51 protein-coding genes (1 of these 51 cut by a window edge) are annotated in these 56,608 nt (G+C 69.9%); 21 read left to right on the forward strand and 30 right to left on the reverse strand.

Features of this window, described 5'->3' with window-relative positions; translation table 11 throughout:
- Positions 1 to 61 precede the first annotated feature (61 nt).
- On the reverse strand, positions 62 to 352 hold the full coding sequence (locus ACI3KY_RS11715) for an AsnC family protein (RefSeq protein ID WP_404930346.1): 291 nt from the start codon (positions 350 to 352) through the stop codon (positions 62 to 64).
- A gap of 103 nt (positions 353 to 455) precedes the next feature.
- Here ACI3KY_RS11715 and ACI3KY_RS11720 point away from each other — a divergent pair, with 103 nt between their 5' ends.
- The 3 genes from ACI3KY_RS11720 to ACI3KY_RS11730 are packed head-to-tail and all read left to right on the forward strand — an operon-like array spanning position 456 to position 3,174.
- Entirely contained in the window at positions 456 to 1,397 is a 942-nt protein-coding gene (locus ACI3KY_RS11720; RefSeq protein ID WP_404930347.1) for an ABC transporter ATP-binding protein, read from the forward strand.
- A gap of 50 nt (positions 1,398 to 1,447) precedes the next feature.
- Positions 1,448 to 2,350 carry an ABC transporter permease gene (locus ACI3KY_RS11725; RefSeq protein ID WP_404930395.1) on the forward strand — a complete coding sequence of 301 codons (903 nt, stop codon included), beginning with the start codon at positions 1,448 to 1,450 and terminating at the stop codon, positions 2,348 to 2,350.
- Positions 2,347 to 3,174: an ABC transporter permease gene (locus ACI3KY_RS11730; RefSeq protein ID WP_404930348.1), complete on the forward strand. Its 828-nt coding sequence runs from the start codon at positions 2,347 to 2,349 to the stop codon at positions 3,172 to 3,174. Before ACI3KY_RS11725 ends, ACI3KY_RS11730 begins: the two co-directional genes overlap by 4 nt.
- A 67-nt stretch (positions 3,175 to 3,241) precedes the next feature.
- Here ACI3KY_RS11730 and ACI3KY_RS11735 read toward each other — a convergent pair whose 3' ends face one another.
- From ACI3KY_RS11735 to ribD, 6 genes are all read right to left on the reverse strand, one after another.
- Entirely contained in the window at positions 3,242 to 4,693 is a 1,452-nt protein-coding gene (locus ACI3KY_RS11735) for an MFS transporter (RefSeq protein WP_404930349.1), read from the reverse strand.
- Between the two features lie 233 nt (positions 4,694 to 4,926).
- Positions 4,927 to 5,280, reverse strand: a complete 354-nt coding sequence (locus ACI3KY_RS11740) for a Fe-S protein (protein ID WP_404930350.1) — start codon at positions 5,278 to 5,280, stop codon at positions 4,927 to 4,929.
- A 121-nt stretch (positions 5,281 to 5,401) separates the two neighbouring features.
- On the reverse strand, positions 5,402 to 5,878 hold the full coding sequence (ribH, locus tag ACI3KY_RS11745; protein WP_404930351.1) for a 6,7-dimethyl-8-ribityllumazine synthase: 477 nt from the start codon (positions 5,876 to 5,878) through the stop codon (positions 5,402 to 5,404).
- Positions 5,875 to 7,149 carry a GTP cyclohydrolase II gene (gene ribA / locus ACI3KY_RS11750; RefSeq protein WP_404930352.1) on the reverse strand — a complete coding sequence of 425 codons (1,275 nt, stop codon included), beginning with the start codon at positions 7,147 to 7,149 and terminating at the stop codon, positions 5,875 to 5,877. The genes ribH and ribA overlap by 4 nt, the downstream gene beginning before the upstream one ends.
- A complete protein-coding gene (locus tag ACI3KY_RS11755; RefSeq protein ID WP_404930353.1) occupies positions 7,146 to 7,829 on the reverse strand; it encodes a riboflavin synthase in 684 nt (227 codons plus the stop codon). The genes ribA and ACI3KY_RS11755 overlap by 4 nt, the downstream gene beginning before the upstream one ends.
- On the reverse strand, positions 7,829 to 8,926 hold the full coding sequence (ribD, locus tag ACI3KY_RS11760; RefSeq protein ID WP_404930354.1) for a bifunctional diaminohydroxyphosphoribosylaminopyrimidine deaminase/5-amino-6-(5-phosphoribosylamino)uracil reductase RibD: 1,098 nt from the start codon (positions 8,924 to 8,926) through the stop codon (positions 7,829 to 7,831). Before ribD ends, ACI3KY_RS11755 begins: the two co-directional genes overlap by 1 nt.
- A 394-nt stretch (positions 8,927 to 9,320) precedes the next feature.
- On the opposite strand from ribD, the gene ACI3KY_RS11765 reads away from it, so the two are divergent.
- The gene (locus ACI3KY_RS11765; protein ID WP_404930355.1) at positions 9,321 to 11,078 is read left to right on the forward strand and encodes a glycerol-3-phosphate dehydrogenase/oxidase; all 1,758 of its coding nucleotides are present in this window, start codon (positions 9,321 to 9,323) and stop codon (positions 11,076 to 11,078) included.
- Between the two features lie 69 nt (positions 11,079 to 11,147).
- Positions 11,148 to 12,686: a glycerol kinase GlpK gene (glpK, locus tag ACI3KY_RS11770; RefSeq protein ID WP_404930356.1), complete on the forward strand. Its 1,539-nt coding sequence runs from the start codon at positions 11,148 to 11,150 to the stop codon at positions 12,684 to 12,686.
- Between the two features lie 3 nt (positions 12,687 to 12,689).
- Here the strand turns inward: glpK and ACI3KY_RS11775 are convergent, their stop codons facing one another.
- Both ACI3KY_RS11775 and ACI3KY_RS11780 read right to left on the reverse strand, forming a co-directional pair.
- Positions 12,690 to 13,550, reverse strand: coding sequence for an Fpg/Nei family DNA glycosylase (locus ACI3KY_RS11775; protein ID WP_404930357.1), 861 nt, complete (start codon positions 13,548 to 13,550; stop codon positions 12,690 to 12,692).
- A 51-nt stretch (positions 13,551 to 13,601) separates the two neighbouring features.
- Complete coding sequence (locus tag ACI3KY_RS11780) at positions 13,602 to 14,165, reverse strand: GNAT family N-acetyltransferase (protein WP_404930358.1); 564 nt, start codon at positions 14,163 to 14,165, stop codon at positions 13,602 to 13,604.
- Positions 14,166 to 14,507: 342 nt separating this feature from the next.
- On the opposite strand from ACI3KY_RS11780, the gene ACI3KY_RS11785 reads away from it, so the two are divergent.
- A complete protein-coding gene (locus ACI3KY_RS11785; RefSeq protein WP_404930359.1) occupies positions 14,508 to 15,353 on the forward strand; it encodes an endonuclease domain-containing protein in 846 nt (281 codons plus the stop codon).
- Between the two features lie 202 nt (positions 15,354 to 15,555).
- On the opposite strand, the gene trpS is transcribed toward ACI3KY_RS11785, so the two are convergent.
- From trpS to sdhC, 7 genes are all read right to left on the reverse strand, one after another.
- Positions 15,556 to 16,563: a tryptophan--tRNA ligase gene (trpS, locus tag ACI3KY_RS11790; protein ID WP_404930360.1), complete on the reverse strand. Its 1,008-nt coding sequence runs from the start codon at positions 16,561 to 16,563 to the stop codon at positions 15,556 to 15,558.
- A gap of 77 nt (positions 16,564 to 16,640) precedes the next feature.
- Positions 16,641 to 17,507 (reverse strand): exodeoxyribonuclease III, encoded by an 867-nt coding sequence (locus ACI3KY_RS11795; RefSeq protein WP_404930361.1) that lies wholly within the window; start codon positions 17,505 to 17,507, stop codon positions 16,641 to 16,643.
- A 30-nt stretch (positions 17,508 to 17,537) separates the two neighbouring features.
- On the reverse strand, positions 17,538 to 18,803 hold the full coding sequence (locus ACI3KY_RS11800; protein WP_404930362.1) for a YihY/virulence factor BrkB family protein: 1,266 nt from the start codon (positions 18,801 to 18,803) through the stop codon (positions 17,538 to 17,540).
- Between the two features lie 75 nt (positions 18,804 to 18,878).
- On the reverse strand, positions 18,879 to 19,667 hold the full coding sequence (locus ACI3KY_RS11805) for a succinate dehydrogenase iron-sulfur subunit (protein ID WP_404930363.1): 789 nt from the start codon (positions 19,665 to 19,667) through the stop codon (positions 18,879 to 18,881).
- Positions 19,667 to 21,508 (reverse strand): succinate dehydrogenase flavoprotein subunit, encoded by a 1,842-nt coding sequence (sdhA, locus tag ACI3KY_RS11810; protein WP_404930364.1) that lies wholly within the window; start codon positions 21,506 to 21,508, stop codon positions 19,667 to 19,669. The genes ACI3KY_RS11805 and sdhA overlap by 1 nt, the downstream gene beginning before the upstream one ends.
- Positions 21,509 to 21,552: 44 nt before the next feature.
- The gene (locus ACI3KY_RS11815) at positions 21,553 to 22,002 is read right to left on the reverse strand and encodes a succinate dehydrogenase hydrophobic membrane anchor subunit (protein WP_404930365.1); all 450 of its coding nucleotides are present in this window, start codon (positions 22,000 to 22,002) and stop codon (positions 21,553 to 21,555) included.
- Positions 22,002 to 22,433 carry a succinate dehydrogenase, cytochrome b556 subunit gene (sdhC, locus tag ACI3KY_RS11820; RefSeq protein WP_163620584.1) on the reverse strand — a complete coding sequence of 144 codons (432 nt, stop codon included), beginning with the start codon at positions 22,431 to 22,433 and terminating at the stop codon, positions 22,002 to 22,004. The genes ACI3KY_RS11815 and sdhC overlap by 1 nt, the downstream gene beginning before the upstream one ends.
- A gap of 324 nt (positions 22,434 to 22,757) precedes the next feature.
- On the opposite strand from sdhC, the gene ACI3KY_RS11825 reads away from it, so the two are divergent.
- The 9 genes from ACI3KY_RS11825 to ACI3KY_RS11865 all read left to right on the forward strand — a co-directional run bounded on the left by ACI3KY_RS11825 (position 22,758) and on the right by ACI3KY_RS11865 (position 33,802).
- Positions 22,758 to 23,921, forward strand: a complete 1,164-nt coding sequence (locus tag ACI3KY_RS11825) for an endo-1,4-beta-xylanase (protein ID WP_404930366.1) — start codon at positions 22,758 to 22,760, stop codon at positions 23,919 to 23,921.
- 73 nt (positions 23,922 to 23,994) lie between these two features.
- Positions 23,995 to 25,110, forward strand: coding sequence for a mannose-1-phosphate guanylyltransferase (locus ACI3KY_RS11830; RefSeq protein ID WP_404930367.1), 1,116 nt, complete (start codon positions 23,995 to 23,997; stop codon positions 25,108 to 25,110).
- Positions 25,111 to 25,341: 231 nt separating this feature from the next.
- Entirely contained in the window at positions 25,342 to 26,460 is a 1,119-nt protein-coding gene (locus ACI3KY_RS11835; protein ID WP_404930368.1) for a BMP family protein, read from the forward strand.
- 138 nt (positions 26,461 to 26,598) lie between these two features.
- Positions 26,599 to 28,113 (forward strand): ABC transporter ATP-binding protein, encoded by a 1,515-nt coding sequence (locus ACI3KY_RS11840; protein ID WP_404930369.1) that lies wholly within the window; start codon positions 26,599 to 26,601, stop codon positions 28,111 to 28,113.
- Positions 28,110 to 29,420: an ABC transporter permease gene (locus ACI3KY_RS11845; RefSeq protein WP_404930370.1), complete on the forward strand. Its 1,311-nt coding sequence runs from the start codon at positions 28,110 to 28,112 to the stop codon at positions 29,418 to 29,420. The genes ACI3KY_RS11840 and ACI3KY_RS11845 overlap by 4 nt, the downstream gene beginning before the upstream one ends.
- Positions 29,417 to 30,703 carry an ABC transporter permease gene (locus ACI3KY_RS11850; protein ID WP_404930371.1) on the forward strand — a complete coding sequence of 429 codons (1,287 nt, stop codon included), beginning with the start codon at positions 29,417 to 29,419 and terminating at the stop codon, positions 30,701 to 30,703. Before ACI3KY_RS11845 ends, ACI3KY_RS11850 begins: the two co-directional genes overlap by 4 nt.
- Positions 30,704 to 30,869: 166 nt before the next feature.
- Positions 30,870 to 31,271: a cytidine deaminase gene (locus ACI3KY_RS11855; protein WP_194414163.1), complete on the forward strand. Its 402-nt coding sequence runs from the start codon at positions 30,870 to 30,872 to the stop codon at positions 31,269 to 31,271.
- On the forward strand, positions 31,268 to 32,593 hold the full coding sequence (locus ACI3KY_RS11860) for a thymidine phosphorylase (protein WP_404930372.1): 1,326 nt from the start codon (positions 31,268 to 31,270) through the stop codon (positions 32,591 to 32,593). Before ACI3KY_RS11855 ends, ACI3KY_RS11860 begins: the two co-directional genes overlap by 4 nt.
- Positions 32,594 to 32,686: 93 nt before the next feature.
- Positions 32,687 to 33,802 carry an adenosine deaminase gene (locus tag ACI3KY_RS11865; protein WP_404930373.1) on the forward strand — a complete coding sequence of 372 codons (1,116 nt, stop codon included), beginning with the start codon at positions 32,687 to 32,689 and terminating at the stop codon, positions 33,800 to 33,802.
- A gap of 114 nt (positions 33,803 to 33,916) precedes the next feature.
- On the opposite strand, the gene ACI3KY_RS11870 is transcribed toward ACI3KY_RS11865, so the two are convergent.
- From ACI3KY_RS11870 to ACI3KY_RS11925, 12 genes are all read right to left on the reverse strand, one after another.
- Entirely contained in the window at positions 33,917 to 34,798 is an 882-nt protein-coding gene (locus ACI3KY_RS11870; protein WP_404930374.1) for a DUF559 domain-containing protein, read from the reverse strand.
- Between the two features lie 402 nt (positions 34,799 to 35,200).
- The gene (locus ACI3KY_RS11875) at positions 35,201 to 36,265 is read right to left on the reverse strand and encodes an SDR family oxidoreductase (RefSeq protein ID WP_404930375.1); all 1,065 of its coding nucleotides are present in this window, start codon (positions 36,263 to 36,265) and stop codon (positions 35,201 to 35,203) included.
- Positions 36,262 to 37,308, reverse strand: a complete 1,047-nt coding sequence (locus ACI3KY_RS11880; protein WP_404930376.1) for a bile acid:sodium symporter family protein — start codon at positions 37,306 to 37,308, stop codon at positions 36,262 to 36,264. Before ACI3KY_RS11880 ends, ACI3KY_RS11875 begins: the two co-directional genes overlap by 4 nt.
- The gene (locus ACI3KY_RS11885) at positions 37,305 to 38,804 is read right to left on the reverse strand and encodes a flavin-containing monooxygenase (protein ID WP_404930377.1); all 1,500 of its coding nucleotides are present in this window, start codon (positions 38,802 to 38,804) and stop codon (positions 37,305 to 37,307) included. Before ACI3KY_RS11885 ends, ACI3KY_RS11880 begins: the two co-directional genes overlap by 4 nt.
- Before the next feature lie 148 nt (positions 38,805 to 38,952).
- On the reverse strand, positions 38,953 to 39,675 hold the full coding sequence (locus ACI3KY_RS11890; RefSeq protein WP_404930378.1) for a TSUP family transporter: 723 nt from the start codon (positions 39,673 to 39,675) through the stop codon (positions 38,953 to 38,955).
- A 201-nt stretch (positions 39,676 to 39,876) separates the two neighbouring features.
- Entirely contained in the window at positions 39,877 to 40,707 is an 831-nt protein-coding gene (locus ACI3KY_RS11895) for an alpha/beta hydrolase (protein ID WP_404930380.1), read from the reverse strand.
- A gap of 45 nt (positions 40,708 to 40,752) precedes the next feature.
- Positions 40,753 to 41,907 (reverse strand): mannitol-1-phosphate 5-dehydrogenase, encoded by a 1,155-nt coding sequence (locus ACI3KY_RS11900; RefSeq protein ID WP_404930381.1) that lies wholly within the window; start codon positions 41,905 to 41,907, stop codon positions 40,753 to 40,755.
- Positions 41,907 to 42,344 (reverse strand): PTS sugar transporter subunit IIA, encoded by a 438-nt coding sequence (locus tag ACI3KY_RS11905; protein ID WP_404930382.1) that lies wholly within the window; start codon positions 42,342 to 42,344, stop codon positions 41,907 to 41,909. Before ACI3KY_RS11905 ends, ACI3KY_RS11900 begins: the two co-directional genes overlap by 1 nt.
- Positions 42,345 to 42,489: 145 nt before the next feature.
- The gene (locus tag ACI3KY_RS11910) at positions 42,490 to 44,046 is read right to left on the reverse strand and encodes a PTS mannitol transporter subunit IICB (protein WP_404930383.1); all 1,557 of its coding nucleotides are present in this window, start codon (positions 44,044 to 44,046) and stop codon (positions 42,490 to 42,492) included.
- A 43-nt stretch (positions 44,047 to 44,089) separates the two neighbouring features.
- Positions 44,090 to 45,781: a phosphoenolpyruvate--protein phosphotransferase gene (ptsP, locus tag ACI3KY_RS11915; RefSeq protein ID WP_404930384.1), complete on the reverse strand. Its 1,692-nt coding sequence runs from the start codon at positions 45,779 to 45,781 to the stop codon at positions 44,090 to 44,092.
- A 1-nt stretch (position 45,782) separates the two neighbouring features.
- Positions 45,783 to 46,061: an HPr family phosphocarrier protein gene (locus tag ACI3KY_RS11920; RefSeq protein ID WP_404930385.1), complete on the reverse strand. Its 279-nt coding sequence runs from the start codon at positions 46,059 to 46,061 to the stop codon at positions 45,783 to 45,785.
- A 45-nt stretch (positions 46,062 to 46,106) separates the two neighbouring features.
- Positions 46,107 to 46,463, reverse strand: a complete 357-nt coding sequence (locus ACI3KY_RS11925; protein ID WP_404930386.1) for a PTS sugar transporter subunit IIB — start codon at positions 46,461 to 46,463, stop codon at positions 46,107 to 46,109.
- Positions 46,464 to 46,783: 320 nt separating this feature from the next.
- Here ACI3KY_RS11925 and ACI3KY_RS11930 point away from each other — a divergent pair, with 320 nt between their 5' ends.
- Entirely contained in the window at positions 46,784 to 48,631 is a 1,848-nt protein-coding gene (locus ACI3KY_RS11930; RefSeq protein ID WP_404930387.1) for a BglG family transcription antiterminator, read from the forward strand.
- A 516-nt stretch (positions 48,632 to 49,147) separates the two neighbouring features.
- Here the strand turns inward: ACI3KY_RS11930 and ACI3KY_RS11935 are convergent.
- Positions 49,148 to 50,008, reverse strand: a complete 861-nt coding sequence (locus ACI3KY_RS11935; RefSeq protein ID WP_404930388.1) for a hypothetical protein — start codon at positions 50,006 to 50,008, stop codon at positions 49,148 to 49,150.
- A 626-nt stretch (positions 50,009 to 50,634) separates the two neighbouring features.
- On the reverse strand, positions 50,635 to 51,219 hold the full coding sequence (locus tag ACI3KY_RS11940; RefSeq protein ID WP_404930389.1) for a GNAT family N-acetyltransferase: 585 nt from the start codon (positions 51,217 to 51,219) through the stop codon (positions 50,635 to 50,637).
- A gap of 149 nt (positions 51,220 to 51,368) precedes the next feature.
- Here ACI3KY_RS11940 and ACI3KY_RS11945 point away from each other — a divergent pair, with 149 nt between their 5' ends.
- From ACI3KY_RS11945 to ACI3KY_RS11965, 5 genes are all read left to right on the forward strand, one after another.
- The gene (locus tag ACI3KY_RS11945) at positions 51,369 to 52,952 is read left to right on the forward strand and encodes an ABC transporter substrate-binding protein (RefSeq protein WP_404930390.1); all 1,584 of its coding nucleotides are present in this window, start codon (positions 51,369 to 51,371) and stop codon (positions 52,950 to 52,952) included.
- 97 nt (positions 52,953 to 53,049) lie between these two features.
- Positions 53,050 to 54,009, forward strand: coding sequence for an ABC transporter permease (locus ACI3KY_RS11950; RefSeq protein WP_404930391.1), 960 nt, complete (start codon positions 53,050 to 53,052; stop codon positions 54,007 to 54,009).
- Positions 54,006 to 54,878 (forward strand): ABC transporter permease, encoded by an 873-nt coding sequence (locus ACI3KY_RS11955; protein ID WP_404930392.1) that lies wholly within the window; start codon positions 54,006 to 54,008, stop codon positions 54,876 to 54,878. Before ACI3KY_RS11950 ends, ACI3KY_RS11955 begins: the two co-directional genes overlap by 4 nt.
- Positions 54,875 to 55,771: an ABC transporter ATP-binding protein gene (locus ACI3KY_RS11960; RefSeq protein WP_404930393.1), complete on the forward strand. Its 897-nt coding sequence runs from the start codon at positions 54,875 to 54,877 to the stop codon at positions 55,769 to 55,771. Before ACI3KY_RS11955 ends, ACI3KY_RS11960 begins: the two co-directional genes overlap by 4 nt.
- Positions 55,768 to 56,608, forward strand: partial view of an ATP-binding cassette domain-containing protein gene (locus ACI3KY_RS11965; RefSeq protein WP_404930394.1) — the 5' portion only. 68 nt of this gene lie beyond the right edge of the window; 841 of the gene's 909 nt are visible here — the first part of the coding sequence; its start codon is at positions 55,768 to 55,770; the stop codon falls past the right edge of the window. Before ACI3KY_RS11960 ends, ACI3KY_RS11965 begins: the two co-directional genes overlap by 4 nt.

Genomic DNA, 56,608 nt, shown 5'->3' on the forward strand with positions numbered 1-56,608 from the left:
GTGGCGGGGGCTTCGTCGAGTTCGGCGGAGGGCATGGGTGTACCTCGTTCGTGAAAAGGGCTTACCTTCGACCGTACTTCTTGTGGACGGCCTGTCGGCTCACGCCCAGGGCGCTTGCGATCGCCTGCCACGAGAACCCGAGGTTGCGCGCCCGGCGCACCTGCACCTCTTCGGCGCGCGCGAGTTCCACGCGCACCTCGGCGAGGCGGTGCAGCTCGGCCAGCGGCTCGCGTGCGTCCGATGCGCCGATCAGAGTGCGCAGGTCGTCTCCGCTCATCGCGTCGCCTTTCGTGCCGGCCGCCCATCCGAGGATGAGCTGACGATCCCGGATGCCGCGGGCCGCGGCATCCATTCGTCAACCGTAGTTGACACTTCAGGCGCTGTCAACTCGCATTGACATCGGTGCAGCGCGCTGGGCGCTGTGCGGTGTCGGAGCGGGGCGTTAGGGTGGTGCGGTGCCTGCCCCCGTGATCACCGCTGAGAACCTCGTCAAGGCCTACAAGGTCAAGGGCAAGCCCGACTTCCTCGCCGTCGACGGGCTGTCGTTCGAGGTCGCGCCCGGCGAATCGTTCGGCCTGCTCGGGCCCAACGGCGCCGGCAAGTCCACGACGATGAAGATGGTCGGCGCGGTCTCGACCCGCAGCAGTGGCGAGCTGTCGATCCTCGGGCTCGACCCCGACCGGTACGGGCCCGAGATCCGTTCGCGGCTCGGGGTGGTGCCCCAGCAGGACAACCTCGACGGCGAGCTCAACGCCCGCGAGAACCTCTACATCTACGGCCGTTACTTCGGGCTGCCGGGCAAGGTGTGCCACCAGAAGGCCGACGAGCTGCTGGCGTTCGCGCAGCTCGAAGACAAGGCGAAGAGCAAGGTCGAGCAGCTCTCGGGCGGCATGAAGCGCCGCCTCACGATCGCGCGCGGCCTGATCAACGACCCGCGCATCCTGCTCCTCGACGAGCCGACCACGGGTCTCGACCCGCAGGCGCGCCACGTGCTGTGGGACCGCCTGTTCCGCCTCAAGGAGCGCGGCACGACCCTCGTGCTGACCACGCACTACATGGACGAGGCCGAGCAGCTGTGCGACCGCCTCATCGTCGTCGACAAGGGCCGCATCATGGCCGAGGGCACGCCCGCCTCGCTCATCCGCGAGCACTCCAGCCGCGAGGTGCTCGAGGTGCGCTTCGGGTCGGACCGCAACCAGCAGGTCGCGCCGCAGCTCGAGGGCATCGGCGAGCGCGTCGAGGTGCTGCCCGACCGGATCCTGGTCTACACGCACGACGGCGAGGCCGCGCTCGAGGCCGTGACGCAGCGCGGACTGACGCCGATCACGTCGCTCGTGCGCCGGTCCAGCCTCGAGGACGTCTTCCTGCGACTCACCGGAAGGTCGCTGATCGAATGAGCGCGGTTCCCGAAGACGCCCACGCGCCGGGCGAGCCGGGAGAGTCGCGGATGCCGCCTCCCGCCGCACCCGGCAGCGCCAGCGCGTCCGGTCGGCCCGCGTCGGCCACCGCCACGCAGCTCTCGCTCGACGAGCTGCGCGCCGAGGCTATGCAGTGGGGACGCAAGCCGCGTGCCTTCGGCACCTGGTACGTGACCGAGCACATGGTGCGCGCCATGCGCGCGTACGGCTGGACCATCGTCGTCGGCGCTCTCGGGCAGCCGATCCTCTACCTGCTGGGTCTCGCGGTCGGCCTCGCCGCGCTCATCGACGCGCCGATCAGCCAGAACGGCGTCGAGGTGTCGTACCTCGTCTTCGTCGCCCCGGCGCTGCTCATGACCGCGGCGATCTCGGTGGCGTCCGAGGAGTTCTCGTACCCCGTCATCGCCGGATTCAAGTGGCGCCGCTACTTCTACGGCTTCAGCGCGACGGGACTCTCGCCGGGGCAGATCGCGGGCGGCGTCGTGAGCGGCGCGTCCGCGCGCATCGTGGTCGTCGTGCTGGCGTACTACCTGTTCCTCTGGCTCTTCCAGGCCGTCCCCGACCCGGCGACCGGCTGGCTCACGATCCCTATCGGACTCCTCGCGGGCCTCGCCTTCGGCATCCCGTACATGGCGTACTCCGCGTCGATCACCGACGACAAGGGGCAGGTCGCGCTCGTGCAGCGCTTCATCTTCATGCCGATGTTCTTGTTCTCGGGCACCTTCTACCCGCTCGCCACCCTGCCGCTGTGGCTGCAGTGGATCGGATGGGTCTCGCCGCTCTGGCACGCCACCGAGCTCGGCCGCGTCGCCACCTACGGCATGCCCACCGATCCGTTCGCCATCGTGATCCACGTCGGGTACCTGCTCGTGCTGTCGGGTGGCGGGTACATGATCGGCCGGCGCGTCTTCCAAAGGAGGCTCGGCGCATGACCGTCGCGACGGGAACCGAGACCGCGGCGGCGCGCACCGGCGGCGTGCGAGCGCTGTGGGCGGGCAATCCGCAGTCCGTCGTGCAGCGCGGGCTGATCGCCGCGCGCTCCTCGAGCGGGGCAGTGGTGCTGTCGGGGTTCTTCGAGCCGGTGTTCTACCTGGCCTCGATGGGGATCGGCCTCGGCTCGCTGATCGGCGACGTGCAGACCTCCAGCGGCATCGAGGTGCCCTATGCGGCGTTCATCGCCCCGGCCCTGCTCGCCGTCTCGGCCATGAACGGCGCGATCTACGACTCGACCTGGAACGTCTTCTTCAAGCTGAACTACGGCAAGCTCTACGAGGGCATGCTCGCGACGTCGCTCGGGCCGCTCGACGTGGCGCTGGGCGAGATCCTCTACGCGCTGCTGCGCGGCCTGCTGTACGCCACCGGATTCATGGTCATCATGCAGATCCTCGGCCTGAACCTCGCGTGGACCGCGATCCTCGCCCTGCCGGCGGTGCTGCTCATCGCCTTCGGCTTCGCGAGCCTCGGCATGGCCGTCACGAGCTACATGAAGACGTTCCAGCAGATGGACTGGATCAACTTCGTGCTGCTGCCGATGTTCCTGTTCTCGGCCACGCTGTACCCGATCACGATCTACCCCGAGTGGGTGCAGCACGTGATCATGGCATTCCCGCTGTGGCACGGCGTCGAGCTGGTGCGCGGGCTGACCACCGGCATCCTCACCCCCGAGATGTGGTGGCACGTGCTGTACTACGTCGTCATGATCGCGATCGGCCTCGTGTTCACGACGAAGCGTCTGCGCGCGCTGTTCCTCGACTGAGGCATGGCGCGAAACGACGGATGCCGCAACCCGGGGGGCTGCGGCATCCGTCGCTTGAGGACCGAGGTCAGAGCGAGCCGGTCGCCCCGACGCCCAGGTCGGCGTCGTAGTCGATGTCCTTCGTCTCGGGCGCCAGCAGCACGGCGATGAACGTGAGGACGCTCATCGCCGAGAGGTAGAGCCCGACCAGCACGGGGCTGCCACCGGCAGAGGCCCAGAGCCACACCGCGACGATCGGCGCGAGCGCCGCGCCCAGGATCGACGAGACGTTGTACGAGATCGCCGAGCCGGAGTACCGCACGTTCGTCGGGAACAGCTCGGGCAGCACCGCACCCATCGGGCCGAAGGTGGACCCCATGAGCATGAAGCCGAACACGAGGAACGCCTGCACCAGTGCGCCGGTGAACTTCGGGTCGACCTGGGGCAGCAGGAAGACGTTGAACGTGAGACCGAACACGATGATGAGCCCGGTCACCCAAAGCAGCAGCCGTCGGCGCCCGATCGCGTCGGCGATCGGTCCCGACAGCAGCGTGAAGATGCCGAAGAACACGACGCCGACGATCTGCATGATCACGAAGTCGGTGTAGCCGAACCCGAGACCCGGCACATAGGTGGCGGCGTCGAACGCGGTGCCGGAGGCGTCGGCTGCGGCCTCCGCGCCGGCGAGGGTCGCCTTGGTGCCGTACGCGAGCGTGAAGTTCGTCATCAGGTAGAACAGCACGTACGTCGCCAGCATGATGAACGTGCCGAGGATCAGGTGCCACCAGTGATGACGGATGACGGCGCCGAGCGGGAACTTGCGGATCGCGCCCTTCTTCTCCGCCTTCACGAACGTCTCCGACTCGACGAGGCGCAGTCGCACCCACAGGCCGATGATGACCATGACCGCGGAGAAGAGGAACGGCACGCGCCAGCCCCACGCCAGGAACTCCTCCGACCGCTGGGCGGCCCCGTCGGGGTGGGGGAGCAGGAAGTTGATGGCGAGGAACACCGAGTTGGCGATGATGAAGCCGAGCGGCGCGCCCAGCTGGGGGAACGTGCCGTACCAGGCGCGCTTGCCCGCCGGGGCGTTCTCGGTGGCGACGAGTGCGGCACCGGACCATTCGCCGCCGAGGGCGAAGCCCTGCGCGAGTCGCAGCACCAGGAGCAGCACCGCCGCCCAGACGCCGATCTCGTTGTACGTCGGCAGGCAGCCGATGAGGAAGGTCGCGACACCCATCGTTAGCAGCGAGGCGACGAGGGTGGCCTTGCGGCCGAAGCGGTCGCCGAAGTGGCCGAACACGACGGCGCCCAGCGGGCGGGCGACCATCGCGGCGCCGAACACACTGAACGACAGCAGCAGCGACGTGGTGTCGTTGCCGGTGGGGAAGAAGAGGAGGGGGAAGACCAGGACGGCGGCGGTCGCGTAGACGTAGAAGTCGTAGAACTCGATCGTCGTGCCGACGAGGCTGGCGAGGATGACGCGGGAACGGGGATTCGCGGGGGCCGCGGGAGCGGCGGCAGTGGTGGGGGAGGTCAATTTTCACCTGGGCATGCGCGGAGCGGGGCATCCGGGTGGGATGCGGCGGTGGGCGTCCGCGAGACGCAGGGTGACGCGTCAGGCGGCACTGCACTGGATCACCGTGAGTGCGGACGGTGTCGCCCGGCACGAAGAACCAGCCTACTCCCGCGGTCGCGGACGGAGGCCCGGATGCGGAAAGCGGATGCCGCGGCCCCTGGCCGCGGCATCCGCTCGCACTTCTTCGGGGTGTGTCAGCGCCAGATCACGGCGATCGCGGCGTTGGCCAGCGTCAGCACACCGACGGACCAGAACATCGCCGGCGGGAGCGACCCAGTCTTGCGCTGGCGACCGCGGCCGATGCCGAGCAGGGCACCGATCACGAGCAGGATCACGAGCTTCACGCCGAGCTTGACGTAGTTGAGCTCGTATTCGATGCCCCACGGCGCAGCGAGGATGAGCCCGGCGACCGCGGCGATCGCAAGACCCCAGTCCATGACCCGGGTGAAGCGTCGCTTGCCGTTGACGGCCTCCACCACCCAGGCGCCGAACAGCACGGCGAAGCCGACGAGATGGACGAGCACGACGATGTGGCGAAGGATTTCCATGCCATCAGTCTAGCTGAAGGTTCGCCGATCACCAGAGCCCGGTCGCTGGGCGAGCGAGGAACGAGCGAGACGACGTCCGAGGCGTTGCGTCTCACTTCGCCCGCTCGACGACCGACCTGCGTCAGGCGCGCAGTTCGCGCAGCACGAGGGCCGTGCGGATCGCCGCGTCGGCGGCTTCGTGGCCCTTGTCTTCGACCGACCCCGGAAGTCCCGCGCGCGCGATGCCCTGCGCCTCGTCGTCGAGCGTCAGCACGCCGAATCCGACGGGTTTGCCCGTGTCGAGCGCGACGCGCGTGAGCCCGTCGGTCGCCGCGTTCGAGACGAACTCGAAGTGCGGGGTGCCGCCGCGGATGATGACGCCCAGCGCCACGACCGCGTCGGCCCCGGCATCCAGTGCCGCCTTCGCGACGACGGGCAGCTCGAACGACCCGGGCACCCGCACGAGGCGGTGCGAGGCGCCGGCGGCCTTGACGGCGCGCTCGGCGCCGGCGATCAGGCCGTCGGTGATGGTCTCGTGCCAGGTGCCCGCGACCACGACGACGTCGAGGCCCGTGCCGTCGACCGTGCCGGTCGCCTCGGGTGCGCCCTTGACGCTCATCGTTCTGCTCCTTCGTGCATGTTCGCGATCGCGTCGGCGAGGTCGGCCTCCGCGATGAGGTGGCCCATCCGGTCGCGCTTCGTCGCCAGGTACTGGTGGTTGTTCGGCCCGACGCCGACCAGCAGCGGCACCTGCTCGACGATGTCGAGCCCCAGTTCGCGCAGCTGATTGACCTTGTCGGTGTTGTTGGTGAGCAGGCGCACCCGCTCGATGCCCAGATCCGAGAGGATGCCTGCGGCGGCCGCGTAGTCCCGCGCATCGGCCGGAAGGCCGAGCGCCAGGTTGGCGTCCACGGTGTCGAGTCCCCGCTCCTGCAGCGAGTACGCGCGCAGCTTGTTGATGAGTCCGATGCCGCGGCCCTCGTGACCGCGCATGTAGATGACCACGCCGCCGTCCTGCTCGATGGCGTCCAGCGCGGCCTCCAGCTGCGGGCCGCACTCGCACTTCAGCGACCCGAAGGCCTCGCCGGTCAGGCACTCCGAGTGCACGCGCACCAGCGGTGCGTCGCCGAGCTCGCCCGACACGACAGCGAGGTGGTCGGTGCCGGTGACCCGGTCCTTGTACGCCAGGAACCGGAACGCACCGTGCGAGGTCGGCACGTTGGCCTCGGCGCGCAGGCTCACGCGACGCTTGTGGGCGTTGCGGGTCGCCGGGTCGCAGGGATCGTGCTCATCGAGGTACGCCGTGAGCAGCTCGATCGTGATGACCGGGATGTCATACTCCGCACCCAGCTCCTGGAGCGCCGGCAGTCGCATCATGCTGCCGTCGTCGGCGACGACCTCGCCGATCACGCCGACCGGCGCCAGCTCGGCGAGCTTCATGAGCTCGACCGCGGCCTCGGTGTGGCCGGCGCGCTCGCGCACGCCGCCGTCGACGGCGCGGAGCGGCAGGATGTGGCCGGGACGGATCACGCTCGTCGGCTTCGACTCCGGGTCGGCGAGCACGTTCAGCGTGTGCGCACGGTCGGTGGCGCTGATGCCGGTCGAGACCTTGTCCGCCGCATCGACGCTGACCGTGTAGGCGGTGCCCCGCGCGTCTTCGTTGATCTCGACCATCGGCGGCAGATCCAGCCGGTCCGCCCAGTCCGTGGGCATCGGCGCGCACAGGAACCCGCTGGTCCAGCGGACGGTCCAGGCGACCCACTCGGGAGTGGCGAGCTGAGCCGACAGGATGACGTCGCCCTCGTTCTCGCGATTCTCATCGTCGGCGACGATGACCGGCCGGCCGGCGCGCAGCGCCTCGATGGCCTCGGGGATGGTGGCAAGGCTCATTTCGAGCCTCCTTCCGTGGATGCGGACGCGTCCGCGGGGAGTTCAGGTGCGGCCGGAGCCGCGAAAGAAAGCAGCCGCTGCACGTGGCGCGCCAGGATGTCGGTCTCGAGGTTGACGCGGTCGCCCGGCACCCGGGTGCCCAACGTGGTGGCGGCGAGCGTCTCGGGGATCAGCGAGACCTCGAACCACGCTTCGGCAGGGTCGGCGCCGGCGGATGCGGGGGCGGGGCTGGCGGCGCTGACGGTCAGCGAGACGCCGTCGACCGCGATCGAGCCCTTGTCGACGACGAGGGGAGCCAGTTCCGGCGGAAGCGAGATGCGCAGCACCTGCCACTGCGCTCCGGGACGCACGTCGAGCACCGTGCCGGTGCCGTCGATGTGGCCCTGCACGATGTGCCCGCCCAGGCGGCCGTGGGCGGCCGTGGCGCGCTCGAGGTTCACGGCGCGGCCGGCTGCCACGCCTTCGAGGGTCGACATGTCGAGCGTCTGCTTCATGACGTCGGCGGTGAACCAGTCGGGTCCCTGCCCGACGACGGTGAGGCACACGCCGCTGACCGAGATGGAGTCGCCGTGGCCGGCATCCGACACGGCCTTCGGTCCGCGCACGGTCAGGCGCACGCCGTCGCCCGACGGCTCCACAGCCGTGACCTCGCCGACCTCTTCGATGATTCCGGTGAACATCACTCGTCTCCTTCCGACGATGAGCGGCCCACGTGCGCGCCTACCCGGTGTGCCGCCGGAACGGCGGCGGGAGGGGTCGTGGGATGGGCGACGAGCAGCAGATCGTCGCCGAGTGGGGTGACGGATGCCACGGCCAGACGCTTCGCGTCGCCGATGGTCGTGACACCGATGTCGTCCAGCGCCAGGCGGTCGCCGCCCAGCAGGACGGGTGCGACGTAGACGAGCAGCTCGTCGGCGAGTTCCTCCCGCAGGAACGAGGCGGCGACGGCGGGCCCGCCCTCGACGAACACCCGCTGCACACCGCGTCGGCGCAGGTCGTCGAGTGCGGCGAAGAGGCCGCCCGCCGAGCGGTCGCCCGGATACTGGAGGAACGCCTTCGGGTGCCGCCGCAGCGCCGCATCGTCGGGCACGGACCGCGTGCCGAGGACGACCGGCACCGGCTGATGCGGCAGCAGCGCTCCGTCGTCCGCGCGCGCGGTGAGTGCCGGGTCGTCCGCCAGCACGGTGCCCGTGCCGGCGATGATCGCGTCGGCTTCGGCGCGGCGGCGGTGGACGTCGGCGCGGGCCGCCGGGCCGGTGATCCACTGGCTCGTGCCGTCGGATGCCGCGGCGCGGCCGTCCAGGCTCTGCGCCCACTTGACGGTGACGTGGGGGCGGCCGAGGCGCTGGACGGTCAGCCACGAGTCGAGGAGCGCGGTCGCCTCCTCGGCGAGAAGGCCCGCCTCGACCTCGACGCCGGCCTCGCGCAGCCGCGTGCCCCCGCCGGAGGAGTGGTCGCCGGGATCGGCGATCGCGTAGACGACACGGCTCACGCCGGCGGCGATGAGCGCCTCGGAGCAAGGGCCCGTGCGGCCGGTGTGGTTGCAGGGCTCGAGAGTCACGACCGCCGTCGCTCCGCGTGCGGCGCCCGGGGCGAGCTGCGACAGCGCGTCGACCTCCGCATGCGGTGTGCCGGCTCCGCGGTGCCAGCCCTCGGCGATGACCTCGCCGTCCGGGCTGAGGAGCACGGCGCCCACCTGCGGATTCACGCCGCGCGGACCGCGCAGCGCATTCGCAAGCGCCCGACGCATCGCGTCGTGTTCGGCTGTGCTCGCCATTCCGCTCCCTGATCCTGTGCCGCAGAGTGTCGTCGGTCTCGACGCTCCGGGCAGGGGAAGCGGCGACGCGCGCGGCGTCGCTGTGTGCTGCCTCCCATCCGGACTAGCGACCACGTTCCCGAAGGAACCTCGTCGCATCACCGTCGGTTCCGGAATTCCACCGGATCGGCCAGGGCGTCATCCGAGTCGGATGCTGAAGCCTTGGCTCGCGGACTGTCACCGCCGGTTCGGATTCTCACCGACCCCGGAGCACGTTGATGCTCTCGAGTGTAGTCAACGCGGCATCCGCCCAGACATTCCATGTCGGTGCATGAAGCGCGGAGAGGGGATGAGCCCGGGCGTCGCGCGTCCGATGTCCTCGCGCCGACGTAGCCTGGGAGGGGACGGTGAGGCGATGAGCACGGTGGGGTCGATGCGGGGTTTCGAAGAGCTGCGGGAGCGTCCGTATGCGGACGTGCTGATCATCGGCGGTGGCATCAACGGTCTCGCGACCTTCCGCGATCTCGCACTGCAGGGCGTCGACGTCGCCCTCGTGGAGCGCGACGACTTCATCAGCGGCGCGTCCGCCGCATCGTCGCACATGATCCACGGCGGTATCCGCTACCTCGAGAACGGCGAGTTCCGTCTCGTGCAGGAGGCGGTCACCGAGCGCAACGGCCTGCTGAAGACCGCGCCGCACTACGTGCGGCCGCTGCAGACGACGATCCCCATCTTCTCGACGTTCTCGGGGGTGCTCTCCGCTCCGCTGCGCTTCCTGCGCCATGGCGGCGGGAAGCATCGCGAGCGCGGTGCGGCCCTTATCAAGATCGGGCTCGTGATCTACGACTCGTTCTCGCGCGGCGGCGGTCTCTTCGGAACGGCGACCGTGCCGCGGCACACCTTCCACGGACGCCGGCGGTCGCTCGCGCAGCTGCCGGCGCTGAACCCGGACGTGAAGTACACCGCGACCTACTGGGACGCCTCGCTCCACGACCCGGAGCGCCTCGCCATCGACGTGCTGCGCGACGGTCGAGCGGCCGGCGGCGACCGAGCCCGCGCGGCGAACTACACCGCCGCGGTCGGCGTCGAGGACGGCCGCGTGGTGCTGCGCGATGCCGTGACGGGCGAGAAGACGCGATTCGCGGCATCCGTCATCATCAACGCCAGCGGCCCATGGACCGACCAGACCAATACGGCGCTGGGGGACCCGACCCGGTACATGGGCGGCACCAAGGGCTCGCACGTCGTGCTCGACCACCCGGCACTGCTTGCGGCCACGGGCGGACGCGAGCTGTTCTTCGAGAACGAGGACGGCCGCATCGTGCTCATCTACCCCCTCAAGGGGCGGGTTCTCGTCGGCACCACCGACCTCGAGCACGGCATGGGCGACCCCATCGTGTGCACCGAGGCCGAGGTCGACTACTTCATCGAGCTCATCGGCCAGGTGCTTCCCGAGATCCCCGTCGAGCGCTCGCAGATCGTCTACCGCTTCGCGGGAGTGCGACCGCTGCCCGGACACGGTGACGTCTCGCCCGGATTCGTCTCGCGCGACTACCGCGTGGAGACGGCGCCGCTCGGCGGGGCCGAGGCGGCGACCGGTTCCTCGCACCGCGAGAGTGCCACCGTGCTCAGCCTCGTCGGCGGCAAGTGGACGACCTTCCGGGCCTCCGCCGAGCACTTGGCCGACCGTGTGCTGGCGCTGCTGGCGCTGCCTCGCCGCAGCTCGACCAGGGGTGTGCCGATCGGCGGCGGCCGGGGGTATCCCACCACCGAGCGGGCCCGTCAGCAATGGATCGCGGCGCACGCCGTCGATCTGCCGGCCGCTCGCGTCGCGACGCTGCTGGACCGCTACGGCACCGTGGCCGAGGCCGTGATCGACGCCATCGCCGCCGACTCCGACGACGCGCCGCTGCGCTCGCTCGCCGGGTACAGCTCGGGGGAGCTGCGGCACCTCGCGGCGACGGAGGATGTGGTGCACCTGGACGACATCCTGCTGCGGCGCACCAGCATCGCGTTCACCGGCGCGGCGACCGCGGAGGCGGCAGCCGAGGTCGCCGACGCGATCGCGCCGGTGCTGAGCTGGGATGCCGAACGCTCGGCGGCGGAGGCCATCCGCGGGCTCGACGGGGTCCACGCCGCCGATCCCACATGGTCTCCGGCCTCGGCGCGATAGCCTGACCGCACGCCGCGCCCCGGGGCGCGAGCACGGCGGGCGACGCCGCCCGCCGAGGAAGGAGACGACGTGGCGGACCACGTGCTGTCCATCGATCAGGGGACGACGTCCACGCGTGCGATCGTCTTCGACGCCGCAGGGGCCGTCGTAGCCGTGTCGCAGCGCGAGCACGAGCAGATCTTCCCGCGGGCGGGGCGCGTCGAGCACGACCCGGTGGAGATCTGGACGAACACGGAATGGGTGATCGCCTCGTGCCTGTCCCGCGCCGGGATCAGTGCCGCGGACGTCGCCGGCATCGGCGTCACCAACCAGCGTGAGACGGCCATTGTCTGGGAGAAGCGCACCGGCCGGCCGGTGCACAACGCGCTCGTCTGGCAGGACACGCGCACGCAGCCGCGTATCGACGAGATGACGAAGGTCGGTGGGCCCGACCAGTTCGCCGATACGACGGGACTGCCGCTGGCGACGTACTTCTCGGCGTCGAAGGTCGAATGGATCCTCGACCACGTGCCCGGCGCACGCGCGGCGGCCGAGGCCGGCGAGCTGCTGTTCGGCACTCCCGACACCTGGGTGGTGTGGAACCTCACCGGCGGCGCCCGCGGCGGGATCCACGTCACCGACGTGACCAACGCGTCGCGCACGCTGCTGATGGACCTGCGGACCCTCGACTGGTCCGACGAGCTCCTCGAGGCCTGGCGCATCCCGCGGGCCATGATGCCCGGCATCCGCTCTTCGTCGGAGGTCATGGGGCACTCGCAGCTGCCGTCGGTGCTCGATGGGGTGCCGATCGCCGGCATCCTCGGCGACCAGCAGGCGGCGACATTCGGGCAGGCGGCGTTCGACGCGGGGGAGTCGAAGAACACGTACGGCACCGGCAACTTCCTCCTCGTGAACACCGGGACCGAGATCGTCCGGTCGGGCAGCGGCCTCATCACGACCGTCGGCTACCGCATCGGCGACGAGCCGGCGCGCTACGCGCTCGAGGGCTCGATCGCCGTGACCGGGTCGCTGGTGCAGTGGCTGCGCGACAACCTCGGCATCATCCAGCGCTCGGAGGACGTCGAGACCCTGGCCGCCAGCGTCGACGACAACGGCGGCGCCTACTTCGTGCCCGCGTTCTCGGGCCTGTTCGCCCCGTACTGGCGCCCCGACGCGAGGGGCGCGCTGGTGGGCCTCACGCGGTACGTGAACAAGGCGCACATCGCCCGCGCGGCGCTCGAGTCGACGGCGTTCCAGACCAGGGACGTCATCGAGGCCGTGGTGGAGGACACCGGCCGCGCGTTGGACGAACTGCGCGTCGACGGCGGCATGACCCGCGACGACCTGCTCATGCAGTTCCAGGCCGACATCCTCGGCATCCCGGTCGTGCGCCCGAAGGTCGTCGAGACGACGGCCCTGGGCGCCGCCTACGCGGCGGGGCTGGCGACCGGCGTGTGGGGCGGGCTCGGCGAGTTGCGGGCGCACTGGCAGGAGGACGTGCGCTTCGAACCGCGCATGCCGGAGGACGAGCGCGAGCGGCGCTACCGGCAGTGGCGCAAGGCCGTCTCGAAGTCGCTCGACTGGGTCGACGACGACGCCCGCATCCTCATGGACACGACCGGCGACTGAGCCCTACTTCAGCAGGCGCGACAAGCGTCGGTCGGCGAGGATCTTGCCGCCCGTCTGACAGGTCGGGCAGTACTCGAGCGAGTTGTCGGCGAAAAACACGCTGCGCACCTCGTCCCCGCAGACCGGGCACTTCTCACCGCGACGCCCGTGCACCTGCATGCCGCGACGTTTGGCGTCCTTGAGCTCGGCCGGTGGTTTGCCGGATGCCTCGGCGACGGCATCCGTCAAGGTCTCGGTCATCGCGTCGAAGAGTCGGGCCACATCGTCGTCGGTGAGCGAGGTGGCGAGGGCGTACGGCGACATCTTCGCCGCATGCAGGATCTCGTCCGAGTAGGCGTTGCCGACCCCGGCGATCGTCGCCTGGTCGCGCAGGACGCCCTTGATCTGGGTGCGTCGCCCCTCCAGCAGGCCCGCGAGGGTGTCGCGTGTGAACGACGGATCGAGCGGGTCGGGGCCGAGTCGAGCGATGCCGGGAACGTCGGCGGGATCGCGCACGACGTATACCGCGAGCGACTTCTTGGTACCCGCCTCGGTGAGGTCGAATCCGGCGCCGTCCGACAGGGCCACCCGCAGCGCGATCGGCGTCTTGCCCGGCCGGATGACGGTCTTCGGCAGCTCGTCGTACCAGCGCAGCCACCCGGCCTTCGCGAGGTGGAACACCAGGTGCGGTCCGGTCGTCGACAGGTCGACGAACTTGCCGTGGCGGGTGGCGCCGGTGATCTCGGCATCCGCCAGCGACTCGATCGGCGGGTCGTACGTCTTCAGCGCCGCGATGTTGGCGACCGTGGCGCGCGTGATGCGCACGCCGGTGAGCCGCTCGCGGAGGAAGTCGACGAGTCCCTGCACCTCGGGCATCTCGGGCATGCGCTCATCCTGCCACGCAGCGGCGACACGCGGGCCGGTCCGGACCGGGTGTCAGTCGAGCACAGGCCAGGCCTGAGGAATCCGGTCGTCCGAGCTGAGCAGGCCGGCGATCCAGCCGTCGTCGCGCCCCTGCGCGCCGACGAGCGCCTGGCGCAGCGTGCCTTCGTAACGGAAGCCCAGGGTGCGAGCGGCGCGCGCGGAGCCGACGTTGCCGACGACCGCGCGCCACTCGATGCGGTGCAGGCCCAGCCCGTCGGCGGCGAAGCCCCAATCGAGGACGGCCCGCGCGGCCTCGGTGAGCAGCCCGCGCCGCCGCGACCAGGGCGACACCCAGTAGCCGAGCTCGCCCGCGCCGCGCCCGTCGAGGCGGTAGAGCCCGATCATGCCGGCGAGCACCGGTCCTTCGCGCATCGCCCACGTGACGTGCGCGCCACTCTCCCAGTCGGCGGCGGTCCGGGGCACGAACTCCTCGGCGTGCGTCCGCTCGTAGGGTGAAGGGACGGTCGTGTATCGCTGCGTCTCGGCGTCCTGGCACGCCTCGTAGATGGCGTCGACATCGGCCTCCACCGGCAGCGACAGCTCCAGCCGGCCGGTGCGGATAATCGTGGGTTCCACCCGCCCACCTTATGGTCATTCGCCCCGCCGGTCTGGGCGGCGTCCCCGCCGGCCGACCTGTACCGTTCTCAGGATCGGCCGGCCCCGGCATCGCTCACAACCGCGGAAACACGCGGACTGTGCAGGCTGCACCCGCCGACGTTCCTGAGAACGGTACGGCCGCCGGTCTTCGAACGGGCCCGGGCGCCCGGGATGACTCCACACGCGGGACGCTCCGCACCCCAACGGCGGCCGGAGAACGCAGCGGCGGCGTCTCCTCCACACCGGGTTCGTCGGGCAAGTCATCCACGAATCTCGCGGGAACGAGCGGCGCCGTTCGTCCGCTCACCCAGGCTCGCCACCATGAATGTGCACCACCAGACCCGCGCCACACTGCTGGCGCAGGGTCACACCCGTCGGTCGATCCAGGCGGCGATTCGCACCGGCGAGCTCATCCACGTACGCCGGGATCGCTACCTCACGCCGGATGTCGATGACCTCGTCGTGCGTGCTGTGCGGGTCGGTGGACGGCTGACGTGCCTGTCGCTCTTGGCGCTGCTGGGCGTATTCGTCCTCCGAAACCATCAGCTTCATGTCCAGGTCGCGCCGGGGGCAGGCAGGCTTCGCGCCCCCGACGACCGTCAGAGGCCGGCGGCAGCCATCCGTGCGGGGGCCGTGAGACTGCACTGGACGGAGATGCCGGAAGTGCCGCAATCGGCGTGTGCCGTCGGCGTCGTCGACGCGTTGGTCCACGCGATTCTGTGTCAGCCGCCGCGCGCAGCAGTCGCGACCCTCGACAGCGCCGTGCACCTCGGACTGATCACGATGTGGCAGTTGGCGGAGGTGTTCGCGCGACTTCCCGCGCGGTTCCAGGTGCTGGGCACCTTCGTCGATGGGCGGGCCGAGTCGGGTCCCGAGTCGCTGATCCGCCTGATGGCGCGGCGGCTCGGATGCGAGGTGCGCCTACAGGTGTCGTTCGACGGTGTGGGGCGGGTCGACCTGGTGCTGGACGGCTGGCTCGTTGTCGAGTGCGACAGCAAGGAGTTCCACGCCGATTGGGCGGCCCAGGTCCGGGACCGCGAGCGCGACCTGGCACTCGCCGGCCTCGGCTACTGCACGTTCCGCGTGACGGCAGCCGCGATCATGTATCGCCCGGACGAGGTGTTCGCCGCGCTGCGCGGGCTGATTCTCTCCCGTCGTGCGGTGTGAGCGTACCGTTCTCAGGATCGACCCCGCCCCGCGCCGTCGTATCCGCGGAATCATCGGCCGCTCCCGACGCCGATGCGCCGGCGGTCCTGAGAACGGTACGCCGGCCGCCTCGAAACCAGTGGCGCGGTCGCGCACACAGGGGACCCGGAGCGGGGGAGACAGGACGGATGCCGCGGCGCGGGGCCGCGGCATCCGTCCGGGTTCAGCGGGAGCGGCGCAGGAGGCCGACCCTGTCGTACACGTCGTCGAGAGTGCGGCCGGCGACGGACTCGGCCCTCGCGGCGTTCGCGGCGAGGACGCGGTCGAGCTCGGCGGGATCGTCGAGCAGCTCGAGCGCCCGCTCGCGCACCGGGCCGAACTCGTTCACGACGACCTCGGCGAGGCCCTTCTTGAAGTCGCCGTAGCCGCGACCGGCGTACTCGTCCTCGATCGCCGGGATCTGCCGGCCTGTGAGGGCCGCGTAGATCACGAGCAGGTTCGACACTCCGGGCTTGGCCTCGCGGTCGTACCGCACCGACCCTTCCGAGTCGGTGACGGCGCGCATGACCTTCTTCGCCGACACCGCCGGATCGTCGAGCATCCACAGGGTGCCGGCGTCGGACTCCGACGACTTCGACATCTTCGACGTCGGGTTCTGGAGGTCGTAGATGCGGGCGGTCTCCTGCTGGATGACCGGCATCGGCACCGTGAAGGTCTGACCGAAACGGCTGTTGAAGCGCTCCGCGAGGTCGCGGGTGAGCTCGACGTGCTGCTTCTGGTCGTCACCGACCGGCACGATATCGGTCTGGTACAGCAGGATGTCGGCTGCCATCAGCACCGGATAGGTGAAGAGTCCGACCGACGTCGCCTCCGAGCCGTAGCGCTGCGACTTGTCCTTGAACTGCGTCATGCGGCCGGCCTCGCCGAAGCCCGTGATCGTCGAGAGGATCCACGCGAGCTCGGCGTGCGCCGGCACGTGCGACTGCACGTAGAGCGTCGACCGGGAGGGCTCGATTCCCGCCGCGATGTACTGCGCGGCGGTGCGGCGCGTCTTCTCTCGCAGATGCTCCGGATCCTGCGCGACGGTCATCGCGTGCAGGTCCACGACCGAGAAGAACGCCTCGTAGGACTCCTGCAGATCGCGCCACTGCATGAGCGCCCCGATGTAGTTGCCGATCTGGAGCGAGTCGGCGGAGGGCTGCATGCCGGAGTACAGGCGCGGTTTGCTCATCCGGCAAGTCTATAAAGCGGATGCCGCGGCCTGCGCCGCGCCGGCACCCGTCGAGCAGGCGCGCCGGGTCGAGGGGCTCAGTGCCCGATCGTGTAGTCGGCGACGACGGGGGAGTGGTCGCTCCAGCGCGTGTCCCAGGAGGGCGCGCGCACGACGCGATAGTCGACGACCCGGGCGCCGAGCTCGGGCGTCGCGAGGTGGTAGTCGATCCGCCATCCGGCGTCGTTGTCGAACGCGCGGCCGCGCATCGACCACCAGGTGTACGGGCCGTCGACGTCGCCGTGGAAGCGGCGTCCGATGTCGACCCAGCCGAGGCCGGTGCCGTGAGAGCCGTCGGTGCCGGTGACCTCCGCGCCCTCCTCGCCGAAGAAGCGGTCGAAGTACGCACGCTCCCGGGGGAGGAACCCGGCCTTCTTGACGTTGCCCTTCCAGTTGCGGATGTCGAGCTCGCGGTGGCCGACGTTCAGGTCGCCCATCACGAGGGCCAGCGGCGATGCGGCCTTGAGCTGCGGCATCCGCTTCTCCATGGCGTCCAGGAACGCCCATTTCGCGTCCTGCTTGGGCGTCTCGGCCTCACCGGTGTGCACATACGCGCTCACCACGATGAGCCGCTCGCCGTCGATGTCGAAGTCCGCCTCGATCCAGCGGCCGGCGCTGTCGAGCACCTCCGCGGCGTCGTCCGCGGCCGGTCCGAGAACGCGCCGCACCTCGATGGAGGGGATGCGGCTGGCCACGGCCACGCCGGCACGGCCCTTGGACAGCGCCTCGTCGTTGACGATCTCCCAGCCGGGGAGCGCCGCGCGCAGCTCCTCTTCGGTCGCCCGCACCTCCTGCAGAGCCAGCACGTCGATGTCGGCGGCATCGAGCCAGTCGTTCATGCCCTTGCGGGTGGCGGCACGGATTCCGTTGACGTTGACAGAGGCGATGCGAACACGGCGAGACACGACGGCAAGACTATCCGCCGCCGCCGACACTTATTCGAACAGGCTGCCCGGCTTCTTGGTCGAAGCGGGCGGGGCAGCGGCTTCGACCTGGGCGAGCTCCTGCTCTGCTTCCCGTACCGCGCGGTCGGCCGCCCACTGCCGGTACCAGGGAGCCGTGTCGCGCGCCCCCTGGGCCGTGCGCAGCCGGACTCGCGCCGCCACGAGCAGGGCGGCGTGCTCGGCGGCGAGACGCTCGGCCTCGGTCTGCGGCAGCAGGGGGATCTCCTGGTCCTTCGCGGAGACGGCGATCCACGCCGCAGCCACCAGCATGATGATGCCGATGATGCGGAACCACAGCAGGAGGCCGACGAAGATCGCGAACGTCGCCAGCAGGGCGTTCGTGGGCGTGTAGACGAACAGCCAGCCCGTGAACAGCTGCAGCACGGTGATGGCGCCGCCGCCGAGGAGCGCGCCGGGCCAGATCCGCCGCCACGGCAGTTTCGTCCCGGTGAGGAAGCGGATGAGCCCTCCGAGCGCGGCGCTGAAGATGACGAAGGAGATGGCCACGGTTCCGATGCTCGTGGTCGCCCCGACCCAGCCCGACGCGTTCTCCCACCCGAGGACGCCGAACACCCACCTCAGCGCCCAGGTGCCGAGCGTCTGCGCTGCGAAGCCGACCACCAGGGCAAGCGCGAACAGCCCTGCGCCGACGAGATCCCGCGCCTTCAGATAGAAGTAGCTGCGCAGATCCGGCGGCAGCCCGAAGATGTCGCGCACCGCACGGCGGCTGAAGGTCACGAACCCGATGGCCGTCCAGATCAGTGTGCCGAGGGCGATGATGCCCGTGACGCCGAGGACGCCGGCGTTGCTGGTCGCCACCTCGGTCACCTGCTGCTGGGTGAACAGCCCGTCGTCGCTGATCAGACCGGGGATGTAGAGGTTGATGAGGTTGATGAGCCCCTCGATCGCGTCCTCACTGCCGCCGAGCCAGAGCCCCGCGATCGCGAAGGCGACGTAGATCCCCGCGAAGGTCGCGAACAGCGCCTGGTAGCTGACTCCCGCGGCCAGGAGGAAGCCGTTGTGCTGGAGGAAATGGCGCCACACCCGCACCGGGAACCACGCCATCGTGCGCTGGGTCAGCGCGGTCGCTCTGCTGATGGGCTGGTCGAAGCGCTCGCGCAGGTTCTCCTGCGTCGCCTCCCAGCGAGCCCTGAGGGACTCCTCCTCACGCTGCGCGGCATCAGCCTGATCGCGAGCCTCGTCGTGCTCCTGCGCCCGCGCGCGATCCTGTCTGCGCGCATCGTCCCGTTGGCTCACGGAAGCCAGAGTATCGACTGAGGGATGCCGCATCCCGCCGCGTCGCGGCATCCGTTCGCCAACGGGGGAGAAGTGCTAGGCGCGTCCGCGAAGGACGGCCTGCTTGACCTCGGCGATCGCCTTCGTCACCTCGATGCCACGCGGGCACGCCTCGGTGCAGTTGAAGGTGGTGCGGCAGCGCCACACGCCTTCCTTGTCGTTGAGGATGTCGAGGCGGACGTCGCCGGCGTCGTCGCGCGAGTCGAAGATGAAGCGGTGCGCGTTGACGATCGCAGCCGGGCCGAAGTACTGCCCGTCGGTCCAGAAGACCGGGCACGACGAGGTGCACGCGGCGCACAGGATGCACTTCGTGGTGTCGTCGAAGACCTCGCGGTCGACGATCGACTGGATGCGCTCCTTGCCCGGCTCGGGCTTCGAGTTCGCGATGAGGAACGGCTGCACTTCGCGGTACGACGCGAAGAACGGCTCCATGTCGACGACGAGGTCCTTCTCGAGGGGAAGGCCCTTGATCGCCTCGACGTAGATGGGCTGCGAGATGTCGAGATCCTTGATGAGGGTCTTGCACGCGAGCCGGTTGCGGCCGTTGATGCGCATCGCGTCGGAGCCGCAGATGCCGTGCGCGCAGGAGCGGCGGAAGGTCAGCGACCCGTCGACCTCCCACTTGATCTTGTGCAGGGCGTCCAGCACGCGGTCGGTCGAGTACAGCTCGACGTCGTAGTCGACCCAGCGCGGCTCTTCGTCGACCTCCGGGTTGAACCGGCGGATGATGAAGGTCACCAGGAACGACTGGATGCCGGTGTCGCCCGTGGTCTCGACCTCGGTGGCGGCGTCGGCAGGCGTGTCTACTGCGGCCAGCGTCGACATCAGTACTTCCTCTCCAACGGCGGGTAGCGCAACTCGCCGGCCTCGTTCTTCGTGAAGACGACGGGCTTCCAGTCGAGGCGGATGTGGTCCTCGGAGTGCGAGGAGCCGGCATCCCCCGACAGGTACGCCATCGTGTGCTGCATGTACTGCTCGTCGTCGCGGTGCGGGAAGTCGTCGCGCATGTGGCCGCCGCGGCTCTCCTTGCGGTTGCGAGCGGTCACGACGACGACCTCGGCGATGTCGAGGAGGAAGCCGAGCTCGACGGCCTCCAGCAGGTCGGTGTTGTAGCGCTTGCCCTTGTCGTCGACGTGCACGTTCTTGAAGCGCTCGCGCAGCTCCTCGATGACGTCGAGCACCTCGCCGAGCGACTCGTCGGTGCGGAACACCTGGGCCTTGCGGTCCATCTCGTCCTGCAGCGTCTTGCGCAGCACGGCGATGCGCTCCGTGCCCTGGTTGTTGCGCAGGCCCTCGATGAGGCCGCGCACCTCGGCGGCGGGATCCTCGGGGAGGGGCACGAAGTCGGCGGTCTTGACGTACTCCACGGCGTTGCGCCCGGCGCGCTTGCCGAACACGTTGATGTCGAGCAGCGAGTTGGTGCCGAGGCGGTTGGATCCGTGCACCGAGACGCACGCGCACTCGCCGGCGGCGTAGAGGCCGGGCACCACCGTGGTGTTGTCGCTCAGCACCTGCGCGTCGTTGTTGGTCGGGATGCCGCCCATCGCGTAGTGCGCGGTGGGCATCACCGGCACGGGCTCGACGACGGGGTCGACGCCGAGGTACGTGCGGGCGAACTCGGTGATGTCGGGCAGCTTCGTCTCGAGCACCTCGGCGCCCAGGTGGGTGCAGTCCAGGAGCACGTAGTCGCGGTGCGGACCGGCGCCCCGGCCCTCGGCGACCTCCTGCACCATGCAGCGGCTGACGATGTCGCGCGGCGCGAGGTCCTTGATGGTGGGGGCGTACCGCTCCATGAACCGCTCTCCGCTCACGTTGCGGAGGATCGCGCCCTCGCCGCGTGCACCTTCGGTGAGCAGGATGCCGAGCCCCGCCAGTCCGGTGGGGTGGAACTGGAAGAACTCCATGTCTTCCAGCGGCAGGCCCTTGCGCCAGATGATGCCCACTCCGTCGCCGGTGAGGGTGTGCGCGTTCGAGGTGGTCTTGAAGATCTTGCCGAAGCCGCCGGTGGCGAAGATGACGGCCTTCGACTGGAAGACGTGCAGCTCGCCGGTGGCGAGCTCGTAGGCGACGACGCCCGCGATCTGCTTGTCCTTGCCCTCGCCCACGGTGATGAGGTCGAGCACGTAGAACTCGTTGAAGAAGTTGATGCCGAGCTTGACGCAGTTCTGGAACAGCGTCTGCAGGATCATATGGCCGGTGCGGTCTGCCGCGTAGCAGGCGCGGCGCACCGGCGTCTTGCCGTGGTCGGCGGTGTGGCCGCCGAAGCGGCGCTGGTCGATCTTGCCCTCGGGCGTGCGGTTGAACGGCAGGCCCATGTTCTCGAGGTCGATGACCGCGTCGATGGCCTCCTTGGCGAGGATCTCGGCGGCATCCTGGTCGACGAGGTAGTCGCCGCCCTTGACGGTGTCGAAGGTGTGCCACTCCCACGAGTCCTCTTCGACGTTGGCGAGCGCCGCCGCCATGCCGCCCTGCGCCGCACCGGTGTGCGAACGCGTGGGGTACAGCTTCGAGATGACGGCCGTCCGTGCACCCGGCCCGGCTTCGATGGCCGCCCGCATGCCGGCGCCGCCGGCGCCCACGATGACGATGTCGAACTGGTGGTAGTGCACGCCGTCCTTGACGTAGCTTGCAATGCTCTCGGTGCCGGCAGGGGTCTCAGTGCTCACGCTGGATGCTTTCGGTGGTCGATGCTCGGGGAAACGCCCGAACGCTATGCGCAGATGCTGACGATGACGTCGGACGCGGTGTCGGCATCGAAGCCGAGGCACGGGTCGAAGGTGAAGACCACGAGGGTTCCGAGGACGATGAGGAACGCCGCGGCGAGCCACAGCGCCCACACCAGCACTCGGCGGGTGGTCGGGTGCGTCACGTAGTCGTTCACGATCGTGCGCATGCCGTTGGCGCCGTGGATCAGTGCGAGCCAGAGCATCAGGACGTCCCACCACTGCCAGAACGGCGAGGCGAACTTGCCGGCGACGAAGGCGAAGTCGATCCCGTGGATGCCCTCGCCGAGCATCAGGTTCACGAACAGGTGGCCGAAGATGAGGACCACGAGCAGCACGCCCGAGGCGCGCATGTAGATCCAGCCCCACTTCTCGAGGTTGGGACCCTTCCGCCGTGCGGGGGCGTGCGGGGCGCGGGGGTCGGCGATGGTGGTCATCAGTGGCCTCCTCCCGGAGCGAAGGCGAGCATGAGGTGGCGCGGCGCGAAGCCCAGCATCGTCACGACCCACAGTCCGAGGACGCCCCACCACAGCTGACGCTGGTGGCGCGTGGCCCACGACCAGAAGTCGACGAGGATGATGCGCAGCCCGTTGTAGGCGTGGTACGCGATCGCGCCGACGAGGGCGACCTCGCCGAGGGCCATCACCCAGTTCTTGTACGTGCCGATCACCGCGTCGTACGCCTCGGGCGAGACCCGGATGAGCGCGGTGTCGAGGATGTGGACCAGCAGGAAGAAGAAGATCGCGACGCCGGTGATGCGGTGCAGCACCCACGACCACATTCCTTCGTTCCCGCGGTACAGCGTGCCGCGGGGGACTCGGGAGGTGGTCTCGGATACCGACGGTGTGACGCGTGCTGGTGCAGACACGGCCGTCCTCCTTGGATCGAAACACGGTGGGGCTGGCCTCTGACGGCGAGGCGTCCCCCGAAGTGGGCCCGAAGCGGTGTGCTGCGGGCCGTCGGCGTCACGCGGGCGCTGCGACCATCCTATTCCCGTCGCGCGCGGCTGGGGGATTAGGGCGGCCTAACTTATCTCGACGTCGAGAGATCTCCGGGCCTACGGCAACGACGTGGAAAACGCCCCGAAACCTTTTGCCCTGCGTGAAAGCGCGGCCTAGCGTTTGTTGCACGCAAAAACATATGCGTGGCTCACGCCCCGCATATCACCGACAACGATGTCAGGAGTTTCCCCATGCGCCGATCTGTCCGATCACTTCTGGCGGCCACAGCCGCCGCCGCCCTCGTGCTGCCGCTCTGGGGCGCGACCGCGGCGAACGCCGAGCCGCCCGGCTACAGCCACGCCGACAAGGACGCCCTGCGGACGCAGGCGCCGCGCGACCTCGCCATCGGCAGCGCCGTGTGGGGGCAGCGCGACCTCGTGCAGTACGACCGCCACGCCCCCACGGAGTACCAGCAGGTGCTCAGTGCGCAGTTCTCGTCGCTGACGCCCGAGAACGACATGAAATGGGAGTCCGTGCACCCGGCTCCGGATGTCTATGACTTCGCGTCGGCCGACGCGCTGGTCGCCTTCGCCCAGGCGAACCACCAGCAGGTGCGCGGCCACACGCTGCTGTGGCACAGCCAGAACCCGGCGTGGGTCACGGCGGCGAGCCAGACGTGGACGTGCGACCAGGCGCGTGCCGTGCTCGAGGACCACATCCGCACCGTGGTCGGTCACTTCAAGGGCCGGATCTACGAGTGGGACGTCGCCAACGAGATCTTCCAGGACACGTGGGACAACGGCGGTGTGCGGCTGCGCACGGGGGCGAACCCGTTCCTCAAGGCCTGCGCCACCGACCCCATCGCGCTCCTGGAGGACGCGTTCCGCTGGGCGCACGAGGCCGACCCCGAGGCGGTGCTGTTCCTCAACGACTACAACGCGGAGGGCATCAACGAGAAGACCGATGCCTACTATGCGCTCGCGCAGCGCATGCTGGCCGACGGCGTGCCGCTCGGGGGCTTCGGCGCCCAGGGCCACCTCAGCCTGCTGTACGGCTTCGACACCTCGATCCAGGCGAACTTCGAGCGCTTCGCGGCGCTCGGACTGCATGTGGCGGTGACCGAGGCGGATGTCCGCATCCCCCTGCAGCCCGGCGAGACCGGCCCGACGCCCGAGCAGGTCACCGTCCAGGCGGAGCGCTACGACGCGATGCTCGAGGCCTGCCTGAACGTGACCGCCTGCTCGTCCTTCACGGTGTGGGGCTTCCCGGACGCGAACTCCTGGGTTCCCGACGTGTTCCCCGGTGAGGGCTGGGCGACGATCTTCGAGGACGACTACACGCCCAAGCCGGCGTTCACAGCGATGCTGGAGTCGCTGCGCGACGCCACGCCCGGCACCTCTCCGCGGCGGGGCTGAGCGGAGCGTGACGGCGGCCGGCCGGACGCCCGGCCGCCGTCACGCACGCGGGCGTCGCGGTAGCCTCGGTGGCATGCCAGGACCCATCGACGACTTCTACGCCGTGATCCCCGCCGGCGGCATCGGGAGCCGGCTGTGGCCGCTGTCCCGCGCCGATGCGCCGAAATTCCTCCACGACCTCACCGGCTCGGGGCGCACCCTGCTGCGCGACACGTGGGACCGGCTCGAGCCGCTCGCCGGCCCCGACCGGATCGCCGTCGTGACGGGCCGTGCGCACCGCGCGGCGGTGGAGCGGGAGCTGCCCGGCATCGCCGACAAGAATGTCGTGCTCGAGTCGGAGCCCCGTGACTCGACGGCGGCGATCGGTCTCGCCGCAGCGATCCTGTCGCGCCGTGAGCCCGACGTCATCATCGGCTCGTTCGCGGCCGACCACGTGATCCGCGTGCCGCAGCTCTTCGACTGGGCGGTGAACCAGGCCGTCGCCACGGCGCGCGAGGGCTATATCTGCACCATCGGCATCCAGCCGTCCGAGCCGTCCGTCGGCTTCGGCTACATCAGGAAGACCGACGCCCTCTCGATCGACGGCGCGCCCGAGGCGGCTCTCGTCGGCAGTTTCGTCGAGAAGCCCGACCTGGAGACGGCGAAGGAGTACTTCGCCGACCGGAACTATCTCTGGAACGCCGGCATGTTCATCTCCCGTGCGGATGTGCTGCTCGGCGAGATCGCCGAGAACGAGCCGCAGCTGTACGCGGGACTCATGGACCTCGCCGAGGCGTGGGACGACCGCGACGAGCGTGGACCGGTCGTCGACCGGGTGTGGCCGAGTCTCAAGAAGATCGCCATCGACTATGCGGTCGCCGAGCCTGCCGCCGCGAAGGGCCGCCTCGCGGTCATCCCCGGTCACTTCGACTGGGACGACGTCGGCGACTTCGCGAGCCTCGCCAAACTCAACTCGCACGGCCGCAAGAACGACCTCGCGATCCTGGGCGAGAACGCCCGCGTGCTGTCGGACGCCGCCAGCGGCATCGTGGTCAGCCAGACGCGGCGGGTCATCAGCGTGATCGGCGTGCGTGACATCGTCGTCGTCGACACCGAGGATGCGCTGCTCGTCACGACGAGCGAGCACGCCCAGCGCGTGAAGGGCGTCGTCGACGCGCTCAAGCTCAGCGGGCGCGGCGAGGTGCTGTGACGGTCCCCACGCCTCGCCAGTCATCGCTCCGCGCCGAGCGGAGCCCCGGGCGCGCAGGCCCAGCCGCCGGCCGCGGCATCCGTTTTCCTCATGGTCTTCTCATCGCACCGCATATTGCGTCTTTGTAACCTTTCGCGAACAGCGGGCTGTGGAGTATGCAACCGCACCGACACAGTGGGTAACTTTGTGCAGTCCCCGTGAAGGACGCGGGGCAATGTAGTGGAGGCTGAGTTGACCATCTCACGCACCAAGAAGCTCGTAGGCGTCACAGCCGCCGCGGGCATTCTGCTGGCCCTCGCGGGCTGCGGCTCCGCGCCCGAGGCGAGCCCGAGCGACAGTGCCGGCGCCGCCGACGTCGTCGACGGCTTCCAGGCGTGCCTCGTCTCCGACGCCGGTGGCTGGAACGACAAGTCGTTCAACCAGTCCGCCAAGGAGGGCATGGACCGCGCCGCCGAGGAGCTCGGCATCGAGCCGCTCGAACTGGAGTCGACCTCCGAGAACGACTACGCGCCGAACATGGAGACCGCGGTCGCCGAGGGCTGCACGCTCATCATCTCGGTGGGCTTCAACCTGTCGGCGGCGACCGTCGAGTCCGCGCTCGCGAACCCCGACGTGAACTACGCGATCATCGACGACTACGCCGACACCGACTTCGACGGCACCACCGACGCCCCGAACATCAAGCCCCTCGTCTTCAACACCGCAGAGGCCGCCTACCTCGGCGGCTACGCCGCGGCGGCGTGGTCCGCACAGAGCGGCGTGAACAAGGTCGGCACCTTCGGCGGCATGCAGATCCCGTCGGTCGCCGTGTTCATGGACGGCTACCAGCTCGGTGTCGAGAAGTACAACGAGGACAAGGGCGCCGACGTCCAGGTCTTCGGGTGGGACTCCGAGGCTCAGACCGGTTCGTTCACCGGCGGCTTCGACGCCAACGACACCGCCAAGCAGACCGCACAGGGCGTGCTCGACCAGGGCGTCGACGTGATCCTGCCGGTCGGCGGACCGATCTACCAGAGCGCCGCGGCCGCCATCACCGACGGTGGCACCGGCACCGTGATGCTGGGTGTCGACTCCGACCTCGCGGTCGCCGACCCCGACGTCGCCGACCTGACGCTCGTCTCGATCATGAAGGCGATCGACGTCGCCGTCTACGACGCGACGATCGCCGCAGCGTCGGGTGACTTCGACCCGGAGCCCTACATCGGCACCCTCGAGAACGAGGGCGTCAAGCTGTCCAGCTTCCACGACTTCGAGTCGCAGCTGCCCGACGGACTGCTCGACGAGCTCACCGCGCTCCAGGAGCAGATCATCTCGGGTGACATCGTGGTGGAGTCGCCGAACTCCCCGTAATCCCGTGCGGCACGATCGGGGCGGGCAGCGGGCATCCGCTGTCCGCCCCGACACGTGCCGGCGAGCTGTGCAGGGCGCCAGGCCCCGCACCCGCCCGGCGCATAGCGCCGCGGCCGAACGAATCTATAGGGTGCAGATATGAAGCTCGAGCTTCGCGGGATCACGAAGAGATTCGGCAGTCTCGTCGCGAACGACCACATCGATCTCCTCGTGGAGCCGGGGCGCGTCCACGCGCTTCTCGGTGAGAACGGCGCGGGGAAGTCGACGCTCATGAACGTCCTCTACGGCCTGTATCAGGCGGACGAGGGGGAGATCCTCCTCGACGACGTCGTGCAGCACTTCCGCGGACCGGGCGACGCCATGGCGGCCGGCATCGGCATGGTGCACCAGCACTTCATGCTCATCCCCGTCTTCACCGTCGCCGAGAACGTCATGCTCGGGCACGAGACCACGAGGGGCCCCGGCGTGCTCGACCTGGGCGCCGCCCGCCGTCACGTGCGCGAGGTGGCCGACCGCTTCGGCTTCGCGATCGACCCGGACGCCATCGTCGGCGACCTGCCGGTCGGCGTGCAGCAGCGCGTGGAGATCATCAAGGCGCTCTCGCGGGACGCCAAGGTGCTGGTCTTCGACGAGCCCACCGCGGTGCTCACCCCCCAGGAGACCGACGAGCTGATGGCGATCATGCGCCAGCTCCGCGACGAGGGCACGTCGATCGTCTTCATCACCCACAAGCTCCGCGAGGTGCGCGAGGTCGCCGACGAGATCACCGTGATCCGCCTCGGGAAGGTCGTCGGCCAGGCCTCGCCGACCGCCACCAACGCCGAGCTCGCCTCCCTCATGGTCGGCCGCGCCGTCGAGCTGACCGTGCACAAGGACGCCCCGCGCCCCGGTGAGGGCGGACTCGTCGTGAAGGACTTGCGCGTGTTGACCGCGACCGGCGCCGTCGTCGTCGACGATGTCGCGTTCGAGGTGCATCCCGGCGAGATCCTCGCCGTCGCCGGCGTACAGGGCAATGGGCAGACCGAGCTGGTCGAGGCGATCGTGGGGCTGGCCTCGCGCGTCGAGGGATCGATCCAGCTCGACGGCGTCGAGCTCGTCGGCAAGAGCGTCCGGGCGATCCTCGACGCGGGTGTGGGCTTCGTGCCCGAAGACCGCACCGAGGACGGACTGGTGGGAAACTTCACCGTCGCCGAGAACCTGATCCTCGACCGCTCGATCGACGCCCAGTTCGTGCGGGCCGGAACCATCCGCCGGCAGGCGGTCGAGCAGTTCGCGAAGGACCGGATCGCCGAATACGACATCCGCACGCAGGGTCCGGCGACGCCCGCCGGCGCGCTGTCGGGCGGCAACCAGCAGAAGGTCGTGATCGCGCGGGAGATGAGCCGCGAGCTGCGCCTTCTCGTCGCCGCTCAGCCCACGCGCGGCGTCGACGTCGGATCCATCGAGTTCATCCACAAGCGGATCGTCGAGACGCGGGATGCCGGCATCCCCGTCGTCGTCGTCTCGACCGAGCTCGATGAGGTCGCCGCCCTCGCCGACCGCATCGCGGTGATGTACCGCGGCACCATCGTCGGTGTCGTGCCCGGCGACACGTCCCGCGAGGTGCTCGGACTCATGATGGCCGGCGCGACGGATGCGGAGGTCTCGGCATGAGCGGTACGACACCCGGCGCCGCCGACGTCGCGCGTCCCGGAGACCAGCAGCTTCCCCGCATGTCGGGGCCCCTCACCGGGCAGGAGCCGCCGGCACCGCCGAAGGCCAACACCTTCATCAAAGAGCTGATGCGCGGAAGCATCGTCACGACGATCCTCGCGATCGTTCTCGCCATGCTCGTCGGCGGCATCCTGATCGCGCTCACCGACGAGGAGGTCCAGCAGGCGTCCGTCTACTTCTTCGCCCGTCCGGGGGACACGTTCGTCGCCGCCTGGTCGGCGGTCTACGGCGGGTATGAGGCGCTCTTCCGCGGTGCCGTCTTCAACGCCCGCGGAGCCGACTTCGCTGCGCAGATCAAACCGCTGACGAACGCGCTCGGTTTCGCCGCGCCGCTCATCGCCGCGGGTCTCGGTGTCGCCCTGGCGTTCCGGGTCGGGCTGTTCAACATCGGCGCACGCGGTCAGATGCTCATGGGTGCGGTGTTCGCGGCGCTGTTCACCTTCCACATCGATCTGCCGATGTGGCTCCATCTGCCCGCGACGCTCCTCGCGGGGATCGTGGGCGGGGCGCTCTGGGGCGGCCTCGTCGGTGTGCTCAAGGCGTACACCGGTGCGCATGAGGTCATCCTCACGATCATGTTCAACTACGTGGCGTACTACCTGCTGCTGTGGATGATCCGCACCCCGGGCCTGCTGCAGAAGGAGGGCACGAACCAGCCCATCAGTGCGGCCACGCCCGAGTCGGCGCGCTTCCCCGAGCTGTTCGGCCCGGACTTCCCCTCGCTCGACTGGGGGTTCGTCATCGTCATCCTGGCGACGCTGCTCGTGTGGTGGATCATCGAGCGCTCGAGCCTGGGCCTGCGCATGCGAGCAGTGGGGGAGAACCCGCACGCCGCCCGCGCCGCCGGCATCAGCGTCCAGCGCATCTACATCTACGCGATGCTGTTCGCCGGCGGCCTCGCCGGCCTCGCCGCGATGAACCAGATCCAGGGTTCGGTGACGACCGGGTTCACCGCCACCATCGACGCCGGCATCGGCTTCGACGCCATCACCGTTGCCCTGCTCGGCCGCAGCCGGGCGTGGGGCACCTTCGCCGCCGGCATCCTGTTCGGCATGCTGAAAGCAGGGTCGTTCTCGATGCAGGCGCAGGGCATCCCCGTCGACATCGTGCTCGTCGTGCAGTCGCTGATCGTGCTGTTCATCGCGGCGCCGCCGCTGCTGCGGACGATCTTCTTCCTCCCGAAGACGGATGCCGAGAAGGCCGCCAAGGCGAGAGCCAAGGCTGCGAAGAAGGCGGTGGCAGCATGAGCGCACTGGCACCCACCGCATCGGCCGACGGGACGATCCAGCTCGTCACCGTCCGCGAGCGTCATTTCAAGACGGCTATCGTCCTGGGCGCGGTCGTCCTGCTGCTCGCGGCGCTCTTCCTCTTCGTGCCGCGCGACGGCGTGAGCACCTTCCGCCTCGGCGGCCGCGATTCCGCGTTCGCCCTGCCCGACGTCGTGCTGCCCACTGCGGCGACGTGCTGGATCCTTCTCGGAATCCTCGTGCTGCTCACCGCCTGGGCGCTCTGGGACACGTGGTCCTACCGCTCGCCCGCGCTGTGGCTGATCATCGTCTTCGGGGTGCTCGCGGTGTTCGCGTTCCTCGTCTGGGCGGGTGCGGGCGGCCTCGTGCCGGTCTCGAGTCTCCTCGTCGGCGCCGTCTCGCTGTCCGTGCCGCTCGTGTTCGGCGCGTTGGGCGGTGTGATCGGTGAACGGGTCGGCGTCGTCAACGTCGCCATCGAAGGACAGCTGCTGCTCGGCGCCTTCACCGCGGCGGTGCTCTCCAGCATCACGCACAACCCGTTCGTCGGCCTGATCGGGGCCATGATCGGCGGCGTTCTGGTCGCGTTCGTCCTCGCCGCATTCGCGATCAAGTACCTGGTCGAGCAGGTCATCGTCGGCGTGGTGCTCAACGTGCTGGTGACAGGCCTCACCGGCTTCCTCTACGGCGCGCTGCTCGCACCGAACGAGTCCCTGCTCAACAACCCGGTGCGGTTCACCCGCATCAAGATCCCGCTGCTCAGCGACATCCCCATCATCGGACCGGTGCTGTTCAACCAGACGTTCATCGTCTACCTGATGTTCTTCACGGTCGCACTGGTCGCGTGGGCGCTGTACCGCACGCGGTGGGGTCTGCGGCTCCGGGCCGTCGGCGAGCATCCCCAGGCTGCAGACACCGTCGGCATCCGCGTGAACACTTCGCGGTTCTGGAACGTCTCCCTCGCCGGCGCCGTCGCCGGAATCGGAGGCGCCTACTTCACGCTGGTGTCGGTGCCGCAGTTCGGCAAGGAGATGACCGCCGGCCTCGGCTTCATCGCACTCGCCGCCGTCATCTTCGGGCGCTGGGATCCGATCCGTGCCACCCTCGCGGCGCTGATGTTCGGCTTCGTCACGAACCTGCAGAACCTGCTCACCGTGCTGAAGACGCCCATTCCGAGCGAGTTCATGCTGATGTTGCCGTACCTCGTGACGATCCTCGCCGTGGCCGGCTTCGCCGGGCAGATACGCGGGCCCGCCGCCGCGGGCAAGCCCTACATCAAGGGGTGACCGTGCCCGCCGATACCGTGACGAGCGGCGGATGCCGAGCCGAGGCATCCGGACCCGCCGCCGACCCTCCGGATACCGGGACGGTCGGTCGGATGCTCCGACGGGCTCGGCGGAACGTCAGGGGGACCCCTGTGACGCTTTTCCTCACCCTGAACGGAGTCCTGAAGTGACCGATATCGACTGGGACGAGCTGCGCGCCGCCGCGACCGACGCCATGGAGCGTGCGTACGCGCCGTACTCCCGCTACAAGGTGGGCGCGGCCGCGCTCGTGACCGACGGGCGCATCGTCACGGGCTGCAACGTCGAGAACGCGTCGTACGGCGTCGGCCTGTGCGCCGAGTGCGGCCTCGTCAGTGAGCTGCAGATGTCGGGCGGCGGCGGTCTCGTGGCCTTCGTCTGCGTCAACGGCCATGGCGACACGATCATGCCGTGCGGTCGCTGCCGGCAGCTGCTCTACGAGTTCGCGATCCCGGGCATGCTGCTCGAGACCGTGTCGGGCATCCGGACCATCGACGAGGTGCTGCCGGACGCGTTCGGCCCCCGCGACCTCGAGGAGGCGGCACGATGACCGGCCCTGCGGTCGGTCAGCCTGTCGAACCGCACGCGGTGGAGCCGTTCGATGCGGTCGACGTCATCCGGTCCAAGCGCGATGGCGGCGCGGTCCCCGACCCCGCCCTCCGCTGGATGGTCGACGCGTACACCCGCGGCTATGTCGCCGATTCGCAGATGGCGGCGTTCGCGATGGCGGTGCTGCTGAACGGCATGACGCGCGACGAGATCCGGGTCATGACCGACGCGATGATCGCGTCGGGGGAGCGCATGAGCTTCGCCGGCCTCGGCAAGCCGACGGTCGACAAGCACTCGACCGGCGGCGTCGGCGACAAGATCACGCTGCCGCTCGCCCCGCTGGTCGCCTCGTTCGGCGTCGCGGTGCCGCAGCTCTCCGGCCGCGGGCTCGGGCACACCGGCGGCACGCTCGACAAGCTCGAGTCGATTCCGGGCTGGCGTGCGGCGCTGTCGAACGACGAGATGTTCGCGCAGCTGCGCGAGGTCGGCGCGGTCATCTGCGCCGCCGGCTCGGGACTCGCACCCGCCGACAAGAAGCTGTACGCGCTGCGCGACGTCACCGGCACCGTGGAGGCGATCCCGCTCATCGCGTCCAGCATCATGTCGAAGAAGATCGCCGAGGGCACCGACTCGCTCGTGCTCGACGTGAAGTTCGGCTCGGGGGCGTTCATGCGCGACGTCGACCGCGCGCGGGAGCTCGCCCGCACCATGGTGGCGCTCGGCACCGACTCGGGTGTGGCGACGACCGCGCTGCTCACCGACATGAACACACCCCTCGGCCTCGCGATCGGCAACGCGAACGAGGTGCGCGAGTCGGTCGAGGTACTCGCCGGCGGCGGTCCCGCCGATGTCGTCGAACTCACGGTCGCGCTCGCGCGCGAGATGCTCGCGCTCACGGGGCAGCCCGACGCGGACGTCGAGGCGGCCCTCCGGGACGGCCGCGCGATGGACGCCTGGCGCGCCATGATCCGCGCGCAGGACGGCGATCCGGATGCCGCCCTCCCGGCTCCGTACGAGACCCACACCGTCATCGCCACCGAGGCCGGCTACGTCACCGGCATGGAGGCGCTGCCGTTCGGCATCGCGGCATGGCGCCTCGGCGCCGGCCGCGCGCGTGCCGAGGACCCGGTGCTGCATGCCGCCGGCATCGATCTTCACGTCAAGCCCGGCGATCAGGTAGCCGTCGGTCAACCGCTGTTCACCCTCCTCGGCGAGGATGACTCGCGCTTCGAACGCGCCCTCGAGGCGGTCCAGGGTGCCTGGCGGATCGGCGCGGAGGCGCCGGCTGCCGCGCCACTCGTCCTGGAACGCATCACCGCCTAGGCTGGGTCAGTCCCGCGCCGGGATCCGGTGCGGCGCCGGGTCGCGGCATCCGTCCTTCACCCCCCACTCGCGATCGCAACCGAGGAGAAATCCATGCCCATCGACCAGCACGGCGACGCCATTCTCGACGGTCTGTCGCTCCGGAGCCTCCCCAAGGTGTCGCTGCACGACCACCTCGACGGCGGCGTGCGGCCGGCGACGATCGTCGAGCTCGCCGACGCGATCGGGCTCGAGCTGCCGGAGTCCGACCCGGACGACCTCGCGGACTGGTTCGCCGAGAAGAGCGACTCGGGCTCCCTCGTGGAGTACCTGAAGACGTTCGACCTCACGATCGGCGTCATGCAGACCCGCGAGGGCCTCACGCGCGTCGCGCGGGAGTTCGTCGAGGACCTCGCGGCCGACGGCGTGATCTACGGGGAGGTGCGGTGGGCGCCCGAGCAGCACCTGACGCGCGGGCTGTCGCTCGACGAGGTCGTCGCCGCCGTGCAGGAGGGCATCGAGGAGGGCGAGGACGCCGCCGAGCGCGGTGGCCGCGACATCCGGGTCGGTCAGCTCATCACCGCGATGCGTCACACCGACCGGTCCCTCGAGATCGCCCGTCTCGCCGTCGAGTGGCGCAATCGGGGGGCGGTCGGGTTCGACATCGCGGGCCCCGAGGACGGCTTCCCCGCCTCGAACCACCGCGACGCCTTCGACTACCTCGCGTCGGAGTTCTTCCCCGCGACGGTCCACGCCGGAGAGGCCGCCGGGCTCGACTCCATCAGGTCGGCGCTCATCGACGGCCGCGCCCTGCGGCTGGGGCACGGCGTGCGCATCGCCGAAGACCTCGAGGTCGTCTCGCGTGCCGGCGAAGAGGTGCTCGTGCAGTTCGGCGACCTCGCCCGCTGGGTGCGCGACCGCGAGATCCCGCTCGAGCTCTCGCCGTCGTCGAACCTGCAGACCGGCGCCATCGAGCGCTGGGGCACCACGATCGAGGACCACCCGTTCGATCTGCTGTACCAGCTGGGATTCGCGGTGACCGTGAACGTCGACAACCGCACCATGAGTCGCACTTCGCTGACGCGCGAGCTCGCGCTGCTCGCCGAGACGTTCGAGTACGGCCTCGACGACCTCGAGGCGTTCCAGCTCAACGCCGCCGCCGGCGCGTTTCTCCCGGTCGAGGAGCGCGAGGAGCTCATCGACCTCATCGCCGACGGCTTCAACGCGTAGCCCGCAGCCTCTGAAGAGCGGATGCCGCGGCCCGCGGCATCCGCTCTCCACGGCACGGCCGCAACAACTCCTCAGTTCTGGTGCGGTGGGCGCACCCTCGGGTCCACAACGAGCTCATCTCACCTTGTTTGAGGAGTTGCTGCGCGCTGTGCGGCGGCGCGGCCCGTGTCGGAGTGCGTCCTGGAGCGCCGCACGCACCTCGTCGCGGTGGTGGAAGATGTCCTCAGCGATGATGCGGACCGTCGTGTAGCCGAGCCTTGCCGCCGCCAGGTCCCTCCGCCGGTCGTGCTTCTGCGCCGCCCAGCCCGAGTGGTGCTCTTCGCTGTCGCATTCGACGATGAGCCAGCCGTCGACGACGAAGTCCACCCTGCCGACACCGCTGATCCGGACCTGCAGCTCGACCTGGCAGTCGAGCGTGCGCAGGATCAGTCGCATGAGGCTTTCGGAACCCGATTCGCTTCGAGGATCGAGCAGTGTTCTCAGCGCCTGGTACCTGCGTGGAAGCCTCCCGAAGACAAGCGCAAGCTCGTCTTCACCGACCAGCCGGCAGTGCCATGCGCTGTCCAGCGTGGCGAGGGCCTCGCGCGGGCCCTGACATCGCACCGCCTGCGCCAGCCCTTCGACGAGATCCGCAACCAGCGATTCGCGCGGTACCCGGGATACTCGCCAATGACAAGTGACTCCGGGTGGTCGAGAAGGAAGCCGGCTGGCGCCGACATCGACCTGCAGATGAAGTGCAGGGGCAGTAAGGACGAAGACGCCGAGGTGGCTCAACAACGAGACGCAGTCGAGCCGCCCGCCGAGCCTCGCAGCGGCTACGAGATCGGGGTGCAGATCGCTGCGGATGTACCGTCCCTTGCGTGCTCGAACGATCCGTCCGTCGGCCAGTGCACGGGCGAGGCGAGTCCGCGTCAGACCCATTCGCAGGAGCTCGTCGCGGCTGAGGAATGTCGGCGATATGCCGCTGGCGAGCGAGCGCTCTGCGAGTTCGAACATGCGCTTCACCCTGTCGTCCGGCGTTGCCGGCCGGCCGCCCTCTTGGCGCCTCTGTGCGGAAGTGGGCGATTCGTCACCGCCTCCTCTGCTGTGGAGGAGCCACAAGTCCTCAGGATCGATAACCGTTTGCAATGTCGCTGGGGGACTGCCGCTGAACGTCGCCCGGTCCTGAGGAGTTGGTGCTGCCGGCGTGAGGCCCGGGCTCCTCGACTCACCAATCAGCGCCGCGAGCATTACGGCCCGACCTGCGCCGGGTTGCGGGTCACCAACTCCTCAAAGGAGACAACTTCATGGCCGACCGCGGCGGTGAGGCCACCCCTCGCGTAGATATTGAGGAGTTGTTGCCGGACCGCGGCGGCGTGCGCCCTCCTGCAGCCGGGGCGACGCAGAGTCGGTAGCGGGTCAGCGGCGGACGACGCCGGGGTGCGTCGAGAGGTAGGCCTCGAAAGCCTCGGACGACGTCTTGGAGGGGGTGTAGCCGAAGTCCCGCTTGAGCGCGTCGTTGGCCAGCACCGGTCGGTAGCGCAGGAAGCCGACCTGTTCGGGGCCGTGAACGGTGAGGCGCAGCATCCGTCCCACGCGCAGTCCGAATCCGAGCAGCCCCGCCGGCACCGTCACGACCGGCTTGCCGAGACGTCGCGCGATCTCCGGCACGGTCACCCGGCCGTCGCCGGCCACGTTGTAAACGCCTGGAGGGCCGGACGTCGCGGCCCGCACCATCGCGGCTGCCACGTCGTCGACCCACACGAACACGAATGGCGACTCCGACCCGCGCACCTTGAGCAGCGCCGGGCCGTCCCAGAGCGCGGTGATCTGGTTTTGCACGGTCGGCCCGAGGATCGTGCCGATGCGGAACACCACCTGCTCGAGTTCGGGGTGCGCGGTGCGGTAGCCGGCGAGCAGCTGCTCGACGAGGCGCTTGTGCTTGGAGTACGCGAACTCGTCGTTGCCGCGCACGGGGTCGGATTCGCGCAGCCACTCGGGGCTGTCGGCGTGATAGCCGTAGGCCGCGCCCGACGAGGACACCACGACGCGCCGCACTGCCGCCTCGACGCACGCCTCGAGCACGTGGCGCGAGCCGTCGACGTCGACCCGGTACTCGAGGTCGTGATCGCGGCCGGGGTTCACGATCGCCGCGAGGTGCACGACCACGTCGATGCGATGGCGGTCGAGGAGCGGCACCAGTCCGGCGGCGCTCGTCACGTCGCAGTCGTCGTAGACGACGCCGTCGATGGGATGCTGCGGCCGCCGCACATCGCCGGCCACCACCAGTTCCACGTCGGGGTGCGCGACGAGCGCGGCGGCCACGTGGGAGCCGAGGAAGCCGGCGCCTCCGGTGACCAGCACCCGGACCTGCTCGTGGCGGACACCGAGCGCAGCGGGATCGGTCACGGTGATCGGCTGCGTCGAGAGGCTGCTGAGCGCCGCGGCAGCACGCGCCGCGGCGGTGTGACTTGCGCGGCTCACTCCGGGGCTCCCGTCGAGGAGCCGGAGTCCGAGGAGCCGGCTTCCGAGGAGCCGGCTTCCGCGGCGCCGGAGTCCGCGGCGCCGGTGGCGCCGGCGCCCGCACCCCGCAGCGCGTGGCGCGATGCGTCGCCCTTCGCCGACCCGGTGCGCCGCTTGGTGTGGCGCGCCCAGATGGCCGCGACGGCGAGGCCCGCGATGATGTCCCAGATGCCCCACCAGCCGGCCACGATGGCCATGCCGCCGAGACCGCCGAAGAACGCGAAGACGAGCCCGAGTCCCAGACCGGCGTTGCGGATGCCGACCTCGAAGGTCATGGCCTTGCGCTCACGGGTGCCGAGCCCGCCGACGACGGCGGTCGTGTAGCCGATGCCCAGCGCCACGGCGTCGTGGATGGTGACGACGACGATGATGATGCCGAGGAACGCGACGAAGTAGGCCCAGTTGCCCGCCAGGGCGGCCACGATGAAGCCGACGAGCGCGATCAGCGAGAACCACTTCACCCACGGCTGCACCCTGCCGGCGAAGACGGGGAACCGGTTGCGGATGAACAGGCCGAGGGCGAAGGGCACGCCGATGATGAGCAGGATGTCGCCCAGCATCGACCACGGGTTGAGCTCGACGGCGACGAGCAGTTCGCGCGCGGTCGGATGCAGCGAGCCCCAGAACGCGACCGAGAGCGGCAGGACGAAGATGTAGATGAGGTTCGACACGGCCGTCATCGACACCGAGAGCGCGACGTTGCCGCCGGAGCGGTGCGTGAGCACCTGCGAGATGTTGCCGGGCGGGCAGCACGCCACGAGGATCATGCCGAGCGCCATCGACGGCGTCACGGGCAGGATCAGAGTGAGCCCGAAGGTCACGGCCGGCAGCACGACGAGTTGCGCGAGGATCGCGATGACGAACGGCTTCGGCTTGCGGGCGACGACCTTGAAGTCGTCGACCGTCGTGTCGAGGGCGATGCCGAACATGATGAGCCCGAGCACCATGTTGAGCACGACGAGCGTGCCCGGGTTGAAGTTGAGGAGGACGTCGTCCGGGTTCATGCCGTCGCCTTCTTGGACGCGCCCCGGCGCACGGACGCCGACGTCTTCCGGTCCCTCGGCTCGTCGTTGGTTCGGTGCCTGAGCCTGTCGAAGGGTCCGCTCCGCGTCGGCACCGCGGCATCCGTCCGCAGCATGCGGGTGGCGGCTCGCACCGCACCGCGATAGGCGTCCTTGTTCACGTAGTACGACATGCGTTCCAGGCCGAGGTAGTGGTAGCCGCCGGTGAGATCGGGCCAGGGCTCGCTCGTGACGCGCCTGCGGAAGGCCGCGGCGCGGTCAGGACGGCGCTCGAGCGCCGCGAGGTAGGCGGCGATGAGTTCGGCCTGCTCGTAGCGGCCCTGCCAGCCGATTCCGGATGCCTCGATCATGCCCATCACGTACAGCCCGTTGAACGACGGGGTGAAGGCGTTGAGGTACAGGCGGGGAGCCATGCCGCTCCAAGCGAGCTCGCTGCGGTTGACGAACGGGTAGTCGAGCTTGTAGCCGGTCGCGAGGAGCACGGTGTCGTACTCGCCTGACGAGCCGTCGCGGAAGTGGACGGTGCGGCCGTCGAAGCGGTCGATGTCGGGCACGACGCGCAGATCGCCCTGGCCGAGGTGGTTGAGGATGAGCGTGTTGACGATCGGGTGCGACTCGTAGATCTTGTAGTCGGGCTTCGGGAACCCGAACCGTACGGGGTCACCGGTGAACGCCCGCAGCACCCTGGTGTCGACGAACTGCTTCAGACGGGCGGGAAGCGGTCGCCCCTGGTTGAGCGTGTCGGACGGCTTGCCGAAGAGATAACGCGGCACGAAGTAATAGCCGCGTCGCACGCTCATGTCGACGGATGCCGCGTGGTGCACCGCGTCGACGGCGATGTCGCAGCCGGAGTTGCCGGCGCCGATGATGAGCACGCGCTTGCCGGTCAGCTGGGTCGCCGACTTGTAGGCGCTCGTGTGCAGGAGCTCGCCGGTGAACTCGCCGGCGAACGCCGGCACGTTCGGCTCGGCGAGCGTGCCGTTCGCGAGGATCACGCCGTCGTAGCGCCGCTGCGTCCGCTCGCCCGCGGAGTCGGTCCCTGAGCCGCTCTCGGTCCCTGAGCCGTTACCGGTCCCTGACCCGCCTCCGGTCCCTGAGCCTGTCGAAGGGCCCTCGGCCTGCAGCATCCAGCCGCCGTCGTCGGTGCGCGCGAGCGAGGTGACCTTCGTGTCGAAGCGGAACCGCTCCGTGATCCCGAAGTGGTCGGCGAACTCGCGGAAGTACGAGACGAGTTCGCGGTGGCTCGGGTAGTCGGCCGCCGTGCGCATCGGGAACTCGGCGAACTCGGTCGTGGTGCGCGAGGAGATGAGGTGCGCGGACTCGTACATGGTCGAGCGCGGGTTCTCGATGTCCCAGAGGCCGCCGACACCCCGCGATGCCTCGAAGCCGTCGAAGTCGATCCCGGCCTTCTGCAGGGCGCGGGCAGCCGACAGGCCCGAGGGGCCGGCGCCGATGATGGCGTAACGATGGTCGCTCATTGATCCTCACGTTCGTCTGTGCGCACGTCGTCGTGCCGGCGTGACGATTCCGCCGACAGAACACTAGGCGTGAAGCAGCATCAACCGAAATCCGTGCGCGACATCCCGGCACTCGCGAGCGACGCGGCGCGCCGCATCTGCCGGAAGCTCACATGAAGAGTGCCAGGATGCCGCGGACCAGCACCACCGTCGCACCCGCCCACGCGAGCACGAGCATGGCTGCCCGGGCGATGCGCGGCGACACGTTGCGGGAGAGGATCGTGCCGATCGCGATGCCGGCGATCGTCGCGATGACGAGGGTGCCGACATCTTCGGCAGGGGTGACCGGCAACCCGCGCAAGGCGACCGAGACGACGCCGAAGACCGCGAAGATGACCTGGGCGCTCGCGGCGAAGCTGCGCTGCGGCCAGCGGTCGCCCACCGCGTACGCGGCGAGGGGCGGACCCGACAGGCCGCTCGCCACGTGCATGAAGCCCGCGGCCGAGCCGGAAACGACGGCGCCCATGCGCCCTGTCAGCGATGCGGAGAGTGCCGAGATGCGTCCGGCCATCAGGGCCAGGTACGCCATGGCGGCGATGAGGAGCAGGAGGGCGGCATCGGGGAGGAGGCGCACGAGGAGGGCGCCGAAAGGGGCGGCGAGGATCCCGGGCCAGATGAGCCACCAGGAGCGAGCCCAGTCGATCTGGCGCCACACCAGCGGGATCGCGACGAGAGAGGCGACCAGCGCCAGCAGGACGCCGATCGTGACGCCCTCGACCGGCCCGTAGAGGAGCACGATCGGGCCGACGAGCACGAGCACGAAGCCGAGGCCGGTGATGCGCTGGATGACCGCGGCGACGAAGGCCGCGATCGCCGCGAGGATGACGGTCACGGGATTCCAGTCTAGGCGGCGGGTTTCGGTCGTTGAGGCCGGTGTGGTCCGTCGGCTCGAGGCGTTTCGTCTCGGTCGCTGGCGCTCCCTCGCTCAAACGACCGGGTCCGGGGGTGCCGGTCGTTGAGCGAGCGAGGAACGAGCGAGACGAAACGCGCCTGACCCGGTCGAGGCGTCAGGCCGGGCGCGAGTGCCCTCGCCTCAACGACCGGCGGTGGCGAGCGCGAACTCTCCCACCAGTTCGGTGAGCTGAGCGCGCATGTCGTCGTCCGAGATGGTCGGCGTGCCGTCGCCGGGCTGCGGGCCGTAGTCGCCGAAGGATGCGTGGCTCGCGCCCTCGATCTCGTGCATCTCGGCGTCCTCGGGCAGGAGGGGCCGCGCGTCGGCGATCTTCTCCGGCGTCGACAGCCCGTCCTCGCTGCCGGACACGCTGATCACCGGCAGTCCCGACGACGACAGGTCGTTCGCGCAGTAGGAGCCGAAGAGCGCGAGCCCATCGGCGTCCGTCGCCATCTGGCATGCGCGCACGCCGCCGAGCGAGTGGCCGCCGACGAGCCAGGTGTCGACGCCGGGCGCCAGGTCGGTGAAGGCCGACAGCGGCCGCAGATCGAAGAACGCGAGGTTCAGCCAGGGCTTGGTGATGACCACGGTGACGCCGTCCTCGGCGACGAGCCCCGACAGCTTGTCGGCATAGGCCCAAGGGTCGACCTTGGCGCCGGGCACGTACACGAGGCCGACGTCCGCCGACTCGCCGGCAGGTGCCAGCACGATGCCCGCGTCCGTGTAGGTGATCTCGATCGCGGTGTTCGCGCGCACCTCGGCGAGCGGCTCCGGCTCGGCGGCCATGACGCCGACCTGGCTCCAGATCACAATGCCGACGGCGGCGACCACGATGAGGGCGCCGAGCGAGCCCAGGATCCACCACAGCACCCGGAGGCCGCGCCGGCGAGGCGGGGATGCCGGTGACGCGGTGGCCTCCGACCCCCTCTCGGCGTCGGGTGCGGGCTCGGTGGAGGGGGCGCTCGGGGTCACCGGTCGAGCGTAGACCGACGCGAAGGGCTCAACCTGCGAGCCCGGTCAGACTCCGAGTTCCGCCTGCCGCGCCGCGACGACGGCCTCGACTTTGGGGAACAGCGGATGCTCCGGCTCGAGGCCCGTGACGGAGGCCGTGAAGGTCGCGGCATCCTGTTCCCGCAGCATCCGCTGCAGGTCCACCGACTGGGCGTCCTCCGTGTCGTCGAAGGCCAGTGCCGCGCCCATCGCGTCGACCAGCGCGTCGACGCCGAGACCGCGCTCGGCGGCTTCGGCGGCGGGGCCGACGAACCGCTCGTGGCGCGAGAGCTTTCGCAGCGGCTGGCGACCGACCCGCCAGACGGTGTCGGGCAGGGCGGTGTTGCGGAACCGGCTCAGGATCGTCGACCGGTAGGCCGCGAGGGACTCGGCATCGAGCCCGTGCTTGGCCTCGAGAAGGGCCGAGGTCTCTGCGAGCGCCGCCTCGACGCGCGCCGACAGCTGGGGGTCGGAGAGCGCCTGCGCGATCCCTTCGACGCCTGCCTGGGCACCGAAGTACGCGGTCGCGGCGTGACCGGTGTTGACGGTGAACAGCTTGCGCTCGATATACGGTTCGAGGTCGTCGACGAAGTGCGCGCCGGGGATGCGGGGCGGATCGTCTCCGAACGGCGGCCGCTCGATCGCCCACTCGAAGAAGGGCTCGACGGTGACGTCCACGCCGCCGCCCTCGGGCTGACCGGGCACGATGCGGTCGACGGCGGTGTTCGCGAAGACGGCACGGGAGGCCAGTGCGTCCCAGGCATCGCCGGCGAGCGCCTTGATCTCGTCGCGCAGCAGATCGGTGGCGTTGATCGCGTTCTCGCACGCCATGATCTGCAGCGGCGGGCTGGAGGGATCGCGCAGCGCGAGCCCCCCGACGATGTGCGGGGCGACGAACTTCAGGATCGTCGGCCCGACGGCGGTCGTGACGACGTTGGCGCCTGCGATCTCTTCCACCACCTGCTCGGGATGCTCCGCGCTGTTGATCGCGCGGAAGCCCGTGACGACGGTGTCGCGCCCGCCTTCGCCCACCTCGTGCACGGTGTACTGCGACGCGCGGTTGATCGCGTCGACCAACGGTGCGGCCACGTCGGAGAACACGAGCTCGTATCCGCCTTCGTGGAGGAGGAGTCCCACGAAGCCGCGGCCGATGTTGCCGGCGCCGAAGTGGACGGCCTTCATCAGACGCCCGCCGCCGAGACCAGACTGAAGAGCTCCTCCGGGCTCTGCGCCTGCTTGAGCCGGGCCACGTCGTCCTCCTCCGAGAACAGGATCGCGATCTGAGAGAGGATCTCGAGGTGCTCGTCGCCCTTGCCGGCGATGCCGACGACGAAGGTGACGGGGTTTCCGTCCCAGTCGACGCCGCCGTCGTAGCGCACCACCGACAGCGCGGACTCGAGGATCTCGCCCTTCGTCTCGTTCGTGCCGTGCGGGATCGCCAGCTCGTTGCCCATGTACGTCGACACCGTCTGCTCACGCTGCAGCATGGCGTCGTAGTAGGCGCCGGTGACGGCGCCGGCGGCCTGCAGGATGTCGGCGGCCTCCTTCATCGCCTCGTCGCGCGTGGCGCTGCCGGAGTGGATGCGCACCTGGCCGATGCTCAGGACCTCGCGTGCCATGTCTTCGCCTCTCTCATCGTTCGTTCGGTTGTCGTCGACGGATCACGGATGCCGCGGCCTGCGCCGTGGCGATGCTCGCCGTGGCCGGCCGAGGGCGATGAGGCCGGGGGCATGAAGCGCCCGCCCGGCCCCACCGCAGTCTCGGCTAGACCCCATCCTGGTGCTGCGAGCGCACCAGGTCCACGACCTCGTCGTACCGCGGCGAGTTCATGAAGTTGTCCACCGACACGTGCACCGAGCCGGGCGTCTTCTGCCGTGCCCGGTCCGTCAGCTGGTTTTGGGTGATGACCAGATCGGCCGAGGCATCCAACGCTGCGATCGCCTTGTTGACGACGGTGACGTCCTCGATGCCCGCCTTCTTGATCTTGTTGCGCAGCACGCTCGCGCCCATGGCGGACGAACCCATGCCCGCGTCGCACGCGAACACGATGCTCTTGATCTCGCGCTCCGTCATGGTCGCGGGCTCGATGCCGCCGTCGGCGCCCGTGGCAGCGCCGCCCCGCAGGCCCGCAAGCGCGTCGGAGGACTTGCCCTTGGCCGCCTCGGTCTGCGTGATCGCGGCGCCGAACGCGTCGTCGGTCGCCGCCATCGCCGCCAGGTCGCGCTTGCGCGATGCCCGGAGGATGACCCACGACACCAGGAACGTCACCGTCGCCGCCAACACCACCGAGAGCAGCACGGCGAAATACGAGTTGTTGGCGACTTGAGCGACGACCGCGAAGATGCTGCCCGGCGCCGCCGGGGCTCGCAAGGCGCCCCCGAGGAGCATGTTCGTCGTGACGCCCGTCATGCCGCCCGCGATCAGCGCCAGGATGAGCATCGGCTTCATCAGCGCGTACGGGAAGTAGACCTCGTGGATGCCGCCGAAGAACTGGATCACGGCAGCACCGGGGGCGGATGCGCGCGCCGCGCCGATCCCGAAGAAGGTGAAGGCGAGCAGGAGCCCCACGCCGGGGCCGGGGTTGGCCTCGAGGAGGAACAGGATCGACGAGCCGGTGTCGGCCGACTCCTGGATGCCGAGCGGGGTCAGCACGCCGTGGTTGATGGCGTTGTTGAGGAAGAACACCTTCGCGGGCTCGATGATGATGCTCGTGAGGGGCAGCAGGTTCATGGAGACGAGCCAGTCCACCGCGTTGCTCAGGATCTGCATGAGGCCGTTGACGACCCAGGCGATCGGGTAGAACCCGATGATCGCGAGGACGAAGCCCCAGATGCCGGCCGAGAACATGTTGACGAGCATCTCGAAGCCCGCCTTGATCTTTCCCTCCCACAGACTGTCGAGCCACTTCATCGAGTAGGCGGCGATCGGGGCCATGATCATCGCGCCGATGAACATGTGCACCTGGCCGAGCTGGTTGTCGGCCGGCAAGTCGGCGTTGATCTGGGCGATCAGGTAGTCCGACCCGGCGATCGCGCCGAATGTGCCGATCGACGCGACGACACCTCCGCGCACGCCGTAGATGATGCTGCCGCCCGTGTACGCGATGAGGATCGGCAGCAGGTAGTGGATGAAGGGTCCCACGAGCGTCGCCAGGGCCGGCACGGGGGTCCACCCGACCGCGATGAAGAACGCCGTGAAGATGCCCCACGCGATCAGGGCAGGGATGTTCGGCATGATCATGCCGGACAGGAACGTGCCGAAGCGCTGGACTCCGACCCGAGCCTTCTTGGTGCCCGATGCGGGCACAGACGCCGTTGTCATGTCTGCTGTCTCCTTCTTCTGGTTGTGCGCAGTTGCGGGCGGCCTATCGGGTGGCCGCGGTCTGGGCGGTGGTGCTCGTGCTCCCGGCTGCGGCCTGCTGCGCCGCGGCCCGGGCGGATGCCGCGTCCGACGCGGCGAGGGCGGCGGCGGCGATGTCGCGCGCCTGGTCGATGGTGTGCTTCAGCAGCGTGGCGCGCACGTCGGCGAGGGCTGTGGGCGCCATCGACAGGCTCGTCGCCCCGAGGCCCACGAGCACCACGGCCAGGAGCGGGTCGGCCGCCGCCTCGCCGCAGATGCCGACGGGCTTGCCGTGTTTCCGGCCGGCGTCGCCGACCTCGCGGATGAGCCGCAGCACCGCCGGGTGCCACGGATCCTGGAGGGCGGCCACCGAGCCGAGCAGCCGATCGGCCGCCATCGTGTACTGCGTGAGGTCGTTGGTGCCGATCGACGCGAAGTCGGTGTACGACAGGATCCGGTCGGCGAGCAGCGCCGAGGAGGGCACCTCGACCATGACCCCGGCGGTCTTGATGCCGTAGTCGCGGGCGATGTCGGTGAAGTACTCCGATTCCTCGACGGTCGCGACCATCGGCGCCATGACCCAGAGGTCGGCGTCGGTGGCGGCATCCGCTTCGGCAAGTGCGGTGAGCTGTTCGCGGAGAATGTCTTCACTCGCGCGCAGGGCACGGATGCCGCGGAGCCCGAGCGCCGGGTTCTCCTCGTGCGCGTCGTTGAGGAACGCCAGCGGCTTGTCGGCGCCGGCATCGAGCACGCGGACGACGACCTTCTTGCCGGGGAACGCCGACAGCAGCGTCGTGTAGGCCTCGCGCTGCTGCTCGACGGTCGGTGCCTGTGCCGAGCTCAGGAAGAGGAACTCGGTGCGGAAGAGCCCGACGCCCTCGGCGCCGAGGGCCACCGCGTCGACGGCGCCCTCGGGCTTGCCGAGGTTCGCGAGCAGCGGCACCGGCGTGCCGTCGGCGAGGGCGCCGTCGGTGATCGGCGCGGACGAGGCGGATGCCCGCTCCTCGGCGCGGCGCTGTGCCCGCTCGAGCTCGTCGGGCGTCGCCGCCGTCGTGACGACGCCGGCGGCGGCATCCACGATCACGGTCTCGCCGTCCCGCAGGTTCTTGGCGTCGGCCGCGCCGACGATCGCGACGATCGACTTCTCCCGCGCGAGGATCGCCGTGTGCGACGTCGGACCGCCCTCCGTGGTGACCAGCGCCAGCACCTTGTCGAGGTCGAGGAGTGCGGTGTCGGCCGGCGCGAGATCCTTGGCGACGAGCACGAAAGGATGCCCGGGGTCGGGCACCCCCGGTGCGGGCTCGCCGCGCAGCCGGGCGATGACGCGCTGGGCGACGTCGTCGAGGTCCGCGGCGCGCTCGCCGAGGTAGCCGCCGAGCGCGGTGAGCTGCTCGCGGAACGACGCGAACGCATCGAACACCGCGAACTCGCCCGTCCGTCCCTGGGCCAGGCGCGTGCCGACCTCATCGACGAGGGTGGGGTCCTCGGCCATCATCGCCTGTGCCTCGAGCACCTCCTGTGCGGCGCCGCCGGCCTGCGCCCCGCGGGCCTCGAGCTCGCGGGCGACGGCGGCGACGGCATCCGTCACCCGTGCCTTCTCTTCGTCGACGCTCAGCGTGCTGGGTGCGTCGGAGGGAGGGGGCGCCGGCTCCGCCATGCGCGCGACGGGCCCCTGGGCGACGCCCAGGCCGATGCCGACACCTCGCAGCTCGGTCATCTCAGGCCTCCGCGTCGTGGTCGGTGGTGAGCAGCTCGGCGAGCCTGTCGAGCGTGGCATCCGCGTTGTCGCCGTCGGCCGTGAGGGTCACGTAGTCGCCCTGCTCCACGCCGAGCGCGATCACGCCAAGGATGCTGGCACCGTTGACCGGGCCGCCGGCGTCCTTCGCGATCGTGATCGGGATGCCGGCATCCTTCGCCGCCTGCGCGAACAGCTTCGCGGGCCGCGCGTGCAGCCCGTGCGCCGATCCGATCCGGACGGTGCGGGAGATGGGTGGCATGGGGTGACCTCTCTGTCGTGAGCTCGGCGTTCAGGGGAAGGCGGGTCAGTCGGGACTGTCCGGCGGGTCCGCTGCCGCGGCCGGAAGCGACCCCCCGGGGCCTCCGGTCGCGGCGCGGACCAGCGCGAGGGTGCGGGTGCCGTCGCGATCTCCGAAGATGTCGGACGGCAGCAGAACGACGATCGTGCCCCGTGCGGCGGCATCCCGGTCGATGCGCTCCAGCGCATGAGCAAGATGCGGCCCCACCAGGACGACGTCGGCGGCATCGAGATCGATCGGCAGCGACTGCTCGGTGCCGGCGAACGCGGAATAGTCGAGCCCCTCCGCATGTGCCGCGTGACGAACGCGCTGAGCGACGAAGGTGCTCGAGGCACCCGCTCCGCAGACCACCAGGATCCTCATCGACCCGCCTCCTCATGGACATTCTTGTGAGAACGCTGAGAGGGGACAACCACTCCTTCTTCCGCAGGGGCGGAAACGCATCGGGTCGTGCGCCGGGGCCGGGCGTTGCGACTCGATCGCCGACGCTCCCTGGCTCCAGGACCGGTCGATCGCCGGGTCTGCCTCGCTCGACGACGGGTGGGTCGCGGTCACGGCGGCCAGCCGTTTGCTCGCTCGCTCAACGACGGGTTCCGGTCGTTGAGCGAGCGAGGAACGAGCGAGACGAAACGCAATGAGGCTACGGAGGACCTCGGGCGACAGCGCCGTGGTTGACTGGCCTGGTGACCCGGGCCCGGCAAGATCGCGTGCTCGCACTGCTCCTGCGCGACGGCGACTGGCTGACGGCATCCGCTCTCGCCGACGCCCTCGGCGTGACTCCTCGCAGCATCCGCTCGTACGTGACCGCGGCGAACGCGCGCGCACCAGGGTGTGGAGCCGGTCGCGCGCTGCTCGACGCCCCCGACGGCATCGACGTCTTCGAGACGGCCGACGCGCTGCACGTGTCACCGGCGACGCTCGAGGGCGACCTGGCGCGGGTGCGGGGCCTCCTCGGCGGCACGGAGCTCACACTCGAACGCTCGGCCGCCCACGCGCGGCTGCGCGGCACCGAGGGCGCGCAGCGGCGGCTGCTGAGCAAGCTCGCGCACGACGAGATGGATGCCGGATCCTTCGACCTCGCGGCCCTCCGGCGCACGCTCGGGGAGGGGTCGGTCGGGGCTCAGGCGTTCGGTCCGTTCAAGACCGAGCTCGTGGCGCGCGTGGGCGAGCTCGGATGGTTCGTCAACGAGATCGGCATCGCGGACGTCGTGATGCACATCGCGATCGCCGCCGATCGCACCGCACGGGACCGCCCCCTCGACGCCGTCGGCGCCGAGCAGGCGAACGGGCGTGATCGTCCCACGCAGACGCAGGTGGCGGCCATCATCGCCGACCTCTCGGAGCGGCACCTCGGGGTGCGCCTCGGCAGCGCCGACCTGCAGCATCTCGCGACCCTCGTCCTCACCCGTGTCGTCGCGCCCGACGGGCTCGAGGGCGCGGCATCCGTCAGCACACCGTCGACCCTCGATCCCGAGGTGCGAGCCGCCGTGAGCGAGGTGGTCAACGCCGCCGCCGAGGAGTTCCTCGTCGACATCGCCCACGACGACTTCGTGGCGCGCCTGGCGCTGCACGTGCAGAACCTGCTGCATCGGGCGCGCGAGCAGGCGTGGTCGCGCAACCCGCTGACGCGCTCGCTCAAGTCGACGTACCCGATGATCTTCGAGGTGGCGGTGTTCATCGCCAGCCGCCTGCAGCAGCGCCTCGGCATCCCGCTGCCCGACGACGAGATCGCCTACATCGCCATGCACGTCGGCGGACGCCTCGAGCGCAGCCGGCGTGCCGACCAGCTCCTCACGGCGACCATCGTGTGTCCCGGCTACTACGACCTGCACGAGCTGCTGCGCTCCAGCGTCGACCGCTCGCTGGGGCAGGCGGTCGAGGTCGTCGGCGTCGAGACACGCGTCGACCCCGACTGGGCGTCGATCGACACCGACCTCGTGCTCACGACCATCGACCCGCCCGTGACGAACGAGCGGATCGTGCGCATCCAGCCGTTCCTCACCGATGCCGACGTCGAACGGGTGCAGGCTGCGGCGGGCCGGATCCGTCGCTCGCGACGGCTCGCGCGGCTGCGCGCCGAGCTCGAGCGCTACTTCGAGCCGTCAGCGTTCCTCCGCGGCCTCGACGTCGCCGCGACAGAGGGCGAGGAAGGCGTGATCCGCACCCTCGGCGCCCTGCTCCGCGAGCGCGGCGTCATCGATGCGCGGTACGTCGAGCGCACCATCGAGCGCGAACGCCTGTCGTCGACCGCGTTCACCGACGCCCTGGCCGTGCCGCACGCGCTCGAGATGACGGCATCCCGCACGGCCATCGCCATCGGCATCGCGGACCCGTCGATCGCGTGGGGCGACGGGCGGGTACAGGTCGTCGCGCTCGTCGCGTTCTCGGAGACGGACCGCGAGGCGTTCCAGACCGTCTTCGAGCAGTTCGTCGAGGTGTTCAGCGAACGCGACAGCGTGCAGCGCATCGTGCGTCGCGGCACCGACTTCAACGCCTTCCTCGACGAGCTCGTCGCGGTCATCGACGGCTGAACCGCGGCATCCGTCGTTCCTTCCCCGGGTTTGGGGCGCACGGCGAACGTTCGGGGCGTACGCGGTGCGGCCCAAGTGCGCGCGGTGCGCCCCAAACCCCGAGAGTGGACGGATGCTGCGAACCTGTGGTCGGTTGACGGCACGGCGCGGTGCGCTGCGGCGGCCTTGGGGTTTGGGGCGCCCAGCGAACGTTCGGGGCGTGCGTGGTGCGCCCCAAGTGCGCGCGACACGCCCCAAACCGGGGAGTGGACGGATGCTGCGAACCTGTGGTCGGGTGACGGCACGGCGTGGTGCGCTGCGGCGGGCCTTCGGGTTTGGGGCGCCTGGCGAACATTTGGGGCGTGCGCGGTGCGCCCCAAGTGCGCGCGGTGCGCCCCAAACCCGAGAGTGGACGGATGCTGCGAACCTGGGTCCAGTGACGACACCGGGGTGCGTCGGGTTCGGGGCGCAGCGTGAACATTCGGGGCGTGCGCCCCAGATGCGCCCCGCCCCGTGCGCTCCAAACGTGCGAGGACGTCAGCGCGGGGGCTGGATGCGGAAGGCCTCGAGCCGCGTCCTCAAGTCCGCGGCCGTCGTGAGGTGGGGCCACCCCCACCGCGCGTACGGACGCTGGGTGGTGCCGCGGATCCAGTCTTCGCGCTGCTTCTCCTCGTCGAACACCTGTGACGACGTTCGGCCGTCGAGGATCTTCCCGTCGACATACTTGATCGCCCCGTCGAACTCGCCGAAGGCGTGGGCGTCCTCCAGACCGAAATCGACGAAGTACGGATGGATGCCTCGCCCCGGCACCGGGACCTGCAGCTCGATCACACGGAACCCGATCTCGCGGAGCCGGATCCGGCTGATGCTCTCACCCGGGAGCTGCGCACGCCCATCGGCGAAATCGAGGACGCGGCGAGCACGGGTGAGTCCGTGGGCCGATCGCTGAGCGATCACGAGCGACGCCTGCCGGAATCGTTCTGCGCCATCGAAGTCGTACTCGCCCGCACCACTCACGAATTGCCGGCGGAGCGCGGCGTCAGCCACCGTGACCGCCTGCTCGAACGAGGCCGTGCGCGCGATATCGGACACGGTGCGTGCCAGCGAGGTCACCGTCATGCCGTCGATCTCGACGACGTCGTCGTCCGTCAGTTCTCCGCGGTGGCGGATCACGCCGCCCGCGGCGCCTGGTCGTGCGTCGGGCGCGATGACGTGCACGCGACGGGGATCCGCCCGATAGAGAGGCAGTCCGTGCGCGGCGGCCGCCGTTTCGTGCGACGCAACCGGCCGCGCCGCGGCGGTGAGCGCGAGGGCACGACCGCGAGCGACGACGCGCGCCTCGGGCTTGGCGGCTTTCCAGTCAGCAGCCCGGACGTAGATGGCGAGGCGAAGGCGCATGAGTTCGCCTGACCGGACGGCCGAACCGAGCTGCCGGGCCGTCATCGTTGCCAGAAGTTCGTCGCGTCGGAGAACCACGAGGTGAGCCACACCGCGAGTCTCGGACGAACGCCGCTTCCGTGTGAGCCGGAATCGTCGCCTGTGGACAACGACCCGCCTGGGGAGGAAGGGCGCCCTCTGCGGCATCCGTCGCACTTCCCCGGGTTTGGGGCGCACGGCGAACGTTCGGGGCGTACGCGGTGCGCCCCGAGTGCGCGCGGTGCGCCCCAAACCCGGGAGTGGACGGATGCTGCGAACCTGTGGTCGGTTGACGGCACGGCGCGGTGCGCTGCGGCGGGCCTTCGGGTTCGGGGCGCCCGGCGAACATTTGGGGCGTACGCGGTGCGCCCCGAGTGCGCGCGGTGCGCCCCAAACCCGGGAGTGGACGGATGCTGCGAACCTGTGGTCGGGGGACGGTACGGCGCGGTGCGCTGCGGAGGGCCTTCGGGTTCGGGGCGCACGGCGAACGTTCGGGGCGTACGCGGTGCGCCCCAAGTGCGCGCGGTGCGCCCCAAACCCCGGGCGCGCGGTGCGCCCCAAACCCCGGAGACCGGACGGTGGGGTCGAACGGATGCCGGCCGCCCGGGTCAGCCGCGCGCGAGCCGCTCGGTGAGGCCGAGGCGCACCGCGGGCCACTCGTGCGGAAGGATCGAGAAGACGACGGTGTCGCGGAGCGTGCCGTCCGGGCCGAGCCGGTGGTTGCGCAGCACGCCGTCCTGCCGGGCGCCGAGCCGGGCGATGGCGGCGCGCGACTGGCGGTTGTGCCAGTGCGTGCGGAACTCGACGGCGATCGCGTCGCACGCCTCGAACGCGTGGCCGAGCAGCAACAGCTTGGACGCCGTGTTGACGGCGGTGCGCTGCGCCTCGCGTCCGATCCAGGTGTGGCCGATCTCGACGTGGCGGTTCGGCTGGTCGATGTTGCAGAAGGTCGTGGTGCCCACCACGCGGCCGGTGTCGAGACGGCGCACGGCCCACGGGTTCATGTGGCCCTCGTCCCGCCATGCCAGCCGCTGCGCGATGTCGGCGGCGATCCCGTCGGGACGCGGCACCGAGGTGTACCAGGTGTGTTCGAGCCCCTCGGCGGCCGCCGCGAGATCGGCCTCGTGCTCGGGCGCGAGCGGTTCGAGGCGCACGTACGCGTTCTCCAGGGCGATGGGCAGGGTGAGCAGCATCCCTCGAGCTTAGGACTCGATGTGCCTGCCCCCGCGTCGACATACTTCGCAATTCTTCGCCCGATCGGAGCCTCTCTCCCGCAGGCCGACCTAGGCTCGAACAGTGCGTCCATTCGGGCGTATGCACAGCGAAGAGGACTCGAAACACGATGAAGACCCACGAGCTCGCGAAGACGAGACGGCGAGTGATCGCGCCCATCGCCCTGACCCTGGCGGCCACCATCGGACTGGCGGCCTGCGCACAGGGCGACGCGGCACCCGAGACGACCAGCGCCGAGGCGACCGGACAGTTCACCTACGCGATCGCGAGCGACCCGACCTCGCTCAACCCGATCAACGTCGCGGACCGCTGGGGTCTCACCGTCACGAACCTCGTCTACTCGCCGCTGGCGCGGGTCGAGGGCGACGGCACCGTCGTGAACGAGCTCGCCGAGTCGATCGAGCCGGCCGAGGACGGCCTGTCGGTCACCGTCACCCTGAAGGACGGCCTGACCTGGTCCGACGGCGAGCCGCTGACGTCCGAGGACGTCGTCTTCACCTACACGAACAAGGCGGTCCGCGAGAACGGCAACGCCGACCTGCTGTACGTCGGCGACCAGCCCATCACGGCCGAGGCGACCGACGAGCTCACCGTCGTCTTCCACCTGCCGAGCGTGAGCGCCGCGGCGCTCAGCAACATCGCCACCGAGACGTACATCATCCCGGAGCACGTGTACGGCGACGTCACCGACTTCTCGGTGTCGGAGCTCGACCCGATCGCGGTGGGCTCCGGTCCCTACAAGCTGACCGAGTACGAGCGCGGCCAGTACCTCACGTTCGAGGCGAACGAGAACTACTTCGGCGACGCGCCCAAGATCCCCAAGGTCACCCTGCGCATCGTCGCGGACGCCGACACCACGAAGACGGCGCTGCAGACCGGTGAGGTGGATGCCTCGTTCGCGACGCCCGCACAGATCACGGAGCTCGAGGGCGCCGGCCTGAACATCTACCCGTATGCGGAGGGCCGCGTCGCCTACGTCGGCCTCAACGCCGCCAAGCTCACCGACCCGAAGGTGCGCCAGGCGATCTTCTTCGCGCTGGACCGCGACGAGATCAACACCGCGGCGTTCCTGAGCGACGACTACTACGAGAACGCGTACACGATCCTCCCGCCGAGCAATGCGTTCGCGACCGAGGACGTCGAGAAGTACGAGCAGGACGCGGATGCCTCGGCAGCCCTCCTCGACGAGGCCGGCGTCTCGGACCTCTCCATCACGCTGGCGTACGCCGGTGCCGATCCCGCGCAGACCACCGAGGCGACCCTCATCCAGGAGCAGCTGCAGGATGCCGGCATCACCGTGGAGCTCGCCGGCATCGAGCCTGCGGCGGTCTTCGACGAGATCCAGAAGGGCGCCGACTCGCAGTACGACGCGTTCCTGGGCGGCTACATCATGGGTCAGGACCCGGACGCGTACAGCCTGCTGTACCGCACGGGCGCCTCGGCGAACTACTTCTCGTACTCCAATCCGGCCACGGACGCGCTGTTCGACCAGGGCGCCGTCGAGCTCGACCCCGATGCGCGCGCTTCGATCTACGCCGACCTGCAGGCGCAGATCGCCGAGGACGCCGTCATGTTCCCGCTCGCCGACAACCTCAAGATCCTCGCGGTGAACCCGCGGATCGGCGGCGTCGACGACGCGAAGACCGTCCCGATCTACACGTTCGAGAACTTCGGACAGCTCACCGAGCAGTGAGCCACTGATGTCACGGGCACCCCGCCGCGGGTGCCCGTGACATCGGCATGTCCGGCGGGTTGCGACCCGGCATCCGTTCCAGCGGGGAAGGAGAACGATGGGTGTCTACATCCTGCGGCGCCTGCTGCAGGTCGTGCCGATGCTGCTGCTGGTGACGTTCGTCGTCTTCGCGCTGCTGCACGCGGCGCCGTATGACGTGGTCGACACGATCACGACGCCGCAGATGTCGGAGGAGACGCAGGCGGCGATGCGCGCGCGCTACGGTCTCGACCAGCCCATCGTGCTGCAGTACGGGCTCTGGCTCTCCCGCGTCGTGCAGGGTGATCTGGGCTACTCGCTTGTAAGCCGGCACCCGATCTCCGAAGAGCTCGCCGCCCGGATCCCCAACACGATCATGCTGGTGGCGCCCGCCTATGTCGCCGCTCTCGTGATCGCCGTGGTGCTGGGGCTCATCGCCGGCTCCCGTCGTGGCACGGTCGTCGACAAGGCGATCGACGGCCTCGCGGGCATCGGCATCGCGACGCCGTCGTTCTGGTTCGCGCTGCTGGTCATCTACGTCTTCGGCTACCAGCTGCGGTGGTTCCCGATCATCGGCATGCACTCCGTGGGCAGACAGGGCGATCCGGTCGACTTCCTGATGCACTTCGTGATGCCGTTCCTCGTGCTCGTGGTCGCGTTCTTCCCGGAGCTCGCCCGGTATGTGCGAGCCGCGACCATCAGCCAGCTGTCGCAGGACTACGTGCTCGTGCAGCGCGGGTTCGGAGCGACGCGCCGCGAGGTGCTCACCCGTCACGTCGGGCGCAACGTGATGCTGCCGATCATCACGCAGCTCGGTCTCGCGCTGCCCATCCTCGTCACCGGCGCCATCGTCACCGAGTCGATCTTCGGCTGGCCCGGCATCGGCCCCTACTTCCTCACGGCGACCCGCAGCCTCGACTACCCGGTCGTGCTCGCGGTGCTGCTGCTGTCGGCGGTGCTCGTGATCGTCGGCAACCTCATCGCCGACATCCTCTACGTCGTCGTCGACCCGCGCATCCGGATCGGAGCGGGCTCATGACCGCCACCACTCCCAACGTCGCCGCCGCCATCGACGCGAACACGCTCGTGCACCGCACGCGCTCGTTCCGTTCGATCACGTCCCTCCTGGCCATCGCGTTCCTCGTGATCGTGGCCGCGGTGTCGCTGCTGGCGCCACTGCTGCCGCTGGATCCGACCGCGACCGACCTCGCGATCCGCTGGCAGCCACCGAGCGCCGCGCACTGGTTCGGCACCGACGAGCTCGGGCGCGACTACTTCTCACGCGTGGTCTACGGCGGGCGCATCTCGCTGACCGTCGGCATCCTGGCGATGACGGCGGCAACCGTGATCGGCGTCGTCGTCGGCCTCATCGCGGGTTATGCGGGCGGCCGGATCGACGACCTGCTGATGCGGTTCGTCGACTTCCTCTCGTCGATCCCGTGGATGGTGCTCGTGATCGTCGCCAGCGTGTTCCTGAAGCCCGGGCTCTGGACGATCATCTTCGTCATCGGCGCCTTCTCGTGGATGCCCACGGCACGCCTCGTCCGCGCCGAGACGCTGAGCCTGCGGGAGCGCGCATTCGTCCGGTACGCCCGCTACGTCGGCGTGCGGCGCGAGCTCGTGGTGTGGCGTCACGTGGTGCCCGATGCGTCGCCCACCATCATCGTCGCGGCGACGGCGAGCATCTCGACCGCGATCCTCACCGAGTCGGCGCTGAGCTTCCTGGGTCTCGGCATCCAGCCCCCGATGGCGTCGTGGGGAAGCCTGCTCGAATCGGCGCAGGGCAGTCTGCAGACCGCGCCGTACCTCGCGCTCATCCCGGGCATCCTGATCCTGCTCACCGTGCTGTCGTTCAACGTCCTCGGCGACGCGCTGCGGCAGACCGTCAGCGAAGGAGGAGCGTCATGACGGTCCCCACGGCCCCTCCACCCGCCGCTGGCGCGTCGCGCGGAGCCTCCGGCCGCGTGCGCCCAGCCGCGACCCCGCCCTCGCCCGCTGAGCTCGGCGATGTGCTGCTGAGTGTCGAAGGGCTCGACGTGGATCTCGCCGGCCGCACCGGCGGGCGAGTGCGCGTGCTCGACGACGTCTCGTTCGAGGTGCCGCGGGGCCGCGTCGTCGGCATCGTGGGCGAGTCCGGCTCGGGCAAGACGATGCTGCTGCGCGCGCTCATGGGCATCCTGCCCGACGGTGCGACCCGCGAGTGGCGGCGCGTGGTCCTCGACGGTCGCGACATCACCTCAGCGGCGTCGCGGGAGCGGCTGCCGGCGGCGATGGTGTTCCAGGACCCGATGACCTCGTTCAACCCCCTCGTGCGGATCGGCGCGCACCTCGTCGAGGTCGCGCAGCGGTTCCAGCGCGTCGGGCGCCGCCAGGCGACGGCGTTCGCGCGCGAGGCGCTGGTCGCGGTGCGCATCCCCGACCCCGACCGCGTGCTGTCGCGCTACCCGCACGAGCTCTCGGGCGGCATGCGCCAGCGCGCCATGATCGCGATGGCCCTGCTCGCGCGCCCGGAGCTGCTCCTCGCGGACGAGCCGACGACCGCGCTCGATGCGACGATCCAGGCGCAGATCCTCGCGCTGCTGCGGACGCTCCAGTCGGAGCGCTCGCTCACCGTGCTCATCGTCACGCACGATCTCGCCGTCGTCGCCGCCGTCTGCGACGACGTGCTCGTGATGAAGGACGGCCGCATCGTGGAGTCGGGCGATGTCGATCGCGTCTTCCGCGAGCCGCGGCATCCGTACACGAAGGAGCTGTTGGGTGCCGCGCCCACGGAGCCCTCACCGGAGGAGGCGGACGCATGAGCGAGCAGGCGATGGACGATCTCGTGCGCGTCGACGCGCTCGTGAAGACCTTTCCCTTGCGCAACGCCTGGGGGCGGACGACCGGGACCGTGCGGGCCGTCGACGGCGTGGATCTGACGATCCGCCGCGGCGAGACGCTCGCGCTGGTGGGGGAGTCCGGGAGCGGCAAGTCCACGCTGGGTCGCAGCATCCTGCAGATGGACGAGCCGACGAGCGGCACGGTGACCTACGACGGCGTCGACCTCACGTCGCTCCCGCGCTCCCGACGGGCGCCCTACCACCGGTCGATGCAGGTCATCTTCCAGGATCCGTTCTCGTCCCTCAACCCGCACCGCACAGCGCTGCAGAACGTCATGGAACCGCTCACCGTACTCGCGCCCGGCGGCGACTCGCGCGCACAGGCGATCGAGGCGCTCGCGGCCGTGGGGATCGACGGGGATGCCGTCGACCGACGCCCCCGCGCGTTCTCGGGCGGGCAGCGCCAGCGCATCGTGATCGCGCGGGCCATCGCCGTGCGTCCAGGCTTCGTGGTGTGCGACGAGCCGCTCTCGGCGCTCGACATGTCCATCCAGGCGCAGGTCACCGATCTCCTCCTGCGGCTGCAGCGGGAGCTGGAGCTGACCTACCTGTTCATCTCGCACGACCTCTCGGTCGTGCGGGAGATCGCCACACGCACGGCCGTGATGAACCGCGGCCGCATCGTCGAGCTCGGACCGACCGCCGAGGTGTTCGCATCGCCGCAGCACGCCTACACGCGCCACCTGCTCGACGCCGCGCTGTCGATCGATCCGGTGCAGGCGCGCCGCCGGCTCGAGCGCATCTCGACGCGGCCCGATC

This window comes from Microbacterium sp. ZW T2_14 (genome assembly GCF_044987405.1).
Taxonomy (GTDB): Bacteria; Actinomycetota; Actinomycetes; order Actinomycetales; family Microbacteriaceae; genus Microbacterium.

Excerpts from the sequence above, each read along its gene's own strand:
- ACI3KY_RS11715 (WP_404930346.1), bottom strand. The coding sequence starts at position 352 with ATGGATGCCGCGGCCCGCGGCATCCGGGATCGTCAGCTCATCCTCGGA.
- ACI3KY_RS11725 (WP_404930395.1), top strand. The coding sequence starts at position 1,448 with ATGCCGCCTCCCGCCGCACCCGGCAGCGCCAGCGCGTCCGGTCGGCCC.
- ACI3KY_RS11730 (WP_404930348.1), top strand. The coding sequence starts at position 2,347 with ATGACCGTCGCGACGGGAACCGAGACCGCGGCGGCGCGCACCGGCGGC.
- ACI3KY_RS11740 (WP_404930350.1), bottom strand. The coding sequence starts at position 5,280 with ATGGAAATCCTTCGCCACATCGTCGTGCTCGTCCATCTCGTCGGCTTC.
- ribH (WP_404930351.1), bottom strand. The coding sequence starts at position 5,878 with ATGAGCGTCAAGGGCGCACCCGAGGCGACCGGCACGGTCGACGGCACG.
- ribA (WP_404930352.1), bottom strand. The coding sequence starts at position 7,149 with ATGAGCCTTGCCACCATCCCCGAGGCCATCGAGGCGCTGCGCGCCGGC.
- ACI3KY_RS11755 (WP_404930353.1), bottom strand. The coding sequence starts at position 7,829 with ATGTTCACCGGAATCATCGAAGAGGTCGGCGAGGTCACGGCTGTGGAG.
- ribD (WP_404930354.1), bottom strand. The coding sequence starts at position 8,926 with ATGGCGAGCACAGCCGAACACGACGCGATGCGTCGGGCGCTTGCGAAT.
- ACI3KY_RS11765 (WP_404930355.1), top strand. The coding sequence starts at position 9,321 with ATGAGCACGGTGGGGTCGATGCGGGGTTTCGAAGAGCTGCGGGAGCGT.
- ACI3KY_RS11775 (WP_404930357.1), bottom strand. The coding sequence starts at position 13,550 with ATGCCCGAGATGCCCGAGGTGCAGGGACTCGTCGACTTCCTCCGCGAG.
- ACI3KY_RS11785 (WP_404930359.1), top strand. The coding sequence starts at position 14,508 with ATGAATGTGCACCACCAGACCCGCGCCACACTGCTGGCGCAGGGTCAC.
- trpS (WP_404930360.1), bottom strand. The coding sequence starts at position 16,563 with ATGAGCAAACCGCGCCTGTACTCCGGCATGCAGCCCTCCGCCGACTCG.
- ACI3KY_RS11805 (WP_404930363.1), bottom strand. The coding sequence starts at position 19,667 with ATGTCGACGCTGGCCGCAGTAGACACGCCTGCCGACGCCGCCACCGAG.
- ACI3KY_RS11815 (WP_404930365.1), bottom strand. The coding sequence starts at position 22,002 with ATGACCACCATCGCCGACCCCCGCGCCCCGCACGCCCCCGCACGGCGG.
- ACI3KY_RS11825 (WP_404930366.1), top strand. The coding sequence starts at position 22,758 with ATGCGCCGATCTGTCCGATCACTTCTGGCGGCCACAGCCGCCGCCGCC.
- ACI3KY_RS11830 (WP_404930367.1), top strand. The coding sequence starts at position 23,995 with ATGCCAGGACCCATCGACGACTTCTACGCCGTGATCCCCGCCGGCGGC.
- ACI3KY_RS11840 (WP_404930369.1), top strand. The coding sequence starts at position 26,599 with ATGAAGCTCGAGCTTCGCGGGATCACGAAGAGATTCGGCAGTCTCGTC.
- ACI3KY_RS11845 (WP_404930370.1), top strand. The coding sequence starts at position 28,110 with ATGAGCGGTACGACACCCGGCGCCGCCGACGTCGCGCGTCCCGGAGAC.
- ACI3KY_RS11850 (WP_404930371.1), top strand. The coding sequence starts at position 29,417 with ATGAGCGCACTGGCACCCACCGCATCGGCCGACGGGACGATCCAGCTC.
- ACI3KY_RS11860 (WP_404930372.1), top strand. The coding sequence starts at position 31,268 with ATGACCGGCCCTGCGGTCGGTCAGCCTGTCGAACCGCACGCGGTGGAG.
- ACI3KY_RS11865 (WP_404930373.1), top strand. The coding sequence starts at position 32,687 with ATGCCCATCGACCAGCACGGCGACGCCATTCTCGACGGTCTGTCGCTC.
- ACI3KY_RS11870 (WP_404930374.1), bottom strand. The coding sequence starts at position 34,798 with ATGTTCGAACTCGCAGAGCGCTCGCTCGCCAGCGGCATATCGCCGACA.
- ACI3KY_RS11880 (WP_404930376.1), bottom strand. The coding sequence starts at position 37,308 with ATGAACCCGGACGACGTCCTCCTCAACTTCAACCCGGGCACGCTCGTC.
- ACI3KY_RS11885 (WP_404930377.1), bottom strand. The coding sequence starts at position 38,804 with ATGAGCGACCATCGTTACGCCATCATCGGCGCCGGCCCCTCGGGCCTG.
- ACI3KY_RS11900 (WP_404930381.1), bottom strand. The coding sequence starts at position 41,907 with ATGAAGGCCGTCCACTTCGGCGCCGGCAACATCGGCCGCGGCTTCGTG.
- ACI3KY_RS11905 (WP_404930382.1), bottom strand. The coding sequence starts at position 42,344 with ATGGCACGCGAGGTCCTGAGCATCGGCCAGGTGCGCATCCACTCCGGC.
- ACI3KY_RS11910 (WP_404930383.1), bottom strand. The coding sequence starts at position 44,046 with ATGACAACGGCGTCTGTGCCCGCATCGGGCACCAAGAAGGCTCGGGTC.
- ptsP (WP_404930384.1), bottom strand. The coding sequence starts at position 45,781 with ATGACCGAGCTGCGAGGTGTCGGCATCGGCCTGGGCGTCGCCCAGGGG.
- ACI3KY_RS11920 (WP_404930385.1), bottom strand. The coding sequence starts at position 46,061 with ATGCCACCCATCTCCCGCACCGTCCGGATCGGATCGGCGCACGGGCTG.
- ACI3KY_RS11925 (WP_404930386.1), bottom strand. The coding sequence starts at position 46,463 with ATGAGGATCCTGGTGGTCTGCGGAGCGGGTGCCTCGAGCACCTTCGTC.
- ACI3KY_RS11935 (WP_404930388.1), bottom strand. The coding sequence starts at position 50,008 with ATGCGCCTTCGCCTCGCCATCTACGTCCGGGCTGCTGACTGGAAAGCC.
- ACI3KY_RS11940 (WP_404930389.1), bottom strand. The coding sequence starts at position 51,219 with ATGCTGCTCACCCTGCCCATCGCCCTGGAGAACGCGTACGTGCGCCTC.
- ACI3KY_RS11945 (WP_404930390.1), top strand. The coding sequence starts at position 51,369 with ATGAAGACCCACGAGCTCGCGAAGACGAGACGGCGAGTGATCGCGCCC.
- ACI3KY_RS11950 (WP_404930391.1), top strand. The coding sequence starts at position 53,050 with ATGGGTGTCTACATCCTGCGGCGCCTGCTGCAGGTCGTGCCGATGCTG.
- ACI3KY_RS11955 (WP_404930392.1), top strand. The coding sequence starts at position 54,006 with ATGACCGCCACCACTCCCAACGTCGCCGCCGCCATCGACGCGAACACG.
- ACI3KY_RS11960 (WP_404930393.1), top strand. The coding sequence starts at position 54,875 with ATGACGGTCCCCACGGCCCCTCCACCCGCCGCTGGCGCGTCGCGCGGA.